A 57671-nucleotide genomic window follows, 5' to 3' on the forward strand; every position below is an offset into this window, starting at 1 on the left:
ATACCTTAATACACCTTCCTGCTCGAAATGTCCTCATTCAGAGGACGGATTCGCCAGATTTCGTCCGCATACTGCCGGATGGTACAGTCGCTTGCGAACTTCCCCGCATGCGCCATGTTCACGATCGCCCGCCCGGTCCAGTCCGCTGGATTGCGGTAGACCTGATCAATTTGGGCCTGTGTATCCGCATAAGCCGCAAAATCCTCCAGCACAAAATATTCATCATTATGGTCGATCAATGAACGGTAGACGGCTTCAAATTCCCATTCATGGCTCGTAAAAGGACCTGTCTGGATCATCTGCATCAGCAGTCTGTGCAGGCGTTCATCCTCTTCGCTCTTGCGGCGTGCGGAATAACCGCCCGTACGGTAATACTCCAGCACCTGTTCCACACTCAGACCAAAGATGAACATATTCCGGTCTCCCACCATGTCATGCATTTCAACATTGGCGCCATCCATCGTGCCGATCGTTAATGCCCCGTTCATCATAAATTTCATATTTCCCGTACCGGAAGCTTCCTTGCCGGCAGTGGAAATCTGTTCGCTGACATCAGCGGCGGGGATAATAAGCTCAGCCAGCGATACAGAGTAATTTTCCAGAAAAACGACCTTTATTCGATCTCTCACCTGCGGATCATGATTGACCGTGCCCGCCACATTGTTAATCAGCTTGATAATCTGCTTCGCCAAATAATAACCCGGGGCAGCTTTGGCCCCAAATATGAAGGTGCGCGGAGTCATATCCTTGGCAGGATTATCTTTAAGCTCATTGTACAAGTGCATGATATGCATGATGTTAAGAAGCTGCCGTTTATAGCCATGAAGCCGCTTGACCTGCACGTCAAAAATGGATAAAGGATCGACGGATATCCCCTGTTTGCTCAAAATATACCCTGAAAGCTTCCGCTTGTTGTCCTGCTTGATATCCTGAACCCGCTGCTGAAAGGATGAATCCTGCCTATACGGCAGCAGCCCGGTTAATTTACGCGGATCGCGGACCCAGTCTTCGCCAAGCGTTTCTTTGTACAGCGCCGCCAGTTCCGGATTCGCATGCATCAGCCAGCGCCTGTGCGTAATGCCGTTCGTCTTGTTGTTAAAACGTTCCGGGTACAGCTCGTGAAACGCCTTCATCTCACGTTGCTTTAATATTTCCGTATGAAGCGCAGCCACGCCGTTGATACTGTAGCTGCCCACAATGGCCAGATTGGCCATGTGGATCTGGTCCCCGTAGATGATCGCCATCTCCGCCATCCGCCGTTCATCGCCCGGATATCGCTCAAGCAGCATGGCGCAAAATCGCTTGTTGATCTCCTCGATGATCATATATACACGCGGCAGCAGCTCACGGACCATGGGAACCGGCCATTTCTCCAGCGCTTCGCTGAGAATCGTATGGTTGGTATAGGACACGGTTCTGTTCGTAATATCCCAGGCCTCATCCCACCCCATGCCTTTTACATCGATCAGAATACGCATCAATTCCGGAATGACGAGCGTCGGATGTGTATCATTGATATGAATGGCGACTTTGGCGGGCAATTGATCATAGGGAAGCCGCTGTTTGTTATATGTGCGCAGGATACTCTGCAAACCGGCTGAGCAAAGAAAGTATTGCTGCTTCAAACGCAGCCGCTTGCCTTCTTCATTCGAGTCATCCGGATACAGGAATTCCGAGATCGACTCAATGGACCTGCTGAACTCCAAATATTTATAATAGCTCTCCCCGCCCGGAAAATGGCCAGTCAGCGGGTCCAAAGCCGACTCGGCGCTCCAGATCCGCAGCGTATTGACATTGCCTCCCCTGTAGCCGATTAACGGAATATCATACGGGACGGCCCAGATTTTCTCGGCGTTCTTCGTTTCGAAAATAAGGCGGCCGTTTTCCTCACGGCTTTCCACCCTGCCCCAGAAGAAAACCTCAACCCTCTTCTCAGGGCGGCGGACTTCCCATACATTGCCTTTCTGCAGCCAATCATCCGGCAGCTCCACCTGATTGCCGTCCACAATCCGCTGTTCGAAGAGGCCATATTTGTAGCGGATGCCACAGCCGTGTCCAGCATAACCGAGCGAAGCCAGCGAATCCATAAAGCAAGCGGCCAGCCGCCCGAGACCGCCATTGCCAAGGCCCGCGTCCGATTCCTGCCCTTCGATCGCTTCGAGCTCCCAGCCCAGTTCGTTCAGCCCTTCCCGGACCATGTTCAGTATGCCGAGATTCAGCAGATTATTTCCAAGCAGCCGACCCATCAGGAACTCCAGCGAGAAATAATAGACATGCTTCTCGCCACGCTCCTTGTATGCCAAATTCGTTCTGGCCCAGTTTTTGCCGACATATTCCCTGATCATATTGCCCAATATTTTGTACACGTCATCAGCCTTGGCTTCCGCCAGCGGGATTCCCAGACGTCTGACAAGATGCAGCCGAAATGCTTTCTTGAATTCTTCCTTATTGCTGAACAACGGTGAGTACCTCCTGATCATCAGCCGATTCTCGTGCAGCACATCAGCCAGTGTATTAAATTACATCTTGGTATTTTTGGCGATAACATAGGGACTTTTGACGCTGCCGATCAAAGTGGTGTCCTCGGATAATTTTACATCTTTATCCAGAATGACATTCTCAATAACAGTCCCTTCACGAATGACGCATTTTTGCATAATAATCGAATTGCTGATCCGCGCTCCTTTTTGGACCTGTACCCCTCTGAAAATGACGCTGTTCTCCACCCTTCCACCAATGATGCAGCCGTTGGCAACCAAACAATTTTCGACTTCTGCCCCGTCCAGGTATCTGGTGGGGGCCTCATACTTGATTTTGGTATGTGCCGGCCTGCTCTGGAATAACGCCTGGTATTGCTTTTGATCCAGCAGCCCCATACTGTGCTTGAAATAGCTCTCCACCGAATTGATCAAAGCATGATACCCGTCATAACGATAAGCATAAATTTGAAGCCGGTCCGGATTGCGCTGGACAGCGTCACGAAAAAAGTTACTGTCACCGTGAGCGATGCAGCGCTCCGCCTCCTGCAGATACAGCTTTTTATCCATAATGAATATTTCCATGTATATATTATGATGGCCCAGTTCCTGATGGATCCCCGTCACCCTTCCGTCCTCGTTCACCTCCAGACGGGTGCAGGGCGCATATTCCGGTTCAAGCTGCTTCACCTGCCGGTATACGAGCGTAACGTCAGCCCCTTTCTCTTTATGAAACCGATAAGCCTCGCCGATATCGACTTTGTTGATATGCTGCGTACCCGAATGGAAGATGGCCTCTCCTGCAGCACGTTTGAAGAAGTCCAGATTATTATGCACATGTTGTAAATCCCCTTTGGACGTATCCGTCGGATCATTCCAGTCCGGAGGGAGCACAAACAGGCCGCCTCGTTTGCGGTCCAGGTCCCACGGGCGCCCATCCCCCAAATGATCCAGCAAGGAACGGTACTTCCTGCGAATGAAGAGGGCCGTATCCAAAATACCCGCATACATCATATTGGACAGTGTGAAGTCGATGATCCGGTAACGGCCCGCAAAGGGAACGGCCGCTCCACAACGAAAGTAGGTCAGCTCCTTCAGATGATCCAGTTCATTGTCCAGATTTATAACGCCGATCAGTCGATTCATGCTTTCACCGTCCTGTTCCTCAATAATTTTGTGCAGCCTGTACTTCAATGTCGCGGCCAATCAGCACGATCTCCCCCGAATCACCACCGATCACGGCATGATCTTCAATCACCACATTCTCGCTTACAATCGCGCGATGAATGCGGACATAGCGTCCGATTTTCACACCAGGCATTATAACGGAATCCGATATATGACTGCCCTCTCCAACTTCCACTCCGTAGAAGAGAACCGAATGCTCAACTCTGCCGCTGATTACACAGCCTTCATTGATGATGCAATTATGGAGAACGGCTTTGGGTGAGACATATTGGGCAGGCTGATTCGGGCTTCTGGTAAATATGCGCCAATCCGGATCGTTCAGATTCAATGGAGGGTCTTGGGCAAGCAGGTCCATGTTGGCTTCCCACAGGCTTTGAATGGTGCCTACATCCTTCCAGTATCCCTGAAACGGGTAGGCGTACAATGTTTTGGCATGACTGAGCATGAGCGGTATGATATCCTTGCCGAAATCATGCGAGCTGTCGAGATTTTGCGAGGCTGTGATCAAATACTCCCTGAGCACGCTCCATTTAAACAAGTAAATGCCCATGGAGGCAAGCGTGCTTTTCGGCTGCTGGGGTTTTTCTTCAAATTCGTAAATTTGGAGATTTTCATCCGTATTCAGTATTCCGAAGCGTCTGGCCTCTTCAATGGTGACATCAATGACGGAAATCGTGCAGTCGGCGTTTTTCTCTTTGTGGAAACTCAGCATGGCCGCATAATTCATTTTATAGATATGGTCGCCGGAGAGAATGAGCACATGCTCGGGGTTAAACTGTTCAATAAATTTGAGATTCCGGAAGATCGCATCGGCCGTGCCTCTGTACCAGCTGTTGCCGTCTTCCCTCTCATGAGGAGGCAGCACATAGACCCCACCGTTTCTGCGGTCCAGATCCCAGTCGCTCCCCACACCAATATAGGAATGAAGAACAAGCGGCTCGTATTGTGTCAGCACACCGACCGTATCGATGCCGGAATGGGCACAATTGCTGAGGGGGAAGTCGATAATTCTATAAGTTCCGCCAAAATAGACTGCAGGCTTGGCAAGGGTTCTCGTTAATCCTTTCAACCGTTTGCCCTGCCCGCCCGCGAGCAGCATAGCCAGCACTTCTTTACTCTGCATGAAAATTCCTCCTTCACAGTGCGAAAATGCGAACCATTTTGCAGCTTTGGATACGAACATCTATGCAACAACATATTCAACCGGTCTGGCATCAATACTTGGGAGATAAAGAGTTGATCATGGGCTGAAGATACTGGCCAATCAGGAGAAATTTGTGGACAAGCCGTGTGAATGCAGTATGTAAGCATTGTGAAATGTTCAAAAACTCAATAAGATTCAGACTTCCGAGAAAGGGTACACAGTGAGTATAACAGGGAAGATAAAACGATAAAGATGAGGAGGGATTTTAAAAAAAGTTCAGTACACTGCTGCTCACTCCCCCTGTCTTGGATCAGGGGGAGTGAGGCATACAGAGATTGTGCTATAGCTAGATTTTAAACTGTTTGATTATATTCTGCAGATTATCCGCCAATCCGGCAAGTGCTTGGGAAGAGGAGGTTATTTCCTCCATGGAAGCAAGCTGCTGCTGTGTCGCCCCGGAGATGCTTTGAGAATTTGCGGCTGACTCCTTGGCCACCGAGCTTACTTCCAGCATAGCAGTATTGACATAATCCGCACCGTCAGCCAATTTTGCAATTGCTTCTGCAATATCCTCAATTTGTGATACCACTTCATGTACAGCCTGATTGATGCTGGAGAAAGAGTTTCCTGCATGCTGAACAACATTCATGCCGGAATGAACCTCCTCCGAAGCCTTCTCCATCGTCTGCAGCGTATGCTCCGTTTCGCTTTGGATCAGCCGGATGAGTCCGGAAATTTGCTCCGTCGATTTCCTGGATTCTTCCGCGAGCTTTCTCACTTCATCAGCAACAACAGCAAAGCCTTTGCCGTGCTCTCCTGCCCTGGCTGCCTCAATCGCCGCATTCAAGGCCAACAGATTCGTCTGCGCCGATATATCTGTAATGACATTCGTGATTTTACCAATTTCATTGGAACGCTCATGCAGGCTTCTTACCGCTTCCGACAAGCTGTTGACATTGGCATGGATCGAATCCATTTGTTTGTTGACTTCCGCGAGCGCTTGATTGCCCTCAGCCGACATTTGCGAGGCATGAAGGGCATCTGTTTTCATTTTCTCCGTATTGCCAGCGATCGTTCTTGTATGCCCGCTTATATCCGTAATGACCGTTGAACTCGCTTCTACCTGGTCAACCTGTTGGTCTGAACCGCTCGCAAGCTCCTGGGCGATGATCGTAATATGCTCGCTGGCCTTACTGTTCTGCTCGGCATTGGCGCTCAATTCCTCCGAAGCTGAAGCGACCAGTAATGAAGACTCTTGTACAGTACTGAATACCGATTGGAGCCTGGAGGTCATATTGTTGAACGAAGCGGACAGCTCGCCAATTTCATCCCTGGATTGATAGCTTCCTTTGACGGTAAAATCCCCGTTTTCGGCTTGCTGCAGCAAATCAACCACTTCCTTGACCGGCCTTACAATCATGCGTGCAATAAGTGTACCAAGCAGTATCAACAGAAGAAGAGCCACAATGATAACCACGGCCACAAATACGGTTATGATACGCGAGCTTTCCTGGTTCATGCTGTTAATGGAGCCCGCATTCGTAATATTGGATTTCTGGAGGGCCTTCAATGTATCATTAAGCTGTTGGCGATTTTTCTCCACCTCCTCCGCATAGACGCGATAGGCTTCTTTATTATTATTTTGCATCGCCAAATCAATGACCTGATTTCTGCTCGTGTTCAGCAGCATGGCTTGTTCCTTGTATTGATTTAGCAACTCCTGCTGTTCCGAGGTTAATTTGCCTTTCCCGATTTCAGCTATCAGTCCGTCAATTTCTTCCCAGGCGGAGGCGATTTCGTCGTTCAATTGTTTATTTCTTGCCGAATCTTCGGTTACAAGCAGCTCCAGGGTATAGGCGTCACTTGCTCTTGCATTTACCCTGATTTGCATAATATTCCCCAGAGGAATCAGGTTCTCTTTATACATAGCCTCCGAGTTTTTGGTCATAACCAAAATATAATTCAAACCTAAAAAACCTACTGAGCCAAGCGCCAATGCACTTACGACGATGATAATCAAAAGCTTCCTTGTGATGGATAGATTTTTAAGCAGCTTCACCTTGATGTCCCCTTTGAATATGTATTCTCAGGAGATTATATCGGTTTAAATCCAAATGCTTTGAATAGATAAAATTATCTTCTTAATAAAGCGACCGTTCTCCAGACAATCTCTCAATAGAAAGCGTACGCTGCTGCACCGGAGCTAGCCGATAAGCCTCCGCAAGACCTTGCTCCCGGATGCTCCGCTTCGGCACGGTCCGGTATAAATGCGTCACCCGGGCATTGTGCTCCAGCGGATTGAAGGAGAGGCCAACGCTAATCTCTGAGATCCATTCGGCACGGATCATTCCGTGCCCGAGGCCTGCCGTGCTGAGACCATCGGCAAACCACTCGTACTCGGAGGCCGCTGTGCCGGGAGACTGCATGCAGATGAACAGGCTCAGCTCATCGCAGAACATCAGCCTTTGCAGATCGGACTGCAACCGGTCATGCCAGACATCGATGCCGCCAAGCGATTGATAGAGGCGAGCTCTTCTTTGTTCTTCATCGGCAAGATATTCGTTGATGACCTGCATATCTCCAGCGTGCTCGCCCCGGCTGCGCTCCACCAGCTGGCTGTACATGCTGCTGCACAGCAATGCGGCATAGGGATGCACCTTCTCCACTTCATCAATGCCCAATTTGTAAAACACAAAACGGGGGCTCAATGGAAAATCCTTGAACGTATAAGGAGCCGCTGCATGATCGTTCCAGAACGGGGCGGCATCCAGCCGAATCCAGCCCTGGTCATGCTGAAAGGCCGCATACACCAGTTCCTCCCTGCTGCCCGGAAAACCGAGATGCTCCTCCTTCCAGCTGGAGGCCAGCTCACCTGCAATGCGACCATGGTCATGCTGTGCAGTCATAACAAAGGCATCTTCCGTTTCGAATACAATCATATCAGCACCTCCTGTCATGATATTTGTCTCTTCCATTATAACCACGGCTTGCAGCCAAATGCCACTATGCGCTAGCGTTCAGGCAAACCGCTGAAGCCGAACCTAGCCCCCGCTCCTGCGCACAGCATGATACCTTACCCGGTATTCCTGCGGAGTGATGCCCTCCTTTTCCCTGAACACCTTGTTAAAATGCTTGGCACTCTCAAAGCCGACGGCTGCCGCGACCTCATAAATCCTGAACTCCGTACGCTCCAGCAGCTCTTTGGATTTATGAATCCGCACATTTCTCACATATTGGACAAAGCTTACCCCGGTATAGGATTTAAAGGCATGGCTGAAATAGGTGTAATTTAACGATATGAGGTTGGACACGACCGCCATATTCAAATTCTCCTTGTAGTGCTTATGAATATATTCGACAGCCCGGTCCAGCTCATACGATCTCCCCCGGCCGCCTTCTTTTTCCTGCCTGATCGCAGCCTGGCGCGCTTCCCGTTCCCTGTTCGGCACCTCCCTTGCCTGTATCGTGTGCTCCATCTCCCTCAGCATGGTGAACAAGTCCTCCCGGATGACCGGTTTGAGCAAATATTCCTGGGCGCCGCAGTGGATAGCCTCCTTGGCATACTGGAATTCTCCATAACCGCTAAGCACGGCAACGAGCGGCCTGGGGCGTAAATTACGCAGCTGGCGCATCAATTGAATGCCATCCATTTGCGGCATTCGGATATCTGTAATGACGATATCCACACGTTTCTCACTGGCCTGATTCCATGCCTGCTGTCCGTCCTCGGCTGTATAACATTCGAAATCCCCGGGGAATTCCCGCTCGACCATGGCTTTTAAGCCAAGCCGGATATTTTTCTCATCATCCGCAATCAGCAGCCTGATCATCCTGATCACCTCCCTTGGCGAGTATGTTCTGGGGCAGCACCATATGCACGGTTGTCGTGCTTCCCTGCCGGCTCTCCATATGAATGCCGTAGCCCTCCCCGCAGTGGAGGCGGATTCTTTGCTGCACATTTCGCAGACCGATTCCATGCTGTGATGTTTGATGGCCGGCGGCCGCTGTTTGCTGAAATTTCTCATCTCCGAGCTTGAGCGCCGTGTTTACTTCATTCACTTTCCATCCCGGCATGCCCGTCCCGTTATCTGTGATCAGAATATGCAGGTTTCCGTCATACTTGCCTGCCTGAATACGAACCGTAAATTGCTTCTCTCCGACATGTTCAGGCTTCCAGCCATGCTTGACCGCATTCTCCACAATCGGCTGCAGCGACATCTTGAGCAAGCTGTAGGCAAGCAGCTCTTCCGGTACGTTCACTTCCAGCCTTAGCCTGTCATCATACCGGATGTTCATCAGCGCCATGTAGTTGCGGATATGACGGATTTCATCCGCCAGGGTGACGAAGTCGGCAGACCATTGAAAGCTGTAGCGCATCATGGAGCCAAGGGAGGTCAGCGCATCCGACAGCGGGTATTGGCCCTCCACCTCAGCCATCATCTTCAGATTTTCCAAGGTATTATACAGAAAATGCGAGTCGATCTGATTTTTGAGTGAATTAAGCTCCGCTTCCTTGGCTGCCGCCTGTTTCTCGACGGCCTCGGCGATCAGCTCCTTGATCCTGCCCAGCATCCTGCGGAAATGGCGCGCCAGCTCGGCGATTTCACCTTGGCCATAGACCGGAATGCGCACCGTAAAATTTCCTTCATGCACCTGCTTCATGGAATCACGAAGCGTGGTGAGCTGCCTTAATATAAGCGCATGCAGACCGTATGAAATCAGCGACAGGAAGGCAATCAGCACAACAACGATGACGAGGAGCTGATTGCGCCTGCCGCGAATGTCGGACAAGACCGGCTCCAGCGACACGACATTGACCAGATAAGCGTCAGGCCCGTCGATCGTTCTGTACAATCCGAGATACGACTGGCCCTTGAAGGAAAAGCGGAGGCTTCCCCGCTCACCCTCTGCGTGCATCCGCAGCTGTTCCCTGACCGCCACTGCCGTGATGCTGCCGGGCAGTATGCTGTCCGGGTGGAAGTAGGCCTCTCCATCGCGGCTGAAGACCAGCATCCGGGATTCCCCATCCTGCAGGCTGCCAAAGGTTTTGGGTGAAAAATCCTCCAGCTCCATATCGATCTGCACGATACCACCCTTCATTCCTTCTGCGGCCTGTACTTCTCTTAACAAAGAAATATACGCTGTCTGTTCCAGACTGCCTGGCTCCCCGGTCCGCAAAATATCCTCAGGGCCCTTGTATATCTCCCACCATGTCATTCCGTTCCGCGCACTGACCTTGGGCAGCCAATGCTTGTCGTAGATTCGCTCCTCCCGGAAAATGACAGGCCATATTTCCTTGACATGGGGATTGTTCGTAAACAGCCGGATATGCGATACTTTCGGGTTGCTATACAGCAAATGCTGAAGATTGGGAAAGGTATTCATATTAAAATGAACCAATTCTTCCGTCTCCGGCTCCCTGCCTCTCGTTAAATAATTCAGCACTGCGCGGTCCGAAACCGCGAGCTGGGCGGTCCGCTCCATAATCTCCATGTTATTCAGAATATCCTTCAGCTCGTTGTCCAGCGCAAACTCATTTTTTCTCGTCATCTCCAGCAGCGTATTATTGTACAGCTGCTGGAAGGTGTAGATGGAAAAAAGCACGACAGGAACCAATATGACACCGATATATGCAGCGATCAGCTTGATCTGCAGCGGCAATCCGCCCACACTGATGACTAATTTACCGATCATTTTCTGTATGACAGCACGCATGACATCACAGGCACATCCTCTCATACCAACTCGAAAAATCCCGACATGGCGGGATTCTTCGAAAAGGTGTACAACCTGTATAAAACAGCAGGCTGCACGTCCTAACATATATGGTTATTGCGCAAAAGCCTCTATCTTTTTCTGATTTTCCGCGAAGGCCTTTGCCTGATAGGCTTTTACTTTATCGTAGCCCGCCTTGTCACGATCCTTCAGGAACTCCGCGAACAATTGATCAAACTCGCTGTCCGATGCAGCCAGCAGCAGCTTTGGCAGCGTCCTGCCCCAGGCCTGATCGATTTTGCTGTTGGCGATGCCCTCCTCGGAAGTTCCGGTAGGAATGGTATTATCATACTGCGAGAAGCTGTATGTTTTGCCTTTTGTCCAGTCCTCCGGCTGTTTCGCGGGTTCGGCGCTCGGCGGGGCCCACTTCAAATTCATATTCGTATCCATCAGCATCCAGAAGGTATAGGAAGCTCCGTATTTTTTATCGAATGCCGTCCGGTCCTTGTTCAGCAGGTCCAGCACCTCAGGCTTGAACGTTTCCTTGCCGTCCACCATGTCCCAGGTTACGCCTTCTTCACCCATATAAAGATCCCTGTTGCCTTCCTCACTGATCAGATACGTCAGGAATTCGATGGCCCGCTCCTTGTCTTTCACGTCTTTGGAGATGAGCGTCAGCGTCCAGCCCGAAATGCCTGGACCTGCCAGCGTCGGAGGGTCCAGCTTGCTGTTGGCCGGTCCGTCCACCGCAATATATACGGAATCCGGGTCGTTGACATAGCGGGTGATCTGCTGGTTCCCCATGTCAGAGCGCTGATACAGCATGGCGAAATAACGGCCCTGAGCGATTTTCTCCTCCATCTGCGGACGCTTGTCGATAAAGATGTCTTTGGCCAGCAAGCCCATTTCATTGGCCTTGCGCAGCGTTTTCAACCATGCAATATACTCTGGATCAGTCATCCTGTCGTTGAGCTGGCCGTCCTTTTCGTAAGGAACAGCAAGAAAATTCAGCAGGTAATCTTTCAGGGAATAGTTGCCTGTGTCCGTGAATTCATGAAGTCCAAGCGGGATCAGCGGCTGCCCGTTGACCTCCGGAAATTTCTTCTTTGCATCCTGAAGCGCTTTCAGGAAACCGTCCGGCGTTCTCATATCCGGCTTGCCGAGAGCTTCATAGATGTCCTTGCGCACCATAAACGTTTGGTTGGATACAAAGTTCTGACCATATTTTTTATAATCCTGTGGCGAGGAGGACGCGTTTGGATAACCGTAAATGTTGCCATCCGGCTGCTGGTACCATGAAACCTTGGCCGGATCGGACACCTTCATGAAATACGGGTCGTATTTTTCCGCCAGTTTATTGAGTGGCAGCACCATCTTGCCTTCGATCATTTTTTTGACCGCATCCTCGCTCCAGCCCAGGGTAATAAAGTCCGGCAGTTTGCCGGAAGCTATCATCGTGTTCAGCTTCTCATTTTCGTTGCCGGCTGGCACGATGAAATTAATGTTGACCCCCGTTTTCTTCGTCACGTACTGGGAGGTGGCATCCGCTCCCCACTTGTTGGGAAACCAGGAGAAGTTCAAATACCAGTCGAACGTAATCGGCTCTGTATCCGCTTTCCAGCCTGGCTCGTCGGCCGTTGCCGGTGTTTTGGGCTCATCCAGCACTGCCGGTGTGGAACTGCCTCCTCCTCTGGATGTACAAGCCGTTAACATGAATACCGTAATCAATGCCAGAATGCCTGCCCGCCATTTGCGTGTGAACATCTATGCAATCCCCCTTCTGATCTGCTTACCCTTTGATCGAACCAATCATCAGGCCTTTCACAAAATACTTCTGCAAAAAAGGATAAGCCAGCACGATCGGCAGCGTCGTCACGACCATGGTCGCCAGCTTGATCGACTGCGAGGTCACCGTCTGTGCCGCCAATCCCGGAACCGCCGCCATCATCTGGTTGGAGCTGGATTGTGCTACAACCCGGTACAAAAATGTCTGAATCGGCTGGAGATTCGTATCGTTGATATAGATCATGCCTGTGAAATAGTCATTCCATTGATACACGCCATGAAACAGTGCAATGGTCGCCACCACCGGCATGGAGCAGGGCAGCACGATGCTGTAAAAAATTTTAAAATCATTCGCCCCGTCCATCTTCGCCGCTTCCTCCAAAGCATCAGGAAGCTCGCGAAAGAAGGAAACAAAAATAATCAGGTCAAAAAAGCTGAACATCGCCGGAATAATATACACCCAGAAGCTGTCCAGCAGCCCGAGGTCCCTGATCAGCAGGTATGTCGGAATGAGACCGCCGCCAAAAAACAGCGTAATCGTGCCCACAATCATATAGAAGCTGCGCCCAATCAACTCCCTACGTGAATAGGCATAGGCCACCATAGCCGTAAAGAAGACATGTATCACCGTTCCGACCAGCGTCTTCGCCACTGTAACCCCCATGGCGGTCATGATGCCGCTGCTGGCAAATACCGCCCGGTAGTTGTCCAGACTGAATACCCTCGGTACCCAGAAGATGCCCCCTTGCATGGCATCCGCTCCATCATTAAAGGAATGCACAAGTACATACCAGATCGGATAAAGGGTCAGGAAACAGATGATCAGCATCATCACATTGTTAACCGCATCGAATACGGCCTCTCCCGCCGTCTTGCGCCGCAGAAACGACATCTATTCCATCCTCCTTTCAGAACAGCGATGTATTGTTGAGCCGTTTGGTAACGCCGTTGGCCAATAGCAGTAGAATGAGCGCCACGACCGCCTTGAGCAGGCCTACAGCGGTGGAATAGGAGAAGCGGCCCTGCTGAATGCCAACCTGATACACATACACGTCGATTACGCTGCTCGCACTTTCATTCAGTGAATTGCGCAGTACGAGGATCTGATCAAAATTCGAATTTAAAATGCCGCTGACCGCAAGGATGAACAGGATGGAAATCGTGCCTTTAATGGACGGCAGCGTAACATACCACATTTTCTGAAATCTTCCCGCTCCGTCAATCGTCGAAGCCTCATACAAATCCGGCGAAACGCCCGCCATGGCAGCCAGATAAATAATGGCCGACCACCCCAGCTCCTTCCAAATATCCGAAGCGATGACAATGCCCCAGAAATAGTCCGGCTCGGCCAGATAAGTGATCGGCTTGTCGATCCACCCCAAGCCAAGCAGCAGCTCGTTTATAAGCCCGGTATCCGACAGCCAGGTGGCAAGAATGCCGCCGAGAATGACCCATGATAGAAAGTGAGGCAGGTATGAGATGGTCTGGATGGATTTCTTGAAGCGCATGGAACGGACTTCATTCAGGAAGAGGGCGAACAGAATCGGCAGCGGAAATCCGATGGTCAGCTTGAGCAGACTGATGCCAAGCGTATTTTTCACAATGTTCCAAAAATTATCGTCCTCCAGAAAGGCCTTGAAGTGCTCCAGCCCCGCCCAGGGCGCATCCTGAATGGTGCTGATAATATCGAAATCCTTGAAAGCGATCACAATTCCGAGCATAGGAAAATAGTTGAAAATCATCATCCAGATCAACCCCAGCAGCGCCATCACCTGCAAATATCGCTGCTCATACAGCTTTCGGAACAGGAAGGCCGCCCCTCTCTTACGCTGAACGAGTGCTCCCGACTCTGTGGTACCATCCTGCGGCGCGCCTGCAGTCTTAAATTCGGGACCCATGTGTCTTGACCTCCCTTCTCTGTTTGTAAGCACTTACATTCCTATTTTAAGTGCTGCTTTCTTCAAATCCTAGGGTTCAAATTTTTGATTCGGTGCGTTTTTTTCAGGTAATAAACTACATCACCTACGGTTTGCTTAGCGGCAAGTGCTAAAAACCCCAAAAAATCGGCCTTGCGGCCGACTTCGTGGGTTAAATAATTAATGTCAGTGATTATAGTTAATGTCAATCATTAAAGCTGCTTTGCGTATAGATGTGCATATTCCCGGCTATCCAGAAAAAGATTGTTCTCCCGGTTAAACTTAGCGATTTCAATGGCTTCATTGGCGAAGGATTTGACGACCCGGATACCTGACAGGCTGTCATCTACCTGCGCGTTGACTTCGCGATCCGCTCCTTGTTGTTTCTTATGGCATGATTTAACCTCTTATTGAAATAAACCATGAACAACCCTAACAAGGGCAAAAAACAAAAAATGGCGATGGTTAATTGCGCATTGATAAAGAACAGAATCGTGAAAGCTCCAGCAAAACGAACAAGATACTTGATGTAGTCTTCCGGGCCGTGATGATACAATTCGGAAAGCAGCAGCAGATCATTCGTAATCCGGGACATCAACTCTCCTGTCTTTACTTTGTCGTAAAAATCAAAGGGGAGCTGTTGCATGTGCGCAAATAGTTCGCCACGCATATCCCTTTCCATACGGGCACCAATTTCATGCCCTTTAAAATCTACAAAGTAATTGCCCAGGTTCTGAACCACGACCAACCCAACCATCAGCCCGCCGATCCAGTATACTTCATTTAGAATAGCAGGCAGCTCTCCGGCTGTCAGAACCTCTTTGGTAATATAACGGACAAGTAAAGGAATGACCAAAGTTAATGCAGCAGTAATCAAAGCGCAAGCCAATACCGTCAGAAATAACGGCAAATAAGGCTTGTAATATGAGAAAAATCTTTTAATTGGAAATTTCATCGTCTACCCCTTGTTTGTGTTTTAGAACACATATAAGGGGACACACCCTTGTATTACTTAAGAAAGTGTTCCACCCTTATATGCTGTGCCGGGTTGGACCATTTTAGTTTTCATGGAAAACTCCCCCTTAATCAAGATACTTGAATATTATCCCAATTCGGTGCCAATTAAAAGATAAACTTTTCCTAATCTTTGCGTTAATCCTCTTCCAATCGATAAAGCTCACGTATGGCTGCCATATCTAACCTTCCCAGCCCTTTTTCCTGAGATTTCAGGAATTGTTTTGCTGCATTGTAAAACACAGTATCCGGGTTTACCGGATCAGCCTCTATGCCATATTTCAGATCTTTACTCAGAATATCAAGTGAACCGTGTACATCCGTATAATCACCTTTCACCATATAGCTTCCTTTGCTTGAGCCGACCAATGAGCCCCATCCGGTTTGAGATAAAATATCGTTCGTTAATTCTTCGCTTAAATGTAATCTGCCCGCCATATGCAGCGCCTCTGCATAAGCAGTCAGAATCGTCCCACCCAGCAGGTTGTGCACCAGCTTGAATTTGCAGCCATCCCCTGTGCCACCGATTCTAAATATATTTTTGCAAAACAAAGACAGGATCGGCCTTAAACTGTTCAGCGTGTCCATTTCCCCACCAAAAAAAGCGGATAACTCACCGTTTTCAGCGCCAATTTTGCTTCCTGTAAGCGGGCAATCTACAGGAGTGACACCAAGCTCCAATAAACGTTGAATCCACTCAGTCATATAGTTTACCGATACCGTAGAGCTTTCAATGGCAAATGTCCCTGGTGTCAGACCTTTAGCTGCCCCTTCCTCTCCAAACCACACTTCCTTGCTCGCATCATCGTCACTTACACAGGAAATGACGATCGTTGATTGTAAAGCCGCGTCCTTCGGAGTAACACAGATCGTATCCCTTTCTTGCGCAATGGAATGCAGTATCTCTCTGGTCCGATTATACAAAAACAAATTAATATTATGATGTTTCTGCAAGTTCCGAATCATCCCTTTGGCCATAATTCCTGCGCCGAGAATGGCTATATTTATAGAATCCCCCGTCTTTTCTTCCATCTCTACCCCTCCAATTCTTCAATTACAAATCCCCGCCTGCCGGTTTAAGTATGTACAATTCGTTACCAACTGTGTGCCTAAACTATATTCTACAATAGACTTTATAATAGGAACCACTCGGCCGGAAGACGCAACTATGAAGAACGGCGTAGTCGGTTTATACTATCAGAGAAGAGTATTTTGACCAAGTGGCTCCGAAAATTTGTATCGGTTTGCAGTTTATATTTTCTGTTTTCACCAAAGAATGATAGGACAACCTGAATCATCGAAGGAGGAAAATATCATGAATGCTGCCAAAAATGGTTCGTCTCACACCTCTATCACGCCACACCTTTGGTTTGATAAAGAAGCGAAGGAAGCCGCAGAATTCTATTGCTCCATATTTCCGGATTCCGGGATCACGAGCGCGACGACTTTGCACGACACACCTTCAGGGGATAGCGATCTCGTTTCTTTTACCGTCTGGGGACATCCGTTTATGGCGATCTCTGCCGGACCGCTCTTTAAGTTCAATCCATCCATTTCGTTTATGGTCAATTTTGATCCGTCCCGCGAAGAGAACGCTCGCCAAATGCTCGACGAGGCATGGAGCAAATTATCCGATGGCGGCACCGCATTGATGCCGTTGGATAAGTACCCGTTCAGTGAGCGGTATGGCTGGATTCAGGACAAGTATGGCGTCACATGGCAGCTCATGCTGACGAATCCGGATGGAGAGCCGCGTCCGGAGATTATCCCATCCTTGCTGTTCGTAGGCGAAAATTGCGGCAAGGCGGAAGAAGCGCGTGAGTTCTATCTCACAGTCTTCCGAAATGCCAAAGCGGGCGCGCTCGTTCGATACGGCCCCAGGCAGGAGCCGGAGCGGGAGGGAACGGTCATGTTCAGCGATTTTAGGCTGGAGAACACCTGGTTCACGGCAATGGACAGCGCGCTGGAGCACAAGTTCAACTTCAACGAGGCGATTTCCCTGCTGGTCAATTGCGAGACACAGGAGGAAATTGACTACTATTGGGACAAGCTTTCCGCTGTTCCTGAAGCAGAACAATGCGGCTGGCTCAAAGACCAATACGGTCTCTCTTGGCAAATCTCCCCCGCTCTGCTGGACGAAATGATGACCAAGGGTACGCCGGAGCAACGCGAACGTGTCACGCAGGCGTTCCTGAACATGAAAAAGTTTAATCTTGCGGAATTGGAAAAAGCATTTCAAGGAGAATAAAAAACACAATCCCCTGAAAACTCACTGGATATAACCGACATGATCCAATGTGTTTTCAGGGGATATAAAGCTGTGCTTTGCAAAGTTACGCTGTTCTTGTCACAAAGTCACACCGTTTTTGAAGATGGCAAGCTCCCGGAAATTGTTTTTCTCGTTATTGACCCATTTGCCGCTCGCCACCTCGATAATATATTGAATAAAATCCTGCAGCCCTTCTTCGGGACTAACGTCTTCCACCAGCGAGCCTGCATTGTAATCAATCCAGTGCGGCTTCGACCGATAGAGAGGCGTATTAGTGGATACTTTCATGGTCGGAACAAAGGAGCCGAAGGGCGTGCCCCGGCCTGTCGTGAAAATGACAAGCTGGCATCCAGCCGCAGCCAGCGCCGAAGAGGCAACGAGATCATTGCCGGGCGCGCTCAGCAAATTAAGGCCCTTCGTTTGCAGTCGCTCACCATATTGCAGCACATCATTGACGGGCGACAGGCCCGATTTTTGCGTGCAGCCCAGAGATTTATCCTCCAGGGTCGTAATGCCCCCTGCTTTGTTGCCTGGCGAAGGATTTTCGTACACAGGCTGCTTGTAGTCAAGAAAATACTGTTTGAAATCGTTAATCAGGTGTACGATTTTCGCAAAAACCGCTTCGTTGGCCGCACGTTCCATCAGTATCTTTTCAGCGCCAAACATTTCCGGTACTTCCGTTAGCACGGTCGTGCCGCCCTGCGCGGCCATATAATCGGACAGCCGCCCCAGCAGCGGGTTGGCCGTAATGCCTGACAATCCGTCCGATCCGCCGCATTTCAGACCGATCTTCAGTTCCGACAGCGGTACGCTTTCCCGGCGGTCCTCCTGTGCTGTGGCATGAAGTTCCTTCAGCAGTCGCACGCCTTCTGCCACTTCATCGGATACTTCCTGAGCCACCAGAAATTTCACCCGCTCGGCATTGTAGTTGCCAAGCGCCTCCTTGAACTCCTTCATCGTGTTGTTCTCGCACCCAAGTCCCAGCACCAACACACCGCCGGCGTTCGGATGCTTCACCGTGTCAGCCAAAATCGTCTTCGTATGTGCATGATCGTCCCCCAACTGCGAGCAGCCGTAATTATGCTTCAACACCAGGGTATTTTCAAAAGGTCCGATGCCACCGACTTCCTCCTGGTAACGTTTCAGAATCATTTCTGCAATGCCGTTGACACAGCCAACCGTCGGCACAATCCACAGCTCGTTGCGAATGCCGACACTGCCGTCCTTTCTTCTGAAACCTCCAAAGGTCCGCTCCTCCTGCCGGTAAGGATTCGGAAGCAGACGCGGCTCATAACGGTACTCTTCCACCCCGGTCAAATTCGTTTTCACATTATGCGTGTGCACATGCTCACCTGCTCGAATGGGCTTGGTCGCGTAGCCGATTGCATAGCCATATTTCAGCACATTGCCGCCTGCGGCAATATCGTGCAGGGCGATTTTATGACCGCGCGTCACGCTCTCCCGCAGCACGACCTCGCAGCCCCCGATGCGCAGCGTCTCATCTTTCTTATAATCGCGTAAAACCACTGCCACATTATCATGTTCGTTGATTCTGATGCTTTCGATCATCTTCGTTACCTCCGACATTTAACTTGCCTGCACGCTGTTGCTTATTAAGCGGTCCAACGCTTCTTTCATGCCTTCCCTCTCAATCCGTGCAACAAAGTCTGCCGTTAGTTCCGTCAATCCCGGCACGCCGTTCAAAGCCTTGCCCCAGAAAGCTTCGTTGCCAAGCACCTGCTCCGTCAGTCGGCGAACGCCCGCTTCCGTGCCTTTGCATGCCGCCCAATGCTCCCGGAACCAGTCGAGCACGTCGGGGTCATCGGCCAGTTCAATGGTTTGTTCGCCTCTTTTTCCTTTATAAAAAGCGATCAGCGCTGCCAGCGAAAACACCATTTTTTCCGGAAGTTTGCCTTGCTTATCGACATACCGCAGCAGTGTAGGCAAATCTCTTGTTTTGAATTTAGATACAGAATTCAGGGCGATGCTCATGACATAATGCCGTACAAACGGATTTTTGAACCGTTCCATCACCGCCGCCGCGAATGAGCGCAGTTCGGCCTCGGGCAAATCCAGCGTAGGGATGATTTCTTCCCGAATCAAGGCATGCACGAAAGCACCGACGGATTCATGCTCGACCGCCTCCTTTACCGTCTCCAGACCGTACAAATAGGCTACCGGGGTCAGAGCGGTGTGCGCCCCGTTCAAAATTCTTACTTTTCTCGTCCGGTACGGGGTCATATCGTCAACGACCAGCACATTCAAGCCCGCCTGCTCTACAGGCAGCTCATCCTTGACGGATTGCGGACCTTCGATGACCCACAGATGGAATTGCTCGCCCACCACCACGAGGCGGTCCTCGTAACCAAGCTCCGTTGTAATTTCCTCCATCCGCTCCCGCGGATATCCCGGCACAATCCGGTCCACCAGACTGCAGCAGAAGGTATTGGCCTCCTCCAGCCAGGCGGCAAAACCGCTTTCCAGATTCCACAGCTTCGTATATTGCAGGACGATTTTTTTCAATTCCTCGCCATTGCGGTCAATCAGCTCACAGGGGATGATCATGAAGCCTTTCCCCGGATCGCCCTCAAAATACTGGTAACGGCGGTACAGGAATGCGGTCAGCTTGCCGGGAAAGCTGCTTTGCGGCGCATCGTCCAGCCGATCCTCCGGCGCGAAGGTAATGCCCGCCTCCGTCGTATTGGATATGATGAAGCGCAGCTCGGGTTGGCGGACAAGCGCCTCGTATTCGTTATAGCTTTCATAAGGGTTAATGACACGTGTCACACATTCGACAACCGTGTTCTCTTTTAGCGCCTCTCCGTGTTTGATGCCTTCAAGGTACACCGTATACAGCCCGTCCTGCTCGTTCAGCATGCCGGCCATTCCTTGCGGAAGCGGCTGCACAACGACAACGCCGGCGTCCCAGCCCGCCTTTTTGTTCATAACGTCAATTTGCCAGTCCGCAAAAGCGCGCAGGAAATTTCCTTCGCCAAATTGCAGCACTTTTTCGGTATAAGCCTTCGATTTATGAAAATCTCTGTTTAATCTTTCCATAAAGGGCTATCCTCCCTACTTTTCTTTTTGCCGTGATTTTAACTTAATGCACACGTTAACATACATGATAAAGATCACATATCATATAGACCATCCTTCCAATTAAGGCCTGCATAGTGATTTTTCGATCCAAAACGCTTGCGGCTGCTGACAGCGCTTTCCCGGCTCTCATTATGAATTGCGTGCCTGCAGCTCCTGCACAATCTCCTCATGCTTGCTGTCCGTCAGCTTATACATCAGTCCGATCACCAGCATGGCGATGGCCAGCGCAATGGCGGGATACAGGCACAGCAAGGCTTTAATGCCGATCAGGGTGCCGTGCGTCTGCGCAACATTCGGTTGATATCCGACCAGCGCCAGACCGATTCCGGACAGAAAGCCGGACAATGATTGCGCCAGCTTGCGCGAGAAATTAAACAGCGAATAAGTCGTGCCTTCCTTGCGTTCGCCGGACTTCCATTCGCCAAAATCGATAATATCAGACACGAAGGCCCAGGTGACCCCGTTCGGAATGCTGATGCCGATAAATGACACGCTGGCCAGAATTGTGAACAGAATCACATTGGACGGCATCAGGAAGTTTAGCGTATCCGCAATGACGCTCACCAGCATGCCCAGCAGCGCCGTATTCCGTTTGCCGAAGGTTTTAACCAGCTTGGGCAGAAACAGTACGCCGAAAAAGGAAGATCCGATGATGATAAAGTTTATGTATGCCATCAATTCAACATGCCCCAGGTTGTACTCGGCGAAATAAACCAGCATGGCCGACTTGATGTTGTAGGCTGAAATGGTGAAAATCGTCATCAATACCAGAACAAGCAACGGTTTGTTGCCGATAAACGTTTTCACAACGACCCCGACCGACAGCTTCTCTTTGGGTCCCGATGAATTGACGATTCGCTCAGTAGTGCCGCGGTAACAGAAAATAAAGGAGATGACACCGATCAATGACATGATAGCCATCACCACCGGATAGCCCATATGGTTGTTCGGAAAGAGCAGAATGAGCGGCATCACGACAACACTCGTGACGAACAAGGCGCCAAGCGAACCTGCCTGCCGGAACGAGGACAGGGAAGCGCGTTCGACCGTATCCTGCGTGATGGCTGCCCCAAGCGATCCGTAAGGAATGTTAACGAAGGAATAACCGATCCCCCAAATCATGTAAGAGACGTAAGCATAAATCAGCTTGCCTGCCGGTGAAAGATTGGGAGATATGAACGTAAACACGGTCAAAATGGCCAGCACAATGCTGCCGTAAATCAAATAAGGCCTGAATTTTCCGCGTTTGCCGATATTTTTACGGTAGTCAATCGTCGAACCGACAATCGGATCGCATACCGCCGCAAACAGTTTGCTGACCAGGAATATGCCGGCTGCCGCTGCGGCGGAAATGCCCGCCACATCCGTAAAAAACTTGAGTAAATACAACTGGCCCAAATCAAACATAAATCCGTTCCCGAAATCCCCTAATCCGTACGAAATTTTCTCTTTTAATTGAATATGCTGGCTTGTACCGCTAATGGTGTTGATCGTGCTGTTCAGCGTTGGCGCTCCCATGCAACCCACCCCTTAATTGCTCAAATGTCCACCGGGAAAGCAAAATATTGTTCCGCATTGTTATAACAAATGTCCTGCACAATGCCGCCAAGCAGCTCCAGATCGTGTGGAGCTTCCCCGTTTTCCGCCCAGGTCCCGATCAGATTGCATAAAATACGGCGGAAATACTCATGTCTTGTATAGGACAAGAAGCTGCGGGAATCGGTCAGCATGCCGATAAAGCGCGACAGTACGCCAACATTTGCCAGCATCTTCATCTGCTCCACCATGCCGTCAATATGGTCGTTGAACCACCAGGAGGTGCCGAATTGAATTTTACCGGGTATCCCTTTGCCCTGGAAACTGCCCGCAAGCGTGGCAAGTACAGGATAGTCATTTGGGTTCAGGGAATACAGAACGGTTCGCGGCAATGCCCCTGCCATTTCCAGATCATCCAGCAGCCCCTGCAGCGGACGGGCAATCTCCCCTTCGTTGACCGCATCATACCCGGTATCCGGGCCAAGCAGACGGAACATGGCACTGTTGTTGTTGCGCAGCGCATGAATATGATACTGCATCGCCCAGCCGCGCTCCGCATACAGCTTGCCCAGGAATACCAGCGTATAGGCTTTGAATTTGGCTTCTTCATCCTTGGCAACCTGCCCCTGCTCCAAAGCCTTTTCGTAAATATCCGCCGCCTCTTCAAGCGTCGTTTGGCCATACATCACCGTATCAAGCGCATGGTCCGATACACGACCGCCAATGGAATGGAAATACTCCACACGGCTTTCAAGCGCTTTCAGAAAACCCTCATATGTCGCTGTATTTTGTCCGCTGACTTTCCCCAGCTTCTTGACCCATGGACGGAACGTATCGCGGTTGATTTCAATCCCTTTGTCGGGCCGGAAGCTGGGAAGAACAGCCGTACCGAAATCCTGAAGCTCAGCGATCTTGGCATGATAAAGCAAATCATCGGTCGGATCGTCCGTTGTGCATACCACTTTTACATTGAATTTGGTAATCAGATCACGCGCTCCGAAGCCGCTTCCTTGCAGCAGACTGTTCACCTTCTCCCAAATCGCGGGTGCACTCTTTTCATTAAGCAGCTCGTAAACGCCAAAAAAACGCTGCAGCTCCAGGTGCGTCCAGTGATACAGCGGGTTGCCGATCAGCATAGGAACCGTCCGTGCCCAGGCCAGAAATTTATCGTAATCGCTGGCTCCGCCGGTGATCAGCTCTTCGTCCACTCCATTAGCGCGCATCAGCCTCCACTTGTAGTGGTCTCCGTACAGCCATGCCTCCGTAATATTGCTGAATGTTTTATTCTCGTAAATCTCCTTGGGGCTCAAGTGGCAATGATAATCCATGATCGGCATGTCCTTCGCATACTGATGATAGAGAGTCACCGCCGTGTCATTGCCAAGCAAAAAATTTTCATCCAAAAACGGTTTCGCCATTTCCTGTCCATCCCTTTCCGTGTATTTCATGTTTTTTGTTAACGTGAACATTTTCCATTGTAATTGCTTTAGCACCAATTGCATGTGATATTTATCATGCAATTAATACAGTTCAATTCATGTTCGCATACTGTTACACATACAGGCTAAGGCAGACAAAAAAACAGGCGTATTCAAGGAAAAGTTGAATACACCTGTCGCATCGTCTCCGGGCGGTTTGACCGCAAACCGTTTAATGACCCATTGGATATCACTTGGTTATAAGGTTACCCCGTTTTTAAAGATCGCGAGCTCCCTGAACTGGTTCTTCTCATTGTTGACAAGCCTGCCACTAGCCACCTCGATGATGTACTGGATCAGATCGCGCACAATCTCCTCCATGCTCGTTCCCTCCACCAGCACACCGGCGTTAAAATCGATCCAATGCGGCTTTGCCTGATACAGCGGCGTATTGGTGGACATCTTCATCGTTGGCACGAAGGAACCGAACGGAGTCCCCCGCCCTGTCGTGAAAATAACGAGCTGACAGCCCGCCGCTGCAAGCGCCGAGGAGGCCACCAGATCATTGCCCGGCGCGCTCAGCAGATTGAGCCCTTTCGTCTGCAGCCTCTCACCGTAATGGATCACATCATTCACCGCAGAAATTCCGGATTTCTGCGTACAGCCCAGCGATTTATCCTCCAGCGTAGTGATGCCGCCGGCCTTGTTGCCAGGCGAGGGATTCTCATATACAGGCTGATTATAATCGAGAAAATACTGTTTGAAATTATTAATGAGGTCCACGATCTTTTCAAATACCTGCTCATCCACAGCACGTTCCATCAATATCCGTTCAGCACCGAACATTTCCGGCACCTCGGTCAGCACGGTCGTCCCGCCCTGGGCTGCCATAAAGTCGGACAACCTGCCCACCAGTGGATTGGCCGTAATGCCCGATAGGCCGTCCGAGCCCCCACATTTCAAGCCGATGCTGAGCTCGGACAACGGAGCCGTCTGCCTGCGGTCCCCCTGGGCATTACGGTGAATCTCGTGCAGCAGCTTTACGCCTGCCTCCACCTCGTCCCCTACCTCCTGGGACAGCAGAAATTTTACCCGCTGCTCGTCATAATCGCCGATAGCTTCCCGGAATTCATCCATGCTGTTGTTCTCGCAGCCAAGTCCCAGCACGAGCACACCACCGGCGTTCGGATGCTTGACGGCATCCGCAAGAATCGTACGTGTCATGATATGATCATCGCCAAGCTGAGAGCAGCCGTAATTATGCTTAAGCACAAGCGTTTGTTCAAAGGGAGCAATAGAGTCCGCTTCTTCCTTGAAACGGTTGATGATCATTTCAGCCACGCCGTTCACACAGCCTACCGTAGGCACGATCCACAATTCATTGCGGATGCCGACACGGCCGTTTTTCCGGACATAACCCTCAAAGGTCAACTGCTCGTTCTTGTAATCATTCGCCGCAAGCTTCGGTTCATAACTGTACTGCTCCACCCCGGTCAGATTGGTTTTCGTATTATGGGTGTGCACATGGCGGCCGGGAGCGATCTCCTCTACAGCATGGCCGATCGGATAACCATATTTAAGCACATTCTCCCCTGCCTGAATGACAGTTAGCGCAATTTTGTGCCCACGCGGGATATCCTCCACAAGCTTGATTTCCATCTCCTCAATCCGGATAGATTCATCCCGGCTGAACTCACGCAGCGCCACCGCTACATTGTCCTGCTCGTTGATGCGAATCACTTCCAGCATCTCATTCTTCTCCTTCCTGTGCGGAGATCAGAAGGTCCGAAATTCCAAAGAATTGGGCCAGCGTCCGCGACATACCAGAAGCTTCAATCTCATGGACATAATCTGCCGCCTGCTCCGCAAGCCCTGCCACCGTCCCCAGCTCGCCGCCGCATACTCGTGTATTTTGCAGAATACGGCTCACCAGCTGACCCGCCGCAGCACGTGTTCCGTCGTATTGCCCCCATTCCTGCCGGAACAGCTCAAGAACAGCGGGTTCATCGGACAACTGAATCTGTTCTGAGCCTCTGACACCTTTATACATGACAATCAGTGCTGCCAACGAAAACACCATGTGGTCCGGCAGCCGCTTCTGCTGCTGCTCAAAGCTCAGCAAAGTTGGCTTCAGCCTGGCATCAAACTTGGACCATGAGTTCAGCGCGATGCTCAGGAGCTGGTGCCGCAGATAAGGATTCCTGAAGCGCTCCAGCACCGCATCCGCATAATCCCGCAATTCCTGCTCGTCAATGTGCAGTACAGGGATAATCTCCTTTTGGATCAAGGCTTCCACAAAGGCTCCGCATAATTCATGATTTACAGCTTCTTCAACCGTATTTAGGCCCGCCAAATAAGCTACCGGGGTCAGCGCTGTGTGAGCGCCATTCAGAATACGCACCTTCCGGGTCCGGTAAGGGCTTAAATCATCGGTGATGATCACATTAAGGCCCGCCTGATGAGCCGGGAACTCGGCACGAAGCCAGTCCGGCCCCTCGATCACCCACAAATGATAAGGCTCCGCAACGGTCAGAAATGGATCCTGGTAGCCCAGCTTGGCCTCCATTTCAGCCGCCCGATCTTGTGGATAACCTGATACGATCCGGTCAACCAGACTGCTGCAGAACAGATTATGCTCACCCAGCCACTGTATGAACGGCTCCTCCAGCCCCCATTTTTCAGCATGACGCAGCACGATGCCCCTCAGCGTCCCCCCATTGCGCTCAATCAGCTCACACGGAATGATAATGAGCCCCTTCCCAGGATCTCCGTTGAAATGCTGGTATCTCCGGTACAGCAGTGCAGTTAATTTCCCGGGAAAGCTGCCCTGCGGCTGGTCCTCCAGCCTGTCTTCCTCCGCATACATGATGCCTGCTTCCGTCGTATTGGACAGAACAAAACGCAGATCAGGCAGAACCGCCAGTTCGGCATAAGCCTCATAGTTTGTATAGGGATTAATCCCCTGAACTACCGACTCTACAAGGGTATACTCTCTTACCGCCTGCCCATCCCGGAAGCCCTCCACGCAAACTGTAAACAGCCCGTTCTGTTCCTGCAACTGCTCCGCGGACACACCCCCCGCGCGATTCTGGAGTACCGCTACTCCTGCATTCCAGCCCAGCTTGTTGTTCATGATATGAATCTGCCAATCCGCAAACGCCCGCATAAAGTTCCCGTCTCCAAACTGCACGACCTTTACCGGATAATTCGTTCTTTCCTGCCTTGTCTGTCTGCTTAAAATGCTCATCATCTTCCTCCAGTCAGTCGGTTAGCGCTTTAGTACCGCCGTCGCCGGAAATTTAAAATAAGCGGCAGCATTGTCGTAACAGATGCCCTGGATCAGTCGGCCCAGCAGTGCTTCGTCTTGGGGCGCTTCCCCTTCTTCCACCCAGGTGCCCACCAGATCGCACAGCAGTCTGCGGAAATATTCATGTCTTGTATAAGATAAAAAGCTGCGGGAATCGGTCAGCATGCCGATAAAGCATGACAGCATACCCAAATTGGACAGCACCTTCATTTGCTCCAGCATGCCTTCCTTATGATCGTTGAACCACCAGGCGGTGCCAAACTGGATTTTGCCCCGCACCCCACCGGATTGAAAGCTGCCCGCAAGGCTTGCAAGCACGTGATAATCATTCGGATTCAGTGAGTATAAAATGGTTCTTGGCAGCCCGCCCTGCTGTTCAATGGAGTCAAGCAGCCCAACAAGAGCATTGGCGATCGGCCCGTCGTTCACCGCATCATATCCCGTATCCGGACCCAGCTTGCGGAAGGCATCCGTATTGTTGTTGCGGAGGGCATGAATATGATACTGCATCGCCCAATCCAGCTCGGCGTACAGCTTGCCCAGGAACACCAGCGTGTAGGATTTGTATTTCGCTTCCTCTTCCGCCGTCACTTTTTCACCAGATATCGCTTTTGCAAAAATGGCGGAGACTTCTTCCAGCGTCGTCTCTGCAAATACAACCGTATCCAGCGCATAGTCCGAAACGCGACAGCCGGTATTGTGGAAATAGCGAGCCCTCTTCTCAAGCGCTTTCAAAAATTGTCCATAATCAGAAATGCCCAGCCCGGACACCTCTCCCAGCTTCTGCACCCAGGGAACAAAAGAGCTTCTGGCAATCTCAAACCCTTTATCCGGGCGGAAACTTGGCAGCACCTTCGTCTGGAAATCCTGCACTTCCTGAATAGCCAAGTGGTATTCCAGCGAGTCGCAAGGATCATCGGTCGTGCATACAACCTCCACTTTGGACTTGGTGATCAGATCGCGCGCGCCGAAACCTTCCTCTTGCAGCTGGCGGTTGACCTTTTCCCAGATTGCAGGGGCAGATTCCTCATTCAGCAGCTCATGCACCCCGAAGAACCGCTGCAGCTCCAGATGAGTCCAGGCGTACAGTGGGTTGCCGATCATGCAGGGAACCGTCCGCGCCCAGGCCAGAAATTTATCGTAATCATCCGCGTCACCCGTAATGAACCGCTCTTCCACTCCGTGCGCCCGCATCATTCTCCATTTGTAGTGATCTCCATATAGCCAGGCTTCGGTCAGGTTTTTGAAGCTTTTGTTCTCCAGAATCTCCTGGGGGCTCAAATGACAGTGGTAGTCGATAATGGGCATATCCTTCGCATACTTCTCATACAGCAGAATGGCGGTATCCGAGTTCAACAGAAATTCCTCATCCAGAAACGGTTTAACCATGCAAAAATTCATCCTCTCCCACAAGTAATGTTAACGTGAACATTTTTAAATATAAAATTTCTTACTTTTATTATATGACACAGAGCAAGGGAGATTGCAACAAAAATGTTAGCGTTAACATCATGTTCTTGGCGTTACATACTTAAAAAAAGGACATGATCACGTTTGATAAGAAAAACGTCTTTCAACGTACTTGTAAAACAGACAGACCGCGTTTAGACGGGTTCCCGTTTGTATGTTTTTTCGCACAAACCTGGCTCGGGGACCGCTTGGACCCTTGTTTGTACGTTTTTTCGTACAAAACTCTGGCTCGGAGAGCGCTCAAACCCTCGTTTGTATGTTTTTTCGTACAAAACCCTGACTCGGAGAGCGCTCGGACTCTTGTTTGTACGTTTTTTCGTACAAAACCCTGGCTCGGGGATCGCCCAGACCCTTATTTGTACGTTTTTTCGTACAAAACCCTGGCTCGGGGATCGCCCAGACCCTTGTTTGTACGTTTTTTCGTACAAAACCCTGGGGAGTAGTTTTCTTTCGATGATAGAATTTGTTCAGCTCCGCTAAAAACTTATAAATTCTGGCATATCAAGGAAATGGCCTTTGGCCGCCTGAGGCCTAATCCACGCTCCTACATGAGGAGCGACCTGCTCACCAAGGTCAAAGAAGCGTTCGGGGTGACGGTTTCAATCCACGCTCCTACATGAGGAGCGACCTGCATACAACCCATACAGAGCCATTATGGTGAATAAAGTTTCAATCCACGCTCCTGTATAAGGAGCGACAGCTTCCTCCGTAACCAAAACAGCCGCAGGAGCCGTGTTTCAATCCACGCTCCTACATGAGGAGCGACGTACAGCCCGACTACCCTGCTTGAGGTACTTAAGTTTCAATCCACGCTCCTACATGAGGAGCGACTACCACCATTGCCTGAGTATGCATAACGAACATGTTTCAATCCACGCTCCTGTATAAGGAGCGACCACCCCAGTTATGCGCAAAGTTAGCGAACAGATCAGTTTCAATCCACGCTCCTGTATAAGGAGCGACATACAGTGACAGGTCAAACTGGGTGGGGCATAGCAGTTTCAATCCACGCTCCTACATGAGGAGCGACTGGGCAGCCTGTTAACTATAACGTGTGGTCCGTGTTTCAATCCACGCTCCTACATGAGGAGCGACCACTGCGTTAATGGCGCGGACGCGGCGCTAATCATGTTTCAATCCACGCTCCTACATGAGGAGCGACAGCGACCCTTTTGCGGCCTTATGGGATAAGGGATTAGCCCTGCAAAAGTGCGAACCTCTCATTTTTTTAATTATAATCTTAAAATACGCCTTGGTAAATAGCGAAAATACCTTGTTATATGGCGGTGCGAATCTCCTGGGGATTTCATGTGAGCTTGGGGTTCGCACCAACAATCTCACTACATTGAATTACGACGAATTATTTTTTTCTTGCTTTCTCGATATGTAGCGTTCTTGTTGCTGGATCTGTGATATTGGCCTGCAACAGGATATTGTATATGGATTGAATATCTGTTTCGGAATACATCCGGCTCACTTCCTGCGCCTGCAACCGATTCAATTTACGCTGAATATACTCCGATAACTCCACATCATATACAATCAGTTCATCGGAATTAATCTGCCGAAGCTCCGGATCAACACTGAATCGGCAACGCATGGTGAATGAAACCAGAGATATGGTACGAATCTCTTCATAATCTTTCAGATGCCCTTTGATCGCCTGAATATGTCCGAAGTTTTGCATAAAAGGATTATACATATTAAAGCGGTTGCTGACTCTCCAATTCCTCTCTTTCCTGCTACCTTTGATCTCACCGTTGTAATTCTTCGTTTCAATCACAAATAACCCTCTCGGCGTGATTACAACATGATCGATCTGTGAGTAGCCAGAGCGGGCTTTGGGGTTGGTGAGCAATAGATCACTAAGATACTTACATCCCTTCGGGAGTTGATCGAGTTGGATGTTAATTTTGTGCTCCCCCAATTCTCCGATCCGGGTAGGCTTTACTTTAGGTCTGGTTTTGGTGGCTGTCGGCTTGGCAACATTCTGATTCTGCTTTTTCACGACTGCATTGTTGATAGGCATGAATAAAGATATAAATTTCTTGAACATGTCCCTTGCTCCCCTTTCTTCCTTATATACATCGGATAAATCAGGGTTTCTCTTAAGCCCCTTGATCTATGTAACAGCTGGTAATTCCCCCACATATCGAACCGACGAATATAACATCTTTTGAGGCCATCTCCTACGATAAATTCTGAATATTTAGCTGAAATCATTGAAAAACACAAATGAATTAGCTAAAATATTTTATATAATAGCTAATTTGAGGTGATTATAATGCGGGTTACTTCAACTGATATGCAAAACAATTTCGGAAAGTATTTAAAATTTGCGGAGGCCAATGAGGAAATTATCGTAACGAGGAATGGCAAGGATGTAGCTAAATTGAGCGCTTTCAACGGGATTGATGAATCCGTCCTTAGAGAGGAGGCGTTGAGATACGAAGCCGGTGACGGTTGGGTAACCTATGAGGAGTTTCTCGAACTGACCGAAGCATCGGAGCAGCGCTTCGAGCTGATCGACGGCGTCGTGTATAACCTTGCTTCCCCTTCGTACAAGCACCAGCATGCCATACAAGAGCTGATTGGCACTTTTTATAATTGGTTTAAAGGACAACCTTGTACACCGCTGACGTCCCCGTTCGATATTACATTAGAGAAGGAGAAAACGAATATCTGTGTCGTACAACCGGATCTGCTTGTCATTTGCGACAAAGATCAGATTGATGCGAAAGGCAAATACAAGGGCACGCCGGAGCTGACCGTCGAGGTGTTGTCTCCTTCCACACGAAGCAAGGATTTGATTCGAAAGCTCGATTTATACAGGAAATGCGGCATTAAGGAATATTGGATCGTTGATCCGATGAAGGAGCAAGTGATGATTTACAGTTTAATTGATAGTGAAATCGCGGATATAGCCTATTACTCGAATACCGGGGAACAGTTTGCGGAATCACAGCTATTTAAGGGACTGCGCGTTTCGATGCGGGATCTCTTCGCCTGATTGGGCTCCTTTTTGATCAATCCGATCACAAACAACGAGCCATTTATTCCGCGATATTTACCATTGGATCGGTGGGCTGAAGGACCTCTGCTATTCCCCTTCTCCCACCGGCCCAACCAGACGTTAACCTTCCCCGCTGTCTCCCCGGGTAGCCAGTTTTGTTGCAAAAGTTTTAGTCATAAAATGTCATATGCGTTTTGTCCGCCCGGTAATATGCCAGCCGGTCTTCAAGCGTGCCTGTATGCAGTTCAAACAAATGCCCGTCCGGGTCCAGGAAATAAATCGACTTTTTGTCCCGCAAGTCCCGTTCACGTCCTTCCAATATCTCCACTTCAAGCGTGGTCAAACGTTGCAAGAGGTCATCAAAATCTTGTTCGTCAACCGTAAATGCTGTATGGGTATAGGAACGGGGCCCCGGTTCTAGCTGAATATCCTCCTGATTCAGGGCCACCCAAAGCCCACCAATGTCGAAATAAGCCAGCTTTCTTCCTTTGACCAATAGTTTTCCATCGAATACTTGCTCATAAAACCGGACAGACCTCTCCAGATCCGACACGGAAAAGCATAAATGGTTAATTTGCTTAACTTTCATAACTCTCACTTCTCTCTGCGTTTTGCTGTAGCTCTGCCATCAAGTATCGGCTACGCTTCCACAGGCTGGTTCACGCTACAATGGATACTAAGGTTGAAAACTAATCGCGTCGAATATCTGATGCTTTTCGATAAGCTGCCGGCGATTGACCGAGGACGGATTTGAAGTCTTTAATAAAATGCGCCTGATCAAAGTAGCCGAGCTGCACCGCCAGCTCCACCCATTGTGCCGACTCATCCCATTCGAGCCGTTTCGCCGCCTCCTGCAGCCGAAAGCGCTTGATGACCCACTTTGGAGTGACACCAACATATTTGCGGAACAGGCGCTGCAATTGCCGGACCGATAATCCTGTACGGTCGCTCATTTGCTCTACTCTTATGATGCTTCTGTCGTCCATCGTGTCTCGAACGATGCGATCCGCCAGTTCCGCCTGCGCATCACGCTCTGGCAACTTCGCCGACAGGGCGAGTTCCGCCTGCTCGGCCATCGCTGTATCGCTGCCCGCATTAAGTATGGTGTCTCTCCACTCATCGGCACGGGAGCCAAACACCTCGGACGCCGTAATCGTCGTCCCGGTTAACAGTGCGACATCCTGCTGCCAAAACGGAAAAAAGCCGCCTGCGCGAAACTTGATGCCAAGCACCCACCCCGCTCCGTGCAATTCTCGTACAAACGGCCGTTTCGGAATGCCATACAGCAGCGCCCGGCGCCCCTCGTCATCCTGCTCGAAGGCCAGGTGAACGTTCGGAAACGACAAAACCGTTTGAGTATGCCGCTGCCCATCCGGCAAGTGGTAGTGAATGGTCCAGTAATGTTCGATAAACGGTTCGAGCATCGTTCCTGGTGCAAAGCGGTTCAACGCAAACTTACCCTGCCCGGCGGCGGCATGAACAATGCCACGCGTCGAGGAGCCATCCATATTTTTCAAGCACACCAATCCTCCCTGTCCTACTTGCGGCGTCGCCTTTTTACAATACATACACAGTGCCTGTCCCATACAATGGAGACTACCAAATGCAAGCAGATTTCGCAATACGGAGCGCAAATTCCGGGAAATCTAAGCTTGACCTTAAATTTGCCAATGGGAGGAATAGAAATGACCAATTACAACAACCATGCAGGTGTGAGCGGGGGTTATACCCAAAACGGGACGCCTAACGGATATACTGCTATTACACCTTTTATCGTGGTGAACAATCCGGCCGAAGCGATCACCTTTTACGAAACCGTTTTTGGGACAAAAATGAAAAGCGCAACAGAGATGGACGATAACGGCAATAAAATCATCGTTCATGCGGATATCGATTTTGGCAACGGCTTTTTGCAACTGGGGGCCGCCAACCCTGCATATCGACTGGTTCTGCCGCCGGGAGACGGCAATGCATGTTATTCGCTTGGAATTTATGTTCCCGATGTTGACCAGACCTTTGCCTTGGCCATAGCCAACGGAGCGACTGTCAGAGAGCCGGTTGCAAACTTTGTTTCCGGAGACCGGTACTGCAGCATTCTGGACCCGTTTGGCATCAGATGGTCGATCATGACCCGAATTGAGGATATTTCGGGGGAAGAAAGCTACCGCAGGGTGGCCGAATGGAGCAAGAGCCTGTAATCATGCAATTCCACAACATCAGTGGTGTGAGGCTCACAGGAGCCAGGCGATCAGTTCCGTAACATCGTTAACCGCGAATTCTCCAGCCTGCTGTTTTTCTTAGAAAAACGGAGCCGCATCGATAGAAGCATTCATCGATATGCGGCTCCAGAAGATGCTTTACCTTCTCGGGGACGTCGTCATTTCAATCCACGCTCCTGTATAAGGAGCGACGGCTCCGTAATACTATCAAGCGCCTGCTGTACATCATTTCAATCCACGCTCCTGTATAAGGAGCGACTAATGCCGCAACGGACGGTGACCTGTCCGGTGCAATTTCAATCCACGCTCCTGTATAAGGAGCGACGGTACCAATACGGGGGAATGGTTTTTGAATCCTATTTCAATCCACGCTCCTGTATAAGGAGCGACCATAGATGATCTGGCTGCTGAGACTGAGCAACCGAAGGGTATGCATTTCAATCCACGCTCCTGTATAAGGAGCGACTGAAACGAATATCCATTTACAAAGTGCAACTGATATTTCAATCCACGCTCCTGTATAAGGAGCGACTATTCCAATTGGTGAGGAGTTACTTCCGACATTGCATATTTCAATCCACGCTCCTGTATAAGGAGCGACATGGTTAGCAGGTAGGTCAGCGCTCGCGGGTGCGATTTCAATCCACGCTCCTGTATAAGGAGCGACTCAGTGTAACGTTGGTGTTACCAGCCGGGTTGATTTCAATCCACGCTCCTGTATAAGGAGCGACATGATATAAGCATAGTTATCTCCCCTTTACTGTGTTATTATTTCAATCCACGCTCCTGTATAAGGAGCGACCGAGTTGTCGGACATGTTTAAACCTCATTTCTTGATTTCAATCCACGCTCCTGTATAAGGAGCGACGTGGACATCGAGACTTTGGCAAAAGAGGAGTTATTTCAATCCACGCTCCTGTATAAGGAGCGACGGGGACGCTCTATTCCAAGTCAAGGCAGGCGGGATAATTTCAATCCACGCTCCTGTATAAGGAGCGACTAATTTCGGGGTCGCTGGATGGGGCCTGTTGTTCGTGATTTCAATCCACGCTCCTGTATAAGGAGCGACGATAACCTGGCAGACGAAATCACCCGGGCGGTCCGATTTCAATCCACGCTCCTGTATAAGGAGCGACAGCGGCCCATTTGCGGCCTTACGGGACAAGGGATTAGACCCTCAAAAGTGCGAATCCCTCATTTTTTTAATTATATTCTTAAAATATGCCCCGGTAAATAGCGAAAATCCCTTGTTATATAGCGGTGCGAATCTCCCGGGAATTTCATGTGAGCTTGGGGTTCGCACCAAAATTCATAAATCCGGTATCCCTGCCTTTGTGCGTATACTAAACTGCACAAGAAATAGTGCCAAATCTGAGGCAACAGCATCTACGACAATTGCAAAATGTCAACACCATAAGGCGCAAGACTCAGCACATTGCCCCGCTCCGTTTCGTACAGCAGACTAGGGTACGCATCGGGCATCATCACCTGCTGCGGATCGCGGCTTAAATTGAGCACGAATAAATAGCTGCCCGTTGTCCCCGTGCGGATGGCGATTTGCACACCCTCCGGCAGATCGGGCATCACCATTAACCCCAGCTCTTCAGCAATCTCGCGGAATAAACGCATCAAGCAGACTTCATCGAGATGTGTGCCGAGATAATAAACTTTCCCCTGCCCAAACCTGTTGACCGTAGCCGCCGGTGTGCCCTTGTAGAACTCTTCGTCATACCAAAGAACCGCCTTAGCACCGTGCAGACTCAGCACATCACACCACTGCGAGCCCTGGTAAGAGCGTCCCTCACCATCGACAACACGCATGGCTGTCCGGCCAATCGCATCATATTCCTCTACATTCACTCCGGTGCAATTCGCCAGCAGCCCAGGCAGCGGCAGCATCACATGCTGATTGTTCATATGTTTTACACCGGAACGGCTTGTTACAACGACAGTCCCCCCTGCGGCGGCAAAGCGTTCCAATGCAGTGGTCACTTCCTCGTTCAGCAGATAGAAGCTCGGAGCCACAACAAGCTTGTAGCCATCCAGTGCCTGCGTCCACTCGATCACATCACAGCCGATTCCGAGCTTCGTCAGGGCACGGTGATAGTCCTTCACATTTTCATAATAATCGTAGCCTTCGGCTTGTGGTTGAATGCGCAAAGCCTCCAAATGCTCATGCGAGAGCAGAATTGCCGCTTCATTAACGAGAGCGGTTCCCTGAAGCTTATCGGCCAGGGCATTGACCTCCCCGCACAGCTCAGCAAACTCCCTGAAACGGCGGCCAGGCACGTTGCTCTGATCGATCAGCCCATGCCAGAACTGTTCCGCCCCGGCAACCGCCGAGCGCCAGCGGAAGTGAACGACCGTGTCAGCTCCCCGTGCGATGGCCTGCCAGGAGAACGCGCGGATAAATCCGGGATAGGGCGCTCTCCAGGTCGGAAACCAGCAGCCCGGCGGCCCGCTCAGCTGCTCCATGATCCAGAAGTTACGCCGCTTGATGCCACGCGTCACATCCAGGGACAACGCACCGCTGTAGGGACCTGTCGCCTGTTTGTCCGGAGCGGTATTCGGGTAATAGTCGAAGGCAGCCACATCCAGGTCGGCTCCGACCTGGTACAGGTTCAGACGCTGCGGATAGGTATGAAAATTGTGGGTCACCCAATGCCCAGGACAATTTGCGCGAATCACACGAATTTGCTCGCGCTGAAAGTCAGCAATGCAATCCCATTGAAACCGGGCAAAATCAAGCAAATACGATGGATTCTGATGTCTTGAGCCGCCATAAGGCACACCTACCTGGCTCCAATCGCTGTATTCACCGCTCCATACGACCGTTCCCCACTCGCGGTTCACGTTCTCCAGCGTACCATACTTCTCCTGCACCCACTCCCGGAAGCGTTGATTGCAGGTATCGCAGTGGCAATCGATGACCCAATACTCATTGTCGAGCTGCCAGCCGATCACGGCGGGATGGTCACCATACCGAGCGGTCATCTGTGTGATGATCCGTGCCCCGTAATCGCGGAGTGATTCGCTGTTGTAACAGCGGTGGCCCCGTACCCCCGGATGATGCGTCCCCCCATTCGCGAATACCGGCAAAATATCCGGCTTCATTTCGCTAAGCCAGCGCGGAGGCGTATTGGTCGGCGTGCACAGAACAACACGGATCTGATATTTGGCGAACAAATCCAATGCCTGATCCAGCCATTCAAAGGTATATCGTCCCGGCGACGGTTCCATCCGGCTCCAGGCAAACTCCGCCAACCGCACCACCTGGACACCCGTTTGCTTCATTAGTTGAATATCCTCCTCCCAGAGAGAAGGATCCCAATGCTCCGGATAATATACAACACCGATTTGCACGTTATGAGCATCAACATATTGGTTCTCCACGCTTGTTCCCCCTTTGACCGCAAACGGATTAAATAGGAAAAGGCAGGGACCGCCTCATTCTTCTCCTTTAAAGGATAAGTGGCTGGAGGCGGCCTGCCTTTTCATCATTCAATATTCATACTTGCAATTATTTCAACTTATCCCATGCGGCCTGCATATTTTTCTGCCAGGATTCAACATCGCTTTTGCCTGCCAAATATTGCTGGATCGCGCTCCCAAACTCCTGAGCCACACCATCCGGGAACTTACCGGCCTGATGTGCGAAAATATTGCCTTCCTCTACGTATTTCACCAGATCAGTTGCAATCGGTCCCATATCTTCCGGTGTAGCTTGAATTGTGGTCATAGCCGGAATGAATTTGAATTTCTTCACGAGATATTCCTTACCGATATCTGAAGTAACGAGCCAGTTCAGGAAAATTTTCGCCTCTTCTTTAGCATCGGAATCTTTGTTGACAACCAGGTTCACCGGTACGCCAATCGTTACTTTACCTGTCTTGGCTGCATCGTCGCTCAGCGGCATTGGCAGAATTCCGATGTTCATGTTCGGTGTGATACCGTCGATCATCGTTTGCGCCCAGTTGCCTTCCTGCATCATCGCCGCTTCCCCATTGGCGAACATTGTTACCTGAGTGTTATAGTCGGTGGTCAACGGATTTTTGTTGCCATAATCCAGTGTCAGCTTCATCAATTTCGCCCAGTTAGCGAATTGCTCGTTGCCAACAATCGAAGACGTGCCTTCATTCAGTCCTTTAATAAAACCATCCACATTATCCTGGTTAGCAAAAGCCACGCTGATGCCCTGGCTACCTACCAGCCACCATTCCTGATAAGCATTGGCAAATGGAGTGATGCCTGCAGCCTGCAATTTCTTGGCTGCTGCTTCCAGCTCAGAATACGTTTTTGGCAGTGTCGTGATGCCCGCTTTTGCAAACAGGTCTTTATTGTAGACATAACCGAAACCTTCCAAATCAAGCGGCAATCCATACACTTTATCATCTTTGGTGATCGCTTCTGCCGCAAGTGGCACCAGATCCTTCACCCAAGGCTGGTCGGACAAGTCCTCCAGCTTCTCTTGCCACATATCCAGCTTGGCATAACCGTTGTTAGAGAAAATATCCGGTGCATCGCCGGAAGCGAATTTCGTTTTCAGAGCCGCGTCATAGTCTGCGCCCCCACCCACCGTTTGAATGTCCAGCTTGATGTCTGGATGTTCTTTTTCAAACTCGACCTTCAGCTCGTTAAGCCCTTCTACGATTTCCGTTTTGAATTGGAAAATCGTTACCGTTTTTTGCCCTGGTTTGTCGCCGCTGCTATTGTTATCGCTTACAAGATTTCCGCCGCCGCCACAAGCGGAAAGTATAACCGACATCGTTAACAAAACCGACAAAATGATAGAATACTTAGCCTTTTTCATTTAACCTTGCCCCCCTAAATCTATTGTAGTTTATTGGAACAGCGGATCGGTCGGCGTTAGCCTTTGACCGACCCGGCTGCGATTCCCTCGACAATATAACGCTGCAAGAACAAGAAGAAAACAACGATTGGCGCAATGCCCAGTACAAGCGCTGGCAGAGCAATATCCCACTGCTTCGTGTACTGTCCAAAAAATGCGAAGGTAGCCAGCGGAATCGTCCGCATCTCCGGCCGCTGCAAAATCAGCGATGGCAGCAAGTAATCATTCCATACCCACAAACAGTTAAGCACGATAATCGTCATCAGCATCGGCCGCATCATCGGCAGCACGATGCGGAAGAAAACGCCGATCCCCGTGCATCCATCCACCGTTGCAGCTTCTTCGATTTCCAGCGGAATCGATTTGACAAACCCGTGGAACAAGAATACCGCCATCGGTGCCCCCAGACCAAGATAAGTCATAATCAGTCCGGTACGGGTATTGTTCAACCCCAATTCATTAACGACCCGCAGCAACGGCATCATGATCGTTTGAAACGGAATGACCATGGAAGCGATAAGCAGCATGAACAAGACACGGTTAAACCATGTATTGGAACGGACCATCCGGTACGCAGCCATCGAGCTGATCAGCGCCAGAATGGCCACACTAACAACGGTAATCATGAGTGAGTTTGTGAATGCCTGCGGAAATTGCGTTAATTCCCAGGCTTTCGAATAGTTCTCCCATTGAAATACCTTTGGCCAGCTTGCCGAATCAGACATAATCTCGCCGAAGGGCTTGACCGAGTTCACGAAGAGAAAGTAGAACGGAGACAAGAACAGCAGGCCGATTAACGCCATAATGATCTCCACAACCAGCGTTCGTCCGGTATATCTTTTCAGCATCAGGCTTCAACCTCCTTATTCTTCGTCGCGCGCACTTGAAGCATCGTAATAGCGGCTACGATCACGAAGAACAGAATGGCCTTGGCGGTACCCAGACCGTAACGGTTATTCTGGAACGCCTCGTTGTAAATATTCATCGCCACGGATTCCGTTGATTTGAACGGTCCGCCTTTCGTCAGTGACAGGTTGAGATCAAACATTTTGAACGCCCAGGAAATCGCCAGGAACAGACAGATCGTCACTGCCGGCATAATCAGCGGAACGATGATGCTGCGCAGCATCTGCCAGCGGCTTGCCCCATCAATCTCCGCAGCCTCGATCACTTCGGAAGGAACGTTGCTCAGCGAGGAGATATATACGACCATCAGATAACCCGCCGTGTGCCATACAAACACAATCATGATCCCCCAGAAACCAGTGGTTTCATCCCCAAGCCAAGGAAGTCCGAAGAAGGACCAGCCGGTCAGTTCAAACATCGTATTGAAACCTTTGATGAATATGAACTGAAAAATAAATCCGAGCAGCAGCCCGCCGATTACGTTTGGCATAAAGAAAATCGTACGCAAAATGTTGCGTGTCTTCAACCCCTTGGTTACAAAATACGCGAGGAAAAAGCCGACAATATTCGTCAGCACAATGCCGACCAGCGTAAATTTGGTGGTGAACCAGAAGGATGACCAAAAGTCCGGATCATTCGTGAATATCGTTTTAAAATTGTCCAGTCCTACCCAGTTTACCGTGCTCGCCACGCCATTCCAATCGGTCAGCGCATAATACATCCCGAGCAGGAACGGTATCACCATGACGATTAGAAAAAACAGAAAAACAGGTCCCACGAAAAATATTTGCAGTCCCCATCTTGACGCTCTTTTACTACTCATGGCGCAGCCCCCTTTCTTTCTGTCGAATAACTGTTGTATTGTTATTATGATTGGAATACGCCTGCGCAAACACCGACTGAGGTGAACAGTCAGGTGCAATTTATTGATCGGGAGCGAAGCGACTTGAAATGGAACAGTATCCGCACCAAACTGATCGTCTTTATGCTGATCGCGACGATTCTTCCTATTGTGGTAACTATGTTCATTACTTATTCATATACGACACAATCGCTGCGAACACGGGTCGCCCAGGAGGACGCCAATCTGCTGTATCAAGGCGGACGTAACCTTACCAGCCTGCTGGATGACCTGAACCGCAGCTCGTCCGGTGTGTACGGCATCTCCAATCTGCTGCTCGCCGGCTACGAAGACCTCCAGAGCAATTCGCAGGTGTATGCCGTATTATCCGGCATTTCGCGCTCCGTCCCGGATATTTTTCAGGTGTATCTATATGAAAATAACAGCCGTAAAGCGACGCTGGTCACACTGAACACACCGCAGCGGAACTATAACATCGCTCCTTTTGTCGATTCCGTGGGCAACGGCCAGCACAGTGTATGGGTACAGGAAAGCCACATGAGCCATACATACGGACTGACTTCCATTCAGCCGCGGTATCCTTCAGAGCCGGTATTTACCCTTCACCGCAAAATCGAAAAGGTCCCGTCAAGCGACATCATCGGTTACCTGTCCATCGACGTCAAACTATCGGCTTTGAGTGACATCGTTGATCAGTTGTATGAGCAAAACCGCGAGAAAATCTACATTCTCGACGACAATGGCAACATCGTTTACTCTGATGATCAAAATATGCTGGGGCTGCCGCTCCGGGAGCCGTGGTATGCCGAGCAAATTGCCAGCTCTCCAAATTCCAGTGGAAACTTCGAGCAAGACGGGAACGTATTCGTCTACCAGCAGATTTCCAGTCTCGCAACCCGCTGGACGCTGGTCAAGCAGGTTCCGGTCTCTTACCTGACTCTAGAAGCGAACCGCGCAGCTTTCATCAACATCCTGGTGCTGGCGGTATCGCTCATCATCATCGTTGGCGCCACGGTAACTATATCGCTGCGGATTACCGCCCCGATTAAACGACTGGGCCGTTATATGGACCAGATTCAGTCCGGTAACCTGAATGTCGATATCCAGCCGGCAGGACATGATGAGATCGGTGCGGTAATGCTGCGGTTTCGCGGAATGATGGATACGATCAACAATCTGATCCTACGGGAATACAGGCTGGAGCTGGCGAACAAGACGAACCAGCTCAAAGCGCTGCAAGCGCAGATCAACCCGCATTTTCTCAACAATACGCTGCAGATTATCGGCACGCTGGCACTGGAGTTGAACGTTCCGCGCATTTACGCCCTGCTCTCCGCATTGGCGAAAATGATGCACTATAGCATGCATAACGATGACAAAACCGTCACACTGCACGATGAGTTGGAGCATGTCAAGGCTTATATTGAGCTGCAAAAGGAGCGGTTTGAAAACCGTTTCATTTTCCGCTACGATGTGGAAGAGCAGTTGCTTGATCTGCCGATGCCAAAAATGATCCTGCAGCCGATTATGGAAAACTACTTTAAGCACGGATTGCAGCGGTCGGCCGTGAACGGCGAAATCACCCTGCGTGCCATTGCGCTGGCAGAGGGCGGAGCCGAAATCATGGTACAAAATAACGGAAATCATATTCCCGAAGCGAGGCTGCTGCGCCTGCAGCAGGAATTGGCCCAATGGCCGCCCACAGGCAGCCATCCGCTGGATACGGGACAAGATGCGAAACGGCCTTCGATCGGACTTACCAACGTGCTCGCCCGGCTCAAGCTGTTCAGCGACGACCTGGCTTCGCTGAGCATCGATAATTTGCATCCGGCCGGTGTGAAAGTCACCTTGTTTATCGCGGAGAAAGACATAACGGAGAGTGAAGATCATTGAAAGCGCTCATTGTAGATGACGAAGCAAGAGTAAGGAAAGCGGTCCGTCTGCTCGTAGATTGGGAGGGACACGGGATACAGGAAGTAAGCGAAGCAGGAAGCGGGAACGAAGCGATCGAACTGATCCGGCACAACAAGCCGGAATTGGTTATCACGGATATGCTGATGGATTCCGGAAACGGTTTGGAGCTGATGGCGTGGATCAGCGAGTTCGCCGGAAGCGTGAAATTTATCGTTGTCAGCGGACACAACGATTTTGAATTGGTGCGCAGCACCGTCCGTCATGGGGGAATCGACTACATTCTCAAGCCAATCGAGGCGGAGGCTATCAATGCTGCGGTAGCCAAGGCAGTGGCGGAATGGCAAGCGGAGGAACGCAAACGTGTCGGGCAGCAGCAGCAAAATATCCAGCTTAACGAAATCAGGCCGGTGTACGGAGAGAAGCTGTTGTCTTCACTGATCGATGACGCCAATTCAGCCGAGTCATCACTTCGCCGGCTGCGGGCAGATCAGGTCATCCCGGAGCAGACGACCACCGTGCGTTTGCTGCTGCTGCAGGTGGATGCCGAAGACGAGCCGTTGCTCCAGCGTTTCGGCAAGAATAGCGATTTGCTGTATTTTTCTATCATTAACATTTGCAACGAGTTCCTGCTGCCGCACCGCCGCGGCACTGCTTTCAAGTATTGGGGCGCTTCGGGCGAAATTATCCTTTTGCTGTGGAGTGGGCATGAAGCCGTGGCTGAGCTGGTTGAAAGGATCAATCAGGGTTTATTCCACACGCTCCAGCGCCGGATGCACTTTGGCGTTGCGGCCGCAGGTGTGCTGCCGCAGAGCCTTCCTGGTCAATATGCAGAAGCTGGCGCAGCCATCCGGTGCCGTAATTTGCTGCACAGCGGGAGTTATCTTCACACCCTGCCGACCGAATCACATAATGGAGGCGGGACCAGAGAAACGTCGCGTCTGCGCTTTGCCGACGTGCAGGAGGATTGGAAAATGGCCGTATTAAGCGGCGGCAATGAGCAGCGGATTGCCGCGGCAGCGCAGAAATGGATCGACACGCTCAGCCACGGCGGCATTGTGACACCGGAAATGCTTGAGCAATGGCGGTCAGACGCGCTTTCCTTCCGCGAACGGCTGCTGCGGGAAACGCTGGGCAGTGACGCCGGATCGGTGCTGACTGCACTGATTCAGGACGACCGGCAGCATCGTGCGCCCAACAGCAACGCCTATTCCTTCTCGCTCTTTGCCTGGCGTGATTGGGCCGTTGACCTGATGAGCCGTTTGTCCCGGTCCATCAGCGAGCGGCAAACTAAGGAAAAACATACGATTGGGGACATCATTAAATACATCGAGCAGCACTACATGTCGGAGTTATCCCTGCAGGACATCGCTGGCCGCTTTTTTGTCAGCCGGGAATACATCTCGCGCAAATTCAAGCAGGAATTCGGCATCAATTTCTCCGACTACCTGTCCAAATACCGTATCGATAAGGCCAAGCTGCTCATGCTTAACCCGAACCTGAAAATTTCGCAAATCGCCGAAATGGTCGGTATTCATGACGTGAAATATTTCAGTAAGGTGTTCAAAAAACAGGAAGGCATCTCACCCAAAGAGTACCGCCATAAGCTCTCGTCTTAGGTTCAGTATCAGCAGTGTGGTTGTCATCTTTGAACTGAATTTCTTCAAAAAAAGGGCCTTAACCTCCACTATACAATGGAATTTGAGGTCCTTTCGGTTGTAAATTGGAATGTTCCCATGTTATACGAACACTTTTGGGACAGCCCCCCTGCTCAGCTTCGCCAGAGCTCCGTCCCAAGCGCCTCTTACACATTTATTTCACTCCATGCTCCTGTATAAGGAGCGACAACATCCCAATTGAGGCCTTGTGGCGCAAGGGATTATCCTTGCAAAAGTGCGAACCCCTTCTTTTCTTTCATCATATCCTTTCAATGAATACCTCAAAAACAGCTACAAATGTCTTGCTTTGCCGTGAAAATGCCTTACTTCCCCGATATGAGCGGGCATTCGCTCATGGATGATACTCAAATCCTGCCTGCACTCCATTCACGCTTGACTCAATCAGAACTCTATTTCTTCTGCAGGCTTAAGGGTTGCAAAGCTGGGAGAAAGCACCTTGTTATGATGCCGAATAATTTGTTCTGCCTGTATTATCCCGTTATCAAATGTGCTATGGGCATCCTGGACCAGAGTCACCTTATACCCTTTACTGAAAGCGCAGCGCACGGTCGTATCCACACAAAACTCAGTCTGCATGCCTGCAATGACCAGCTTTTCGACCCCACGCTCAAGCAGAGCCGCCTGCAGTCCTGTTTTATAAAAAGAGTCACAGACTGATTTTTGAATCACTGTATCCGTCGGGAGCGGTTTGATCTTGTCATGAATCTCCCAGGTCGGTTCACCCATACTAAACTCAGGATCGCCCTGCTCCGTATGCTGTATGTATATAACCTCCGTACCTGTTTCACGTGCCTTCTGGATTAACCGGTCAATTGTATCCAGCACCTCATCTCCACGATACAGATTGTATTGCGGTAAAAACATCACATTTTGCACATCAATGACCAATAACGCCGTTTTCATAGCCTCTCGCGCTCCTCTCACTTTGTAAATAGCAGCCAGCACTCGCCAATTCTCTGCCTAAAACAATCTTAACGTTTACCAGGAAAACAGACAAGCTTAATACATGCTCACCCTCCCAAAAAAGCGGCCCTCCGTTGAAAGAGAGCCGCTGTATATTGAAAAGATACAGTTATAGCACTGTTAGATGTTAAGACTCAAGCGTGATCAATTGCGAAACGACCTTGGATTCAAAAATTTTGGACAGCTCTTCGGTTACGGTCAAATAGAGCAATCCGTTGCCCTCAAGTTTAGGCGAATATCCAAGCGGCACGGTCCGCTTGACCAACTGTCCGTACAGCTCGGTTTCGGTTAAATCCCGCTCGAAGGCGGCATTCGCCAGCCCCTTAATCAAGGCCAGTGCACCGCTGACATGTGGTGTCGCCATCGAAGTTCCACTCAACGCAGCATATTCGCCGTCCAGGAAAGTGGACAAGATTTTCTCGCCTGGAGCAACCAAATCAACCTCATTGTTGGAGTTCGAAAATACGGAGGATTCCCGGTCAAAATTAACCGCGCCTACACTTATAACCTCGTTGTATGCGCCCGGATAGCCGAATTCGTCGGTTGCATCCCTGCCATCCCCTTCATTACCTGCGGCGCAGACGACCAAAATGTTGGATTCCACCGCCTTTTTAATGGCAGCATGTAGCTCTTCCACATCCTCCGGACCGCCGAGAGACATGGAGATAATGTCCGCCTGCTGCTCAATGGCATAATAGATCCCGTCAATGATCCACTCGTACGCACCGGAACCGTCTTTGTCCAAAACTTTGACGATCAGCAGCTCCGCCTCCGGTGCCACCCCAACTACACCACTTCCATTCTGCACCGCAGCAATTGTGCCAGCTACGTGGGTGCCATGGCCGTTATAATCGGTGTAATTAGCAGAATCGCCGCCATCATCGTGGGTGAAGTTTTTACCTCCCACAATCCGGCCCTGCAAATCAGGATGAGTAATTTCGCAGCCGGTGTCCAAAATGGCAATCTTGATGCCTTTTCCTTTGGTCTTGTCCCAAACCTCGGGGGCCTGGATCAGCTCAACCCCGGCTGGCACTTCATTGACAGCTTCCAACTGCTCCACAACCCGATAAGGAATGACACTCATTGTCCGCTGCATCTTATCCCTCCTGAAAGTAATGAAATTTTTGATTCTACTAAATTTTAACAGATTATCTTTTTTTTCATAGAGACTATCGTCACAATTTACATATTCATATAAAGAGTTTGCTATAATCATATGCTTCTTTAGTCCGAATCATAACCCCAGCACGGGGAGCGCCGTAATTTCCTTCACGCTCTCACTTTTTTTGAGCAATCAGTTCTAACGACACCGCTAAAATGATCCCTGCGGTATAACGGAGCAGGTCCATTGCCAGGAATCCCCTTCCCAGCACCAAAGCCCCTAATGTCGTGCTTCTTAGCCCATTCAACCAGTCGGTCTGGATCAGTTGGCTGAACTCAATACCATAACAAAACAACAGGCTCAGCAGCATTGTGCTGAACAACTTGTAACGAACGAAGAGCACTCGAAAACCAAAGTAGATCATGGCTGCCCACAAGGCGTCTCCTGCATGCTTGGCCACAAAATCCGGAAGCACTTCTGCATACGCCCGCGAAGTCAAGCCAAGAAGCATCGTCAAGAGGACTGTGGCAGCGTAAATAAGTCTTTGTTTTAATTGAAAATCGGTATTACCGTAATCGCCGCTCGTATTCCGGTCTTTTTCAAGCATTCGTTACCGCTTCCCTCATTGTTGAATCTCCTTTTTAATGCAGCACGTATAATACTTCAGTTTTCTGCTTTTATGATCGTTGTGACCATATCGCTTTGACATAACCTATTTTCATACCAGCATGCTCCATATTGCGATGACTTTGTGATAAAAAAGCACACTGTGCGACCACGAGACTGCAGTCCGCCAAAGCTGCCTCTTCGAGTCTCTTTTTCAATAGCATGCGATGCAGCCCCTGATTACGGTAAGAAGGAAGTGTTCCCGCGAATGTCAACGACGCTGCCCGCCCCTTTATATGCATGACTGCGGCCGCAGCCGGAACATCCTCGCAGCGTGCTAGATAAAATCTCCAGCCCGGACGGTCGTATAACACCCGGTTATTCTCAGCGACATGTACAACCCCCGCATCGGGCAGCCCTGTTGAGCGGCAATGGATCGTTGCGTAATCTGTAAATTCATGTTCTTGCACTCTTTCAATAGTGATCCCTTCGGTGGTCTGCACTGCTGATATACAAGGTTGTGCATACATGCAAGTATGAAAACCTGAATGATAGAATCCACGCTCCGCAAGCTGCATAAGGAGCTCCTGACTCACCAGCGAAGGAACAATCTCAAACTGGACCCTACGGTCCTTCCCTTGATAAAAATGGATGATGTCGTCCAAAAAATCAATATCCTGATCCCTTAACCCTTTTACCGTATTAAAAGAAAGCCAGTGCATTGTCCGGCTGTAATAGGCGACAGCGTTCCCAAACTTATGTATCTCCACACCCTCCGGATTGCCCGGCTTTTCCTGAATCGCTTGCATCCTGTCCGTCATATAGTCGATTTCAGACTGCTCGATTTCCTCGATTAACTGCAGAGTTGGTAACATTGGACGCATGTTCGCCTCCCGATACTGAATTTTTTTACAGCTTGCGCTTATCCTCGCAAATCATAAATTCATAACCGGACTTTTCCCCATATAAACTCCTCCTCTTTTGAGCAAGCTCTATTAACCTATCATATCATAGATGTTCCGTTATTTGGAAACGCATTCTTCAATATACTCTTTACAAATCTGCCTTCCCGATATAACCTAAATAAGTTGTGCACAATCAGAACCTGGAGGGACAATTTTGCTGAGAATATTCCTTTATATAGCATCCATCGTGATCGCAAACGTCGTTACTGCCAGCTTTGCTCCGCTGGTCTTCGGAAATTTCATCGTGCCTATGGGAACAATATTTATCGGGGCTACATTCATATTCCGGGATCTGGTGCAGCAGCGATATGGGCGTCTGAACGCCTACAAGGTTATTGCGGTGGCGCTGCTGATCTCTGCTTTGACATCATGGCTGCTGGGAGACACGTTGTGGATCGTATTTGCGAGCGCAATTACGTTCATTTTCTCGGAGACGTTCGATACTGAAGTATTTACCCGTCTTCAAGGCTCCTTTCAGATAAAGGTGCTGGTGAGCGGAACTGTCGGGGGCATCATCGATTCCGGCCTCTTTGTAATCATTGGATTATCTCCGCTTGGCGCTAACTTCCTGCCTTGGGCTCTGGTATCCTACGCCATATTGGGACAGGCCGTTGTCAAAACGGTCATGCAGTTGCTCGGCTTCCTCGTATTGAAAAGCCTTCGGCGCGTTTAATATCCGGATTTATCCATCTCCACAGGTTTAATCCATGGCAATTCATAGCACACTTTACTATGAACAATAACTTGTCGGGGCGGGGAAAAATTATGGGACGATACATACAGGCAGAAAAAGATGTAAAAATTTTTGTTGAAGATATCGGACAGGGGACACCGGTCATTTTTGTGCACGGCTGGCCCCTTAATCATCTTATATTTGAATACCAGTACACTTTTCTGGCTGCCAGGGGATACCGCTGCATCGGCATGGATCTGCGCGGCTTTGGCAAGTCGGATGCTCCCTGGGAGGGTTACAGCTATGATCGTATGGCCGATGATTTGCGTGCGGTTATAGATGAGCTTCAACTGGAGAATGCCGTGCTTGTAGGTTACTCCATGGGTGGGGCGGTTGCGGTCCGATATATGGCCCGCCATCATGAACACGGCATTTCGCGCCTCCTTCTCGCGGTTCCGGCGACACCGTCATTCACACGGCGGGATGATTTCCAGCACGGCATAGAGCCGGATGTTCTGACCGGACAACTGATCGAAGCTGCTATGAAAGACAGACCTGCCATGCTGGCCAAGGTTGGACTGAAAGTGATCAAAGCCAGAGCTCGTCCGCTGCTGATGGTGTGGTTAGGCTCTCTTTGTCTTCAGGCGTCACATCACGGAACGGTAAAAGCGGCGGCCGCACTGCGGGACGAGGACCTCCGTCAAGATCTCGCCCGCATCACCGTACCGACAGTCATCTTTCAAGGTAAAAAAGACAAGATCTGCGAGCCCAAACTCGCAGAGAAGACCTGCCTCGGCATTCGCGGATCGCGCATCGTTTGCTTTGAAAACAGCGGACATGCGCTGATGTTTGACGAGCAGGATAAATTTAACGAAGAACTGCTTGCTTTCCTCAAGGATACAGAGATATAGGTAAGTGCTGTCATATCCCGTCAGCTCTCCAGACGACTGAAAATATCGAAAGCTTTTTCCATTTTCACCATATAGGCAGGATCATCGCTGGAACACATAAATTGAATCCGCCCCTGTCCTTCGCCGCTGCCCACATCCTTCAAACAGAGCACATTTCTTAATCTGCTGACCGTTCCCCGGCTTCCGTCAATGATCTGGATATGTCCGGGAAGCAACTCCCGTAAGATTTTCTTATAAAAAGGATAATGCGTGCAGCCGAGAACGACCGTTCCATAGGCGTTCAGGTCGAAAGGGGCTAATTTTGCCTCAAAATAATCCACCATCTGAGCGCGGTCAAAATTCAGATTTTCACAGTAACCGACCAGTTCCGGCAGTGGCAGTGAATCGACGCTTCCATGATCGTCCACCCTTGCTACAAGCTCGTTGTATTTGGATTGCGACAGGGTCAGAGGTGTTGCGAATACCAGCACTCTTTTCCCGCTGTGCCGGTTCATCTCCACCGCAGGCTTCACGGCCGGCTCCATCCCGATAATCGGGATGCTGTAGACCTTTCTGAGCTCCGTTGCCGCAATGCTGGTCGCCGTGTTGCAGGCAATGACCAGCGCTTGCACCTCTTCACGAGTAATGCGGGCAGCCGCTTCAAGCACATATTCCATAACCTGATCTTTTGATTTCGTGCCGTAAGGCACATGAAGGGTATCAGCAAAATACAAAAAATTTTCATGCGGCAGTTGTTCGACCGCTTCGGACAGCACCGTAATCCCGCCAATGCCCGAGTCAAAAAATGCGATTGTCATATTCGTCACCTTGCATCATATATTTCCTCTGAGTCAAGCGCCGTTTTTTGCAAAATGGCACGGCAGCACCATGAGGCAAACTTCATTTTAACATATTCCGCCCCTGTCAGCTTCGATCAATAAATCAATTGCTTTTTTGGCACACTTTAACGCTTTTAACACCCATTTTACTTAGTTTAAAAAAGAAAGTGACTTTTAAAAAATTATATTATGAATTATTGTTGACAGCTATAAAGTTTATCATTTATTATTCAAGTATACTTTTAATTATATGGAGGCTAATGCACATGTCCAAAGTATTATTCGTGAAAGCCAACGACCGCACAGCGGAAGAATCTGCAACGGTTAAACTTTATAACGCATTTTATGAGAGCTACAAAGCATCCCATCCGGATGATGAAATCACCGTGCTGGACCTGTACAGCGTTGAGCTTCCTTACCTGAACGCCAACATGATCAATGGCCGCTTCAAAGCTGCTCAAGGTTTGGAGCTGTCTGCTGAAGAAGCTCGTCTCGCAAACATTGCCAACGAATATCTGGATCAATTCCTGGCTGCCGACAAAGTCGTGTTTGCCTTCCCACTCTGGAACCTGACAGTACCTGCAGTATTGCATACTTACATCGATTACCTGAACATGGCCGGCAAAACGTTCAAATACACTGCGGAAGGTCCTGTTGGTCTCGTAACAGACACCAAGGTTGCCCTGCTGAACGCAAGAGGCGGAGTATATTCCGAAGGCCCTATGGCTGCTTGGGAAATGTCCGTAAACCTTGTGAGCAACGTCTTGACCTTCTTCGGCGTGAAGGATATTACCAAAATCGTGCTCGAAGGACATAACGCTGCACCTGATAAAGCTCAGGAAATTGTTGAAAAAGCAGTTAAAAATGCTGCTGATGCTGCTGTTAGCTTCTAATCAATCCATACCGCTCCAGGCTGGCCGATAACGGCCGGCCTGTTTTTAATATCATGACGAAAAGCCGACAGACCAGATGTTTTCATTCGGTCAGCCGGCTTTTTCGTAATTGAACTGTTGAGCTATGGACGACCGATCAACCCAAACAAGAGAAGCTGACTAAGCCCGGCCATTTTCTCATTATAGTTTCCGCTTTTTGCCCAATTGGATTGAAGTGTCCCGATTGCATCCAGCAATTCCAATATGGTTTCAAGCGAAACAGAAGATGCAATTCCCCCTTCCCTTTTCCCCAGTTCAATAAACTCCTGCAGGATTCCGACTCTGATCTGATTTGTATTTTCGCTGTACAGGCTTGATAACGTCTGATCCTCCACCGCACCCGGAGAACTAAGCAGCTGGTAATCCTGATCGGCGCATATTTCAAAAGCCCTTATCAGCTTGTCTTTAAAATCAATGTCCTGGTGAAGGAGTTCCTTAGCCATACGCACGGTATTTTCCATCAGGACATTCGCACATTCTTTGACGACTCCTTCTTTACTGCCGAAATAGTTATAAAGCGAGACCGACGATACCCCGGATTCAGCCTCAATGTCTTTGACACTGACATGCACAAAACCCTTTTCTTTAAAAAGCTTCAGGGCCGCATGCACGATCGCATCTTTCTTCTTCTGTGTTCTGATCTCAAATTTGTTCATATCGTTTTCACATCCCGTATCCATTAGCTAAGTTTACTATACCATAAATCAAAATGTTTTTAAATTATACGAATGAAATTTAAAAATTTATTGACGATCAGCCGACATTGCAGCTATACTCGTGTTGCGAAAGTTTTTAAATATAACGAAAAATATTTAAAAAAAATTATATATCCGCTTTTGCGGAAAATGAGGAGGATTCTTTTTTATGAAAATATTAATTTACGGTGCAGGAGTTCTGGGAAGCTATTTGGCACATGCACTGGTCCGTGGAGACAACAACGTTACGATGCTGGCCAGAGGACGGAGGCTGGATGAGCTGCGGGATGACGGTAATGTACTTCGTCATCATTTGCAGCTCCGCACGACGGTGGATAAAGTCAATGTGATCAGCGAGCTGCAGCCGGAGGATGTATATGATCTTATTTTTGTGGTGATGAAATATCCGGATTTTCGGGCAGTACTGCCTGCCCTGGCAGCCAATCACAGCCGCCATGTCGTGATCGTGGGCAATAATGCGAGTCCGCATGAGATGCAGGATTATTTGCAGGCGAACAGCCCTGTGCAGAAAAAGATTGCTTTTGCCTTTATCGCAGGCGGTGGGTGGAAGGAAACAGGCCGTGTGGTCAGTGTGCATGGTCCAAAGGGGCAAATGACTATCGGGGGGTTAGGCGAAGAGCTGGACTGGCGAGCGGTGATCGACCAGACTTTTACGGGTGCTAAATTTAAAGTCACATTTTATAACGATATGGAAGAATGGCTGAAAAGTCATTTCATGCTGATCCTGCCGCTGAACTCCATTGCTGCCGCTTATGACGGCGACCTGCGCAAGGCCGTAAGAGACAGCAGGCTGCTCAACCAGGTTATTGATGCTATCGATGAAGGCCATCAGGTATTGGAAAAGCTCGGCTATACCGTTACTCCTGAATTGCAAAAAGATTTGCCACGAAAAAAACGGCTGCTGCTCTACATGGGACTCAAGCTGATGTTGAAAGTCCCTGTCGTCAAAAATCTCCTGAGTGACAAGGCAATATCCCAGAATGAGGTGTCTGCACTGCAGCAGGCCTTCAATGATTTGAAGCAAAAAGCGGGCATTCCTACGCCAAATTGGGATAAGCTGGCGAGTTATTCCTCGACCAGCAGCTAAGGAACCCGACCGCCCTTCTGCTAGAACTGAGTCCCTTGATCGAAATCGACAATAGCTTTAGAAGATCTTGATCATAAAATAAAAACTGCTCATGCTACAATACCCGCATGAGCAGTTTTTATTTTTCGAAGTGAGCATAACGGTCTATTGGCGCAAGTGATTTATGAAAGCAGTCCACATTTCTGAAATTGACGGATCTTTTGCGACTGAACTTCACTCATCTTGTCTTACCTTGCGTATTTGTTTGTCCAGCTAAATTAGCCCCATATTATTTGTTTTACTTCTTTGTCGAAAGTTTATAACCCGTATCCCGTACTCTTCACCAAATTGTAAATCCTGATCTGCTGTGACAAGTACTAAGTTATGTACTATAAGGGTCTTTCTCTAGAAGAGCAATTATAGCATTGGTATCGAACAAAATACCTTCCATCAATCCCAATCGGCCCTCCCCTCCTCGACACTCTCACGAAGTTTCTTAACCTGTTCAGAATCGAGAGAACCATAGGAAGCGAGCGCAGCCTTTAAACCGCTAGGTTTATCCTGAAACTCAATGGTTTCACTTATAGGATCAATGATAACCTTCTGGTGAATTCCGGCCTTCTTTAAGAGAGAGAATAAAGATTTATATTCCTCTGCGTTTAACAGATTCTTAGCCATTACCTAACCTCCTCTTATCATGTGTATATAACTATGCAGAAATGAGCCTTTTTCCTTCAGCACTCATCACGTGTACTTACCGCCTTCTTCACATTCATCTTAGCAAAAACAATACAAACTATACACAATTAATTGCCCAACCTGATCAATGTTTTAAAGCGGTTCAAGATTTACTTCTAAAGTCTGCAACAGAAACTGTTTTCTTGTACGAGGATGTCAAAATATTCATTAAGGCATTTTACGTAACAAAAAGGCTCTATCATATACAAAAAAACTGCTCATGTTACAATACCCACATGAGCAGTTTTTATTGCCCGAAGCGACCCAACCCTGAAATCGGTGGCCACCACTATTAGAATTTAATTTTTCGCAAAGTAGCTGCTGCTGCAGAAATCGTTAGATTTCCAGAGGGAGCATTATCGGCTCGAAAACCTGAGTTTTGCAGGAATTCAGGAAAGTTCAGAGCAACAAATTGCACTCCAGCTTCCATTTAAGGGATATACTGCTGCACGATTTTCACGATCTTGCCGTCCTTTATCGTAATATGATAAGGAAAGGCCGTCATATCAAGGACATCTGAGCGGCTGAATGCTTTTTCCAGCGTCTTCAGCGTAACCTGCTCGTTCCAGTTAATCTCGGTGTCTTCCATCCGTCCGGTTTTATCATACAGTTGAAGTACAACTTCAGCATCATCGGCAATCTGTACTTCTTTGGTATCTGTCTTATCATTTACGATATAATAACCGTCCGGAGGCTCGGTCATTCCCGGATCACCTTCCCGTTCGCGGAAGACCTTGTTGGCCGCTTCTCCTTCATACCACTGAATGGGGTCGATTTCCACATACACTGAATCGCGCACATCCATGCGGTCGATAAATACGGTTTCTTGTATTTCTGAAGAAGATACAGGTTCATATCCCTTGGCGGCGGCTCCGCCTGCAGTTGCGGTTACCAAAATAAATGTGAGCAGAAAAAGCTTGGCAGCTGTTTTTATCATATCAGATCTCCCCTTGCAAACTGGGCTGTGGACATTTCATTACACGATTCATTACCCTTCTGCTCATATCTTAAACGATGTGATGTCCCAAAAAGTATCAGATTGACTATAAAACAGTTACATTTTATTAAGACTTGGTCCTAATTTTTATTTCAGCAAGTTCAGCTTGCGAGCCTGCTCTTCCGTCAGAATAAATTCTTCATTTTCCCACAGCTCGTCATCCTCCGATACACCGAACATCAGCATAATTTCATCCCAAATATGCCGCTCCATGGCTTCCTTTTGCGTTATGATGACCTTCACGATGCCTTCCTCCTTTTGGGTTCCTGTAAGATAGGGTTACCCTATGTATACCCCGAAATACGCAGGAAATGCGCGGAGAAAAAGACCGCTATCGAATTTTTTTCGACAGCGGCCTGCCTCTCTATCAAACTCCAGCAAAATTCACATTAATGGCAGTACAACGCTCTCTCCTTCGCTTGTCTCGACGCGAATCGTATTGTTTTCAATCGTCACGCTGCAAATGTCCTCCAAGTCCCCAGGCAGGCCGCCCACCCCGGGGCGGGCATATATGGCCGAGGCCAGCCAATGGGTTCCCGGCGTGAGTGATGCTCTTAATGTCGGAATAACCGTCCGGGGGTGAAGCAGATTGGTGTTTGCATGAGGATAGACGATTTCCGCATGGTCAAAGCCGAGCTTTCCGATCACCGCAGCACAGCCGTGTTCGCTGACGGCGGAGGCGGCCAGCCCGTGCGCGGACGCTTCCATTCCCGCGCCGATGCCCAGCGCAAAGCCACCCTCTGCCGCGTCAAGCGAACGGGCGGATGTTATGCTGTGAATCCGGATATGCCACGGCAGCCCGGCAACGATCCACGTTTGCACTTCAACATCGTGCCACGGCCTCCATTTGGCGTACAGCACATTGCCGCGAATTTCCGTCGCTTCATTCTTTCTTCTCACCCGATACAAATTATCCCCTTCGCTCAACGCCAGCATGGAATCAAACGCACCTTGGGACAACCCCCATTCCGCCCGGGGAACACTGAAGGCAAAATTGGTGGAATAGACAAACTTCTCATACTTCGCCGACGTATGTGTATGTTCATTCGAGCCGGGATGCCCTGCATTAAAAGCAACGACATGGTCCGCGCCCGGATCACGGCAGACCACCAGATGGGCTGGCTCCTGAACCGACACAGCCGGCAAAGGCGGAAGCGGCTGTTCTTTCTCCGTCCAGAACGGATGCTCCTCAGGAAGAGCCAAGGGAAGAAACGCTTTAAGCGCCCAGTACGGCGAGCCAGGTGAATTATAATTTTCAGCCATAATCAAATTGGGATAGGCGTAACCGACGGTGAGCAGACCGCTTGCATCGAAGATGGGTCTGCTGAACCACCAGCGCAAATTACGCATGACCAGCCCTTTCAGCACGCCCGGCGGGAACGTATCAACACCGGCATAGGCCAGCGCACCCCAGAAGGCTGACTGTGCGAAACGATAGGCAAGACTTCTTCCATAGGGAAGCGCCGCCCCGTCGTCTGCGAACCAGCAGATGAACTGTTCCGCAAACTCAGTCGCTCTATCCTTATACAGGCGTGACCGCTCCGGATCTTCTTTTTCCATAACGTGTGCATAAATTAAGCCGTAAAAATGCAGGGCGAACGGACCGTAATAATCGCTATGCCCGCCGATCCCGTCTGCGTACCATCCCTCTTCCAGATAAAAATCGTCAATTCTGCGCAGATTGGCCTCCACTTGCTCACGTGCATAAGGCAGTCCGACCTTGCGGAAGCCCAGGTTGACGAGCACCTGAAAGAAAAGCCAATTGCAATCATGCAAGGGATGACGGTTGATCTGGTTCAGCCAATTGTACAGATTCTGCCGGGCGGCTTCGGACAGCGGCTCCCACACCCGTTCCGGCACAAGCAGCAGGGCGAAGCCCAATGCCGCCATTTCAACCAGCCGCTGGTCATAATCGCGCACATCGCCCCAATATTCCTTATGATCAGGATTTGTTCCGTTCTCCAGCCCGCGCAAACAGATATCCCACAGCTCCGATTCCCCACCCCCGGCAAGCAAGGGCACCATGCCCCACAGGACACGAGAGAAACCTTCCATCTCGGCTATGGCCGGTTCATACGCAGCACCGGATGCCCCGATGCGCAGCCTGGCTCCGCCCTTGCTGTAAAACTGCTGCAGGGGAGCCGCAAGCTGTTCAAACGCCTGCTGCAGGTCTTGCCTCGTAACAAGCGCATTATCCGCGATACCGTCAGATTGGATCATGCTAACCTCCTCCTTGCGTTGGTAGAATGAATATCCGGTCCCTCCCTTCCGACGACTATTCCCAGAATATCGTCCGCCCTCCGCGCAGGCGGGCAAGGCCTTCCACAAAGAAATAATCGCCATAAATAAGCGGAACGTCTATGTTTTTCCCTTCCGGATAATGGCTCGTGCCATGCCTGATCAGCCCTTCCTCCGCGGAATCGTCCCAAGCGCCATAATTGCGGTAAAGGGATTCCAGTATGCGTACTCCCACCTCACGGTACACACCGGACTCAAGCTCGCCAACCTTATCCGCCAGCAGCAGCAGACCGCTTGCCGCGCATGCCCCGGCAGAGGAATCCCGGTACTTCGTGACCTCCGGTGGTATGCGAAAATCCCAATATGGCACGAGATCCTCCGGCAGCTGGGCAAGGAAGTAATGGGCCACACGTTTCGCCGCATCGATGTATCTGCGCTCTCCGTTATGATGATAGGCCAAAGTCAAGCCGTACAGCGCCCAGGCCGTGCCCCGCGCCCAGGCGGATTCCGGCGCATATCCCTGACCGCCGAGCTGGCCTGTACGCTCTCCGGTGATGGCGTCAAACTGCACAATATGATAGACCGACCCGTCAGGGCGGATAAAATGCTCCAGTACCGTTTCCATATGCGCCTCAGCAATATGCCTGTAGCGCGGATCGCCGCTCTCCTTCGAAGCCCAATACAACAACGGCATATTCATACAGCAGTCGATAATGGCTATGCCCGCGTTGTCCTCCCCTTCCCTCCACGGATTCCAGGCGCGGATATACCGCCCTTGCAGATTAAAACGGGCTGCCAAATAATTGGCCGCCTGCAGCGCCCGCCGCCGCGATTCGGCGGATTGGATCAGCTTATAGGAAGCGATGCTCGTCAGTGTCCACATAAACCCCAAGTCATGGTCGAGCCGGGTGTAATCGTGCAGCACCGGATCAAGTTTTACCTCGCACTGCTCCGCCAGTTCCCGTAAACTTGCGTTACTGCTTTCCTCATACACCAGCCAGAGCAACCCAGGCCAGAAGCCTGCTGTCCACCAGTGTGGCGCCTCCAGCACATAGGTGCCGCCTACGCTTGCATGCGGAAAGCCCGCTCCGATCCTTCCGCTGATCCGCACCGTTTTGCGAACGGTGTTCTCCCAGGCTTCGTCCAGCCACTCCGGCGTCTTTCTTTCC

Annotated in this window: 45 protein-coding genes, 1 pseudogene and 2 CRISPR repeat arrays (1 of these 48 only partly in view); of the genes and pseudogenes, 9 read left to right on the top strand and 37 right to left on the bottom strand. The window is 49.9% G+C overall.

The genetic code is table 11. From position 1 onward, the window contains the following. Window positions 1–5: 5 nt before the first annotated feature. From ACE5LO_RS17060 to ACE5LO_RS17115, 12 genes and pseudogenes are all read right to left on the bottom strand, one after another. On the bottom strand, window positions 6–2459 hold the full coding sequence (locus tag ACE5LO_RS17060) for a glycogen/starch/alpha-glucan phosphorylase (protein ID WP_375521215.1): 2454 nt from the start codon (window positions 2457–2459) through the stop codon (window positions 6–8). A 60-nt stretch (window positions 2460–2519) separates the two neighbouring features. Beyond that, window positions 2520–3623, bottom strand: a complete 1104-nt coding sequence (gene glgD, locus ACE5LO_RS17065) for a glucose-1-phosphate adenylyltransferase subunit GlgD (RefSeq protein ID WP_375521264.1) — start codon at window positions 3621–3623, stop codon at window positions 2520–2522. A gap of 19 nt (window positions 3624–3642) precedes the next feature. Then, entirely contained in the window at window positions 3643–4848 is a 1206-nt protein-coding gene (locus tag ACE5LO_RS17070; RefSeq protein ID WP_375521216.1) for a glucose-1-phosphate adenylyltransferase, read from the bottom strand. Between the two features lie 307 nt (window positions 4849–5155). Further along, window positions 5156–6868 (bottom strand): methyl-accepting chemotaxis protein, encoded by a 1713-nt coding sequence (locus ACE5LO_RS17075; protein WP_375521217.1) that lies wholly within the window; start codon window positions 6866–6868, stop codon window positions 5156–5158. 82 nt (window positions 6869–6950) lie between these two features. Beyond that, window positions 6951–7748 (bottom strand): DUF3891 family protein, encoded by a 798-nt coding sequence (locus ACE5LO_RS17080; protein WP_375521218.1) that lies wholly within the window; start codon window positions 7746–7748, stop codon window positions 6951–6953. Window positions 7749–7850: 102 nt separating this feature from the next. Next, entirely contained in the window at window positions 7851–8639 is a 789-nt protein-coding gene (locus tag ACE5LO_RS17085) for a response regulator transcription factor (protein WP_375521219.1), read from the bottom strand. After that, window positions 8614–10524, bottom strand: a complete 1911-nt coding sequence (locus ACE5LO_RS17090) for a cache domain-containing sensor histidine kinase (protein ID WP_375521220.1) — start codon at window positions 10522–10524, stop codon at window positions 8614–8616. Before ACE5LO_RS17090 ends, ACE5LO_RS17085 begins: the two co-directional genes overlap by 26 nt. A gap of 114 nt (window positions 10525–10638) precedes the next feature. Next, the gene (locus tag ACE5LO_RS17095) at window positions 10639–12288 is read right to left on the bottom strand and encodes a type 2 periplasmic-binding domain-containing protein (RefSeq protein WP_375521221.1); all 1650 of its coding nucleotides are present in this window, start codon (window positions 12286–12288) and stop codon (window positions 10639–10641) included. 25 nt (window positions 12289–12313) lie between these two features. Next, the gene (locus ACE5LO_RS17100) at window positions 12314–13201 is read right to left on the bottom strand and encodes a carbohydrate ABC transporter permease (RefSeq protein WP_375521222.1); all 888 of its coding nucleotides are present in this window, start codon (window positions 13199–13201) and stop codon (window positions 12314–12316) included. 16 nt (window positions 13202–13217) lie between these two features. Next, window positions 13218–14207, bottom strand: a complete 990-nt coding sequence (locus tag ACE5LO_RS17105; RefSeq protein ID WP_375521223.1) for an ABC transporter permease — start codon at window positions 14205–14207, stop codon at window positions 13218–13220. A 230-nt stretch (window positions 14208–14437) separates the two neighbouring features. After that, window positions 14438–15180 (bottom strand): annotated as a pseudogene (locus tag ACE5LO_RS17110) (ABC transporter ATP-binding protein). A 197-nt stretch (window positions 15181–15377) separates the two neighbouring features. Next, on the bottom strand, window positions 15378–16271 hold the full coding sequence (locus ACE5LO_RS17115; protein WP_375521224.1) for an NAD(P)-dependent oxidoreductase: 894 nt from the start codon (window positions 16269–16271) through the stop codon (window positions 15378–15380). Between the two features lie 283 nt (window positions 16272–16554). Here ACE5LO_RS17115 and ACE5LO_RS17120 point away from each other — a divergent pair, with 283 nt between their 5' ends. Further along, window positions 16555–17487 (top strand): VOC family protein, encoded by a 933-nt coding sequence (locus ACE5LO_RS17120; RefSeq protein ID WP_375521225.1) that lies wholly within the window; start codon window positions 16555–16557, stop codon window positions 17485–17487. 99 nt (window positions 17488–17586) lie between these two features. Here ACE5LO_RS17120 and ACE5LO_RS17125 read toward each other — a convergent pair whose 3' ends face one another. From ACE5LO_RS17125 to ACE5LO_RS17160, 8 genes are all read right to left on the bottom strand, one after another. Next, complete coding sequence (locus ACE5LO_RS17125; protein ID WP_375521226.1) at window positions 17587–19077, bottom strand: UxaA family hydrolase; 1491 nt, start codon at window positions 19075–19077, stop codon at window positions 17587–17589. Window positions 19078–19095: 18 nt separating this feature from the next. Next, entirely contained in the window at window positions 19096–20565 is a 1470-nt protein-coding gene (locus ACE5LO_RS17130; RefSeq protein ID WP_375521227.1) for a tagaturonate reductase, read from the bottom strand. 171 nt (window positions 20566–20736) lie between these two features. Next, entirely contained in the window at window positions 20737–22125 is a 1389-nt protein-coding gene (locus ACE5LO_RS17135) for a glycoside-pentoside-hexuronide (GPH):cation symporter (protein ID WP_375521228.1), read from the bottom strand. Window positions 22126–22145: 20 nt separating this feature from the next. After that, window positions 22146–23561: a glucuronate isomerase gene (gene uxaC, locus ACE5LO_RS17140; protein ID WP_375521229.1), complete on the bottom strand. Its 1416-nt coding sequence runs from the start codon at window positions 23559–23561 to the stop codon at window positions 22146–22148. A 258-nt stretch (window positions 23562–23819) separates the two neighbouring features. After that, window positions 23820–25310, bottom strand: a complete 1491-nt coding sequence (locus ACE5LO_RS17145) for a UxaA family hydrolase (RefSeq protein ID WP_375521230.1) — start codon at window positions 25308–25310, stop codon at window positions 23820–23822. A 1-nt stretch (window position 25311) separates the two neighbouring features. Next, complete coding sequence (locus ACE5LO_RS17150; RefSeq protein ID WP_375521231.1) at window positions 25312–26808, bottom strand: tagaturonate reductase; 1497 nt, start codon at window positions 26806–26808, stop codon at window positions 25312–25314. A gap of 21 nt (window positions 26809–26829) precedes the next feature. Beyond that, a complete protein-coding gene (gene uxaC, locus ACE5LO_RS17155; protein ID WP_375521232.1) occupies window positions 26830–28257 on the bottom strand; it encodes a glucuronate isomerase in 1428 nt (475 codons plus the stop codon). A 609-nt stretch (window positions 28258–28866) separates the two neighbouring features. After that, window positions 28867–29500: direct repeats of the CRISPR family, unit length 32 nt; unit sequence GTTTCAATCCACGCTCCTACATGAGGAGCGAC. A gap of 198 nt (window positions 29501–29698) precedes the next feature. Next, window positions 29699–30394: a nuclease-related domain-containing protein gene (locus tag ACE5LO_RS17160; protein WP_375521233.1), complete on the bottom strand. Its 696-nt coding sequence runs from the start codon at window positions 30392–30394 to the stop codon at window positions 29699–29701. A gap of 228 nt (window positions 30395–30622) precedes the next feature. Between ACE5LO_RS17160 and ACE5LO_RS17165 the strand changes: the two genes are divergently transcribed. Continuing rightward, a complete protein-coding gene (locus tag ACE5LO_RS17165; protein ID WP_375521234.1) occupies window positions 30623–31348 on the top strand; it encodes a type II toxin-antitoxin system prevent-host-death family antitoxin in 726 nt (241 codons plus the stop codon). Window positions 31349–31520: 172 nt separating this feature from the next. Here ACE5LO_RS17165 and fosB read toward each other — a convergent pair whose 3' ends face one another. Together fosB and ACE5LO_RS17175 are read right to left on the bottom strand one after the other, a co-directional pair. Next, entirely contained in the window at window positions 31521–31940 is a 420-nt protein-coding gene (fosB, locus tag ACE5LO_RS17170; protein ID WP_375521235.1) for a metallothiol transferase FosB, read from the bottom strand. A 100-nt stretch (window positions 31941–32040) separates the two neighbouring features. Next, window positions 32041–32859: a helix-turn-helix domain-containing protein gene (locus tag ACE5LO_RS17175; RefSeq protein WP_375521265.1), complete on the bottom strand. Its 819-nt coding sequence runs from the start codon at window positions 32857–32859 to the stop codon at window positions 32041–32043. Between the two features lie 177 nt (window positions 32860–33036). Here ACE5LO_RS17175 and ACE5LO_RS17180 point away from each other — a divergent pair, with 177 nt between their 5' ends. Continuing rightward, window positions 33037–33549 carry a VOC family protein gene (locus tag ACE5LO_RS17180; protein WP_375521236.1) on the top strand — a complete coding sequence of 171 codons (513 nt, stop codon included), beginning with the start codon at window positions 33037–33039 and terminating at the stop codon, window positions 33547–33549. A gap of 181 nt (window positions 33550–33730) precedes the next feature. Further along, window positions 33731–34706: direct repeats of the CRISPR family, unit length 32 nt; unit sequence ATTTCAATCCACGCTCCTGTATAAGGAGCGAC. 250 nt (window positions 34707–34956) lie between these two features. Here ACE5LO_RS17180 and ACE5LO_RS17185 read toward each other — a convergent pair. The 4 genes from ACE5LO_RS17185 to ACE5LO_RS17200 form a co-directional block, all read right to left on the bottom strand. After that, window positions 34957–36963 carry a beta-galactosidase gene (locus tag ACE5LO_RS17185; protein ID WP_375521237.1) on the bottom strand — a complete coding sequence of 669 codons (2007 nt, stop codon included), beginning with the start codon at window positions 36961–36963 and terminating at the stop codon, window positions 34957–34959. A 127-nt stretch (window positions 36964–37090) separates the two neighbouring features. After that, window positions 37091–38380, bottom strand: a complete 1290-nt coding sequence (locus tag ACE5LO_RS17190; protein WP_375521238.1) for an ABC transporter substrate-binding protein — start codon at window positions 38378–38380, stop codon at window positions 37091–37093. A gap of 56 nt (window positions 38381–38436) precedes the next feature. Continuing rightward, a complete protein-coding gene (locus ACE5LO_RS17195; RefSeq protein WP_375521239.1) occupies window positions 38437–39267 on the bottom strand; it encodes a carbohydrate ABC transporter permease in 831 nt (276 codons plus the stop codon). After that, the gene (locus ACE5LO_RS17200) at window positions 39267–40148 is read right to left on the bottom strand and encodes a carbohydrate ABC transporter permease (RefSeq protein WP_375521240.1); all 882 of its coding nucleotides are present in this window, start codon (window positions 40146–40148) and stop codon (window positions 39267–39269) included. The genes ACE5LO_RS17195 and ACE5LO_RS17200 overlap by 1 nt, the downstream gene beginning before the upstream one ends. A 93-nt stretch (window positions 40149–40241) precedes the next feature. Between ACE5LO_RS17200 and ACE5LO_RS17205 the strand changes: the two genes are divergently transcribed. Both ACE5LO_RS17205 and ACE5LO_RS17210 read left to right on the top strand, forming a co-directional pair. After that, entirely contained in the window at window positions 40242–42080 is a 1839-nt protein-coding gene (locus ACE5LO_RS17205; RefSeq protein ID WP_375521241.1) for a cache domain-containing sensor histidine kinase, read from the top strand. Then, complete coding sequence (locus tag ACE5LO_RS17210) at window positions 42077–43717, top strand: response regulator transcription factor (RefSeq protein WP_375521242.1); 1641 nt, start codon at window positions 42077–42079, stop codon at window positions 43715–43717. The genes ACE5LO_RS17205 and ACE5LO_RS17210 overlap by 4 nt, the downstream gene beginning before the upstream one ends. Before the next feature lie 441 nt (window positions 43718–44158). Here the strand turns inward: ACE5LO_RS17210 and ACE5LO_RS17215 are convergent, their stop codons facing one another. From ACE5LO_RS17215 to ACE5LO_RS17230, 4 genes are all read right to left on the bottom strand, one after another. Further along, window positions 44159–44680 carry a cysteine hydrolase family protein gene (locus tag ACE5LO_RS17215; protein WP_375521243.1) on the bottom strand — a complete coding sequence of 174 codons (522 nt, stop codon included), beginning with the start codon at window positions 44678–44680 and terminating at the stop codon, window positions 44159–44161. A 187-nt stretch (window positions 44681–44867) separates the two neighbouring features. Further along, on the bottom strand, window positions 44868–45836 hold the full coding sequence (locus ACE5LO_RS17220) for a S8 family peptidase (protein WP_375521244.1): 969 nt from the start codon (window positions 45834–45836) through the stop codon (window positions 44868–44870). 181 nt (window positions 45837–46017) lie between these two features. After that, window positions 46018–46449 (bottom strand): ribosomal maturation YjgA family protein, encoded by a 432-nt coding sequence (locus tag ACE5LO_RS17225; RefSeq protein WP_375521245.1) that lies wholly within the window; start codon window positions 46447–46449, stop codon window positions 46018–46020. A gap of 70 nt (window positions 46450–46519) precedes the next feature. Beyond that, complete coding sequence (locus ACE5LO_RS17230) at window positions 46520–47332, bottom strand: GNAT family N-acetyltransferase (RefSeq protein WP_375521246.1); 813 nt, start codon at window positions 47330–47332, stop codon at window positions 46520–46522. A gap of 238 nt (window positions 47333–47570) precedes the next feature. Here ACE5LO_RS17230 and ACE5LO_RS17235 point away from each other — a divergent pair, with 238 nt between their 5' ends. Both ACE5LO_RS17235 and ACE5LO_RS17240 read left to right on the top strand, forming a co-directional pair. Then, window positions 47571–48086: a VUT family protein gene (locus ACE5LO_RS17235; RefSeq protein WP_375521266.1), complete on the top strand. Its 516-nt coding sequence runs from the start codon at window positions 47571–47573 to the stop codon at window positions 48084–48086. A 92-nt stretch (window positions 48087–48178) separates the two neighbouring features. After that, window positions 48179–48997: an alpha/beta fold hydrolase gene (locus ACE5LO_RS17240; RefSeq protein ID WP_375521247.1), complete on the top strand. Its 819-nt coding sequence runs from the start codon at window positions 48179–48181 to the stop codon at window positions 48995–48997. A 20-nt stretch (window positions 48998–49017) separates the two neighbouring features. On the opposite strand, the gene murI is transcribed toward ACE5LO_RS17240, so the two are convergent. Then, window positions 49018–49794, bottom strand: coding sequence for a glutamate racemase (gene murI, locus ACE5LO_RS17245; protein WP_375521248.1), 777 nt, complete (start codon window positions 49792–49794; stop codon window positions 49018–49020). Window positions 49795–50081: 287 nt separating this feature from the next. On the opposite strand from murI, the gene ACE5LO_RS17250 reads away from it, so the two are divergent. Then, a complete protein-coding gene (locus tag ACE5LO_RS17250; protein WP_375521249.1) occupies window positions 50082–50708 on the top strand; it encodes an FMN-dependent NADH-azoreductase in 627 nt (208 codons plus the stop codon). Window positions 50709–50830: 122 nt separating this feature from the next. On the opposite strand, the gene ACE5LO_RS17255 is transcribed toward ACE5LO_RS17250, so the two are convergent. Then, on the bottom strand, window positions 50831–51403 hold the full coding sequence (locus ACE5LO_RS17255) for a TetR/AcrR family transcriptional regulator (protein ID WP_375521250.1): 573 nt from the start codon (window positions 51401–51403) through the stop codon (window positions 50831–50833). 208 nt (window positions 51404–51611) lie between these two features. Here ACE5LO_RS17255 and ACE5LO_RS17260 point away from each other — a divergent pair, with 208 nt between their 5' ends. Further along, entirely contained in the window at window positions 51612–52550 is a 939-nt protein-coding gene (locus ACE5LO_RS17260) for a ketopantoate reductase family protein (RefSeq protein ID WP_375521251.1), read from the top strand. A gap of 429 nt (window positions 52551–52979) precedes the next feature. Here the strand turns inward: ACE5LO_RS17260 and ACE5LO_RS17265 are convergent, their stop codons facing one another. The 5 genes from ACE5LO_RS17265 to ACE5LO_RS17285 form a co-directional block, all read right to left on the bottom strand. Then, window positions 52980–53207 carry a hypothetical protein gene (locus tag ACE5LO_RS17265; RefSeq protein ID WP_375521252.1) on the bottom strand — a complete coding sequence of 76 codons (228 nt, stop codon included), beginning with the start codon at window positions 53205–53207 and terminating at the stop codon, window positions 52980–52982. Between the two features lie 490 nt (window positions 53208–53697). After that, window positions 53698–54204 carry a hypothetical protein gene (locus ACE5LO_RS17270; RefSeq protein ID WP_375521253.1) on the bottom strand — a complete coding sequence of 169 codons (507 nt, stop codon included), beginning with the start codon at window positions 54202–54204 and terminating at the stop codon, window positions 53698–53700. 147 nt (window positions 54205–54351) lie between these two features. After that, window positions 54352–54507 (bottom strand): hypothetical protein, encoded by a 156-nt coding sequence (locus ACE5LO_RS17275; protein WP_375521254.1) that lies wholly within the window; start codon window positions 54505–54507, stop codon window positions 54352–54354. A 141-nt stretch (window positions 54508–54648) separates the two neighbouring features. Then, window positions 54649–56484 (bottom strand): DUF2264 domain-containing protein, encoded by a 1836-nt coding sequence (locus tag ACE5LO_RS17280; RefSeq protein WP_375521255.1) that lies wholly within the window; start codon window positions 56482–56484, stop codon window positions 54649–54651. 55 nt (window positions 56485–56539) lie between these two features. Then, on the bottom strand, window positions 56540–57671 hold the 3' portion of the coding sequence (locus tag ACE5LO_RS17285; RefSeq protein WP_375521256.1) for a glycosyl hydrolase. It continues 5 nt past the right edge of the window; the window shows 1132 of its 1137 coding nt (coding positions 6–1137); its start codon lies beyond the right edge, outside the window; the stop codon is at window positions 56540–56542.

Origin of the sequence: Paenibacillus medicaginis (genome assembly GCF_042138635.1) — a bacterium.
In the GTDB taxonomy this organism is placed as follows: Bacteria; Bacillota; Bacilli; order Paenibacillales; family Paenibacillaceae; genus Paenibacillus; species Paenibacillus medicaginis.

What these genes read in the sequence shown, in the direction of transcription:
- ACE5LO_RS17260 (WP_375521251.1), top strand. Translation starts at nt 51,612, where the DNA reads ATGAAAATATTAATTTACGGTGCAGGAGTTCTGGGAAGCTATTTGGCA.
- ACE5LO_RS17080 (WP_375521218.1), bottom strand. Translation starts at nt 7,748, where the DNA reads ATGATTGTATTCGAAACGGAAGATGCCTTTGTTATGACTGCACAGCAT.
- ACE5LO_RS17255 (WP_375521250.1), bottom strand. Translation starts at nt 51,403, where the DNA reads ATGAACAAATTTGAGATCAGAACACAGAAGAAGAAAGATGCGATCGTG.
- ACE5LO_RS17100 (WP_375521222.1), bottom strand. Translation starts at nt 13,201, where the DNA reads ATGTCGTTTCTGCGGCGCAAGACGGCGGGAGAGGCCGTATTCGATGCG.
- ACE5LO_RS17160 (WP_375521233.1), bottom strand. Translation starts at nt 30,394, where the DNA reads ATGTTCAAGAAATTTATATCTTTATTCATGCCTATCAACAATGCAGTC.
- ACE5LO_RS17180 (WP_375521236.1), top strand. Translation starts at nt 33,037, where the DNA reads ATGACCAATTACAACAACCATGCAGGTGTGAGCGGGGGTTATACCCAA.
- ACE5LO_RS17095 (WP_375521221.1), bottom strand. Translation starts at nt 12,288, where the DNA reads ATGTTCACACGCAAATGGCGGGCAGGCATTCTGGCATTGATTACGGTA.
- ACE5LO_RS17085 (WP_375521219.1), bottom strand. Translation starts at nt 8,639, where the DNA reads ATGATCAGGCTGCTGATTGCGGATGATGAGAAAAATATCCGGCTTGGC.
- ACE5LO_RS17280 (WP_375521255.1), bottom strand. Translation starts at nt 56,484, where the DNA reads ATGATCCAATCTGACGGTATCGCGGATAATGCGCTTGTTACGAGGCAA.
- ACE5LO_RS17220 (WP_375521244.1), bottom strand. Translation starts at nt 45,836, where the DNA reads ATGCAGCGGACAATGAGTGTCATTCCTTATCGGGTTGTGGAGCAGTTG.
- glgD (WP_375521264.1), bottom strand. Translation starts at nt 3,623, where the DNA reads ATGAATCGACTGATCGGCGTTATAAATCTGGACAATGAACTGGATCAT.
- ACE5LO_RS17265 (WP_375521252.1), bottom strand. Translation starts at nt 53,207, where the DNA reads ATGGCTAAGAATCTGTTAAACGCAGAGGAATATAAATCTTTATTCTCT.
- ACE5LO_RS17150 (WP_375521231.1), bottom strand. Translation starts at nt 26,808, where the DNA reads ATGAGCATTTTAAGCAGACAGACAAGGCAGGAAAGAACGAATTATCCG.
- ACE5LO_RS17120 (WP_375521225.1), top strand. Translation starts at nt 16,555, where the DNA reads ATGAATGCTGCCAAAAATGGTTCGTCTCACACCTCTATCACGCCACAC.
- ACE5LO_RS17190 (WP_375521238.1), bottom strand. Translation starts at nt 38,380, where the DNA reads ATGAAAAAGGCTAAGTATTCTATCATTTTGTCGGTTTTGTTAACGATG.
- ACE5LO_RS17215 (WP_375521243.1), bottom strand. Translation starts at nt 44,680, where the DNA reads ATGAAAACGGCGTTATTGGTCATTGATGTGCAAAATGTGATGTTTTTA.
- uxaC (WP_375521229.1), bottom strand. Translation starts at nt 23,561, where the DNA reads ATGGCGAAACCGTTTTTGGATGAAAATTTTTTGCTTGGCAATGACACG.
- ACE5LO_RS17165 (WP_375521234.1), top strand. Translation starts at nt 30,623, where the DNA reads ATGCGGGTTACTTCAACTGATATGCAAAACAATTTCGGAAAGTATTTA.
- ACE5LO_RS17270 (WP_375521253.1), bottom strand. Translation starts at nt 54,204, where the DNA reads ATGATAAAAACAGCTGCCAAGCTTTTTCTGCTCACATTTATTTTGGTA.
- ACE5LO_RS17195 (WP_375521239.1), bottom strand. Translation starts at nt 39,267, where the DNA reads ATGCTGAAAAGATATACCGGACGAACGCTGGTTGTGGAGATCATTATG.
- ACE5LO_RS17145 (WP_375521230.1), bottom strand. Translation starts at nt 25,310, where the DNA reads ATGCTGGAAGTGATTCGCATCAACGAGCAGGACAATGTAGCGGTGGCG.
- ACE5LO_RS17105 (WP_375521223.1), bottom strand. Translation starts at nt 14,207, where the DNA reads ATGGGTCCCGAATTTAAGACTGCAGGCGCGCCGCAGGATGGTACCACA.
- ACE5LO_RS17225 (WP_375521245.1), bottom strand. Translation starts at nt 46,449, where the DNA reads ATGCTTGAAAAAGACCGGAATACGAGCGGCGATTACGGTAATACCGAT.
- ACE5LO_RS17115 (WP_375521224.1), bottom strand. Translation starts at nt 16,271, where the DNA reads ATGGAAGAAAAGACGGGGGATTCTATAAATATAGCCATTCTCGGCGCA.
- ACE5LO_RS17250 (WP_375521249.1), top strand. Translation starts at nt 50,082, where the DNA reads ATGTCCAAAGTATTATTCGTGAAAGCCAACGACCGCACAGCGGAAGAA.
- ACE5LO_RS17175 (WP_375521265.1), bottom strand. Translation starts at nt 32,859, where the DNA reads ATGGATGGCTCCTCGACGCGTGGCATTGTTCATGCCGCCGCCGGGCAG.
- ACE5LO_RS17230 (WP_375521246.1), bottom strand. Translation starts at nt 47,332, where the DNA reads ATGCGTCCAATGTTACCAACTCTGCAGTTAATCGAGGAAATCGAGCAG.
- murI (WP_375521248.1), bottom strand. Translation starts at nt 49,794, where the DNA reads ATGACAATCGCATTTTTTGACTCGGGCATTGGCGGGATTACGGTGCTG.
- ACE5LO_RS17090 (WP_375521220.1), bottom strand. Translation starts at nt 10,524, where the DNA reads ATGCGTGCTGTCATACAGAAAATGATCGGTAAATTAGTCATCAGTGTG.
- uxaC (WP_375521232.1), bottom strand. Translation starts at nt 28,257, where the DNA reads ATGGTTAAACCGTTTCTGGATGAGGAATTTCTGTTGAACTCGGATACC.
- ACE5LO_RS17135 (WP_375521228.1), bottom strand. Translation starts at nt 22,125, where the DNA reads ATGGGAGCGCCAACGCTGAACAGCACGATCAACACCATTAGCGGTACA.
- ACE5LO_RS17125 (WP_375521226.1), bottom strand. Translation starts at nt 19,077, where the DNA reads ATGATCGAAAGCATCAGAATCAACGAACATGATAATGTGGCAGTGGTT.
- ACE5LO_RS17130 (WP_375521227.1), bottom strand. Translation starts at nt 20,565, where the DNA reads ATGGAAAGATTAAACAGAGATTTTCATAAATCGAAGGCTTATACCGAA.
- ACE5LO_RS17240 (WP_375521247.1), top strand. Translation starts at nt 48,179, where the DNA reads ATGGGACGATACATACAGGCAGAAAAAGATGTAAAAATTTTTGTTGAA.
- fosB (WP_375521235.1), bottom strand. Translation starts at nt 31,940, where the DNA reads ATGAAAGTTAAGCAAATTAACCATTTATGCTTTTCCGTGTCGGATCTG.
- ACE5LO_RS17200 (WP_375521240.1), bottom strand. Translation starts at nt 40,148, where the DNA reads ATGAGTAGTAAAAGAGCGTCAAGATGGGGACTGCAAATATTTTTCGTG.
- ACE5LO_RS17070 (WP_375521216.1), bottom strand. Translation starts at nt 4,848, where the DNA reads ATGTTCGTATCCAAAGCTGCAAAATGGTTCGCATTTTCGCACTGTGAA.